This is a genomic window from Miniphocaeibacter sp., assembly GCF_049276255.1.
GTDB lineage: Bacteria > Bacillota > Clostridia > Tissierellales > Peptoniphilaceae > Miniphocaeibacter.
Genome location: NZ_JBASWB010000010.1, coordinates 1 through 48,115, shown reverse-complemented (window position 1 = coordinate 48,115; position 48,115 = coordinate 1). Strand labels below are relative to the sequence as shown.

Below are 48,115 nucleotides of genomic sequence, written 5' to 3'. Positions count from 1 at the left end.
CATTTCTAAATGTTTCTGCTGCCTTTGTTTTAGCTTCTATTTCCTTTTGAATGCTGTTATCTATTTCTGTTCTATCTATTAGATTTTCACCTTGTAAATTAAGTATTTTTATATTTTCATCTATCTTTGTACCTCTTACATCATTGTTGTATATCGCTTCTCTTATTTTTCCATATAGTTCATTTTTCTTATTTTCATATTCTTGTTTTAATGTCATCTTATCACTCCCTTAATGGTTAATCTTGTTTTAATATTCTGCTTGCTCTAGCATAATCTCCTATGCTTGTATTAGGCCCTAAATTATTAATACGCTCTTTTCTTTCTTTTTCAACTTTGCTAGTTCCTACTTGACTAGGTGTTATTGTTATTACACTATGTGATGGTATTCTACTATTTTTGAATATCTTTAATTCTGTAGAATATCCTGGAACATTACTAGAATATTCATTATTTTTTATATCGTAACTATCCTTTAAAGAATAATATTTTCTAGTTATGTCCCTATATTCATTTTGTAGGTCCCAACCTTTACTAAATAGTTTAATTAACTCATCTTCTAATGGTTTAGCCTGAATTTCTAGTTCTTTTGCCTTATTTTCATAATCGTTATATACCTTTTCTAAATGATTTAGAGTAGATATTGCATTATTTCTTATAGCTTCCTTGTTTAGCTTTTCAAGTTTTTCAATTTTGTAAGTATCGCTTTTAATTCCCTCTTTTAGTTTAGTTATCTTTGGAAATATATTATCTGCTTCTTTCTCATTACCGTTTACCAAAGCTTTATTATATTTATCTTCTAATTCTTTTATTTTATCGCTATTAGCTTGTAGTTCCTCTTTCAACTCTTTTACTCTTTGATTTTTTGTTTGTTTATCTTCGTAAAATTGATTTAAGTTCATATCTTCTCCTTTTATAAAATTCTATTTTTATTAGCATAATCTTGTAGATTAAATTCTTCTTTGTTGTCGTTTTTATCCTTTTTATTTTCCAAAGTATCTAATTCATCTATAAACTTAGAGACTTCTTGAATTCCTTTTTCATCTTTATATGTTTCTTTTAGGTTATTTACATATCCTTTTAAAATTTCTAATTTTTTATCATTCATAAATAACTCCTATACCACTTTTAATATTTTCTTTTCTTCATGCTTAGCCATCATCTTGCCATAATGAAAAGCTAGTATAATGCTAGCCGTTTCATTTTCTGTCATTTCTAAGTATCTTAAAAATTCACCTTCAAAGCCTATAGGTAAATAATCATTTCTAAGACTTTCTTTTAATTCCCTTAGTTCTTTTACATTTAAAAACTGCTTTTCTACCTCCTCAATTCTTTGTAATTCTATAATTTCATTTAATAGTTTATTGTACGTTCCTAACTGTTCATTTTTGATTATTTCCCAAATATTATCTACATTAATTCCATTTTCAATTAATCTGTTTCTAAATATTTCTTGATATTTTGCATTTAATTTATTCATTTTCATTTTTAGAACTCCCATAATAAGTTAAAAATTGGTGTACTGTCATTTTAGGTTCTCTATATTTCTCCCCATACTTCCTGCTAATTCTTTTTAATGTTCTATATCTAGGATCTCTAACCTCTTGTTTGCCTTTCATCTTCCCATAATTAAAAACTAAGGCTAATGCATATAATATTCTTTTTTCATTCCTGACTATTCTTTCTATCTCTATCCATTCACTAAGCCTAGGTGCGTCCATAAGCTCAACTATATCTATAATATCTCTCTCCAACTTTCCTATACTCCTTAATATGGTACATAACCGGGTAATTTTTTCATTATATCTTCAAAGTTATTAATATCTAAAAACCATGTAAAGCTAATATTAAATACTTCTCCATCAGCATTAGGTATCTCTCCTAAGTACCATCTATTACTAGGTACATGCTCCATTACCTCTAAAATGGTACCTAAACTATATTTCTGTAAAAGCTTAAAAGCATTACTTTGCATTTGTGTAGTAGTTTTAGTAATAGGTCTTTCCATAGCCATTTCAGACTTATTCCATTCTTCTACCAAAACATTAAACTGTTTTGAAAATTCTTCATAATCATTTTTAGGAGATAGTTCATCTTGATGAACCTCACTCATTGATTGTGATTGTGTTTCTGTTTCTGATTCTGTTTTTGATTTTGTTTCTGATTCTGATTGTGATTCTGCTATGATTTTTTTACCCCCTGTCGATAGGGTATGGTTTAAATCTGCTACATTATTTTTATCCCCTATGGTTAGGGTATCTATAGGGTGTTCATAGCCTATTAACAGCCTATCTATTTCATTTTTAAAGCTATTCTTTAATTCTTCTAAAAATGTTTCATCTTTTTCTATTATTAGACTTATTAATGAATTGAATTTCTTTTCACTAAAATTATTCTTATAAGTTTGCAGTAATTTAACTTTAATAATTTTACTTTTAACTTTTAAAATCTCTTTAGATAGTAACCCTAGTTGACTTTGACTAGGGTTTTTTAAATTGTATTTGTGCCAATTCATAATCATTAATTCTTTTGTTTCATCATCATAGAATATCTTTTTATCTTCTGACAATTTCTTTATATTTCTATCAAATGTTTCATTATCTAAACCTGTTTCTAATAACGCTATTTGTATTGGTAAATAATACGCTCCTAATTGAGTCGTTTTACTGCCTTGCAATACGTATAAGAAAACATATCTAGTTAAATAATCCAATGATATTACATAATCATCTTGCCAAAAATCTATGTCAATGCTTCTATATGCCATAATTTACCTCTATGCTATTTGTTTTTGTAATAATAATCTAAAAGTTTCTCTACCTTTAGGTGTAATTAATGTTTGAGTTCCCGTATGTCCGTTTCGCTCGTTTACATATTCTTTAAGTTCAAATAGTCCCTTATTCTTCTCTGCATAAGGTTTTAGTTTCCTTTTTTTGTCCCTATAGATATAACCTCTTGCCATTAATTCATTAATAAACACTTTTTCCTTAATACCTAGTTCCTTAGCAGTATCTCTAAAATTAGTTAATAAATTTCTATCTACCAATTCATCAAAGTATTCTGCTTTAGGTTTTAACTCTGCTATAACATTATTAGCAATCATTAATGCCCTTGCCATAACCTTATCTGGACTATTATATTCTTTCTCTATTTCAATAAAGTATTTTCTTGCTACCTTACCCTTTTCATTCCTGGCCAACATACTTAATTCTTTTGCCATATCTAATTTAAGTACATGATCTTTCATAGGTCTGCCACCTTTAGGTTTTACTGTTTTTTCAGTAAAACTCATATAATCAACATTTTCAATAAAACCATAGTCTAGCATTCTATGAATCCAATCATTATACCTTTCATTAATCTCTAAAAATCTATGTAGCTCTCTACCACTAACTACAGGCTCCATATTTTCATTTTGTGTAACTGCTATTAAATCATTCATTTATCTGCTCCTTTTCATTTTTCCTAGAACATGATAAAATCAACATACGGATAGTTGAATTATCAACGTTCTTAATTTTGCCTTTAGATATTGCCGTATCTAAGGGCTTTTTGCTTTCTGTTATTAAATATCTAATCATTATTTTTTACCTTTCTTTTTCATATGTTTAAAATACAATTCATCTTGTTCCTCATATCCGTTTCTATACCTCCATAATGCACAATCTTTTATTTCACAATTTGCAACTTCATTTTTATTTCCTGCTGAACATTCTAAACATTTTTTCTTAATTGCTTCTTGCTTAGTCAATCTTTTACTAATCATATTCTTTTAATTTCCTTTCTACGCTCTAAAACGTATAGCCTGTTACCTTTTTTCTTACCTAACTTAATTTAGACATATAAATCCTTGCCTAATAAAATTAACCTTCTTAAAACTCAAAATAGAGCCTTATTTATTATCCTCTTGTTTTTCTAAACCAAAATATTCATAAACTGCCCTAGCTGATACACGGCCACGCAAAACTAAAAATCCTTCCGCTTCCAATTTCTCATTTACCTTTCTAATAACTTGATATGATTTAGTTTGTTTTACTTGCATTAGTTCTTGAATATCTTTAGCATTTAAAAATTGTTTTTCCATTTCCTCCTCCTAATCTTCCATTATTTCTTTTACCGGTATTTCTAAAGCCTTAGCAATTTTACCAGCTGTAGTCGTACTACATGACTTCCCACTCGTAACAGATATTATTGTTTGCCTTGAAATTCCTGATAATTCAGCCAGTTCTTTTTTTAAAATATTCTTCTCTGCCAAATACATATTAATTTTTTCTGGACTTAATTTCAAAATATTCACCCCTCTTCCAATATTCTTATAGTTACATTGTAACTTTGCGAACATTATTAGTCAAGACTTTAATTGTATTATTAAATATTTATTGTAATTACAATTTTCTTTTAATATAATTGTATTAGAATGAGGTGATGTAATGAGTGAAACCATAGGAGAAAGAATTAGATATCTGAGAAAAAAAAACAATATGACATTGAAAGAATTATCTGCTGTTACTGGAATTTCTCATGCTTCTTTATCAAAATATGAGAATAATAAAATTACAAATATCAGTTCTAAAAACATTGAATCTATTTCTAAAGCTCTCAACGTTTCTCCAGAACTTTTAATGGGATGGAAAAAAATAACTCAAAACGAAAAATTGATTTTGACATTAACTGAAATGACTAAAAGCAAAGAATTACGTTGGCAAAATCTAGCTTCTTCGTTTGTTTCATTAGAAGAAATAACTAATCTAAAAAAATCCAAGGGTCTTGAAATAATAAATTTTTACGATGTTATAAAAAATAGAATGATAGATGCGGTAGAAGGCAGCTCTAAAAATACAATTGAATATTTATATGGTGTTTTAGAAAAATTTAATATTGATAAAAGCTCTTTAGATATAGAAAATTCTTTTTTTGTACATGTTAAATCCACATATTATTTATTGAATTTTTTTTCTCTAAATAAAGAAACAAACTTAAATTTAAGATTATTTATTAGACAACATGAAGATACAAAAATCATAGATACTTATGATACTTATTTAGAAATAACTGATGATTCTGATAATTATTTAATTGCTTTATATAATTCTATATTAGATATTTATTCAAATAATCCTAACCGATCTACAATGACAATAATTGATAGCCTAATCGATGAACTAAAAGAATTAAAAGAAGAAGATTAACCATGCCATCATATAAAAACGAATCAAAGACTAAAAATAAATGGTATTGTAGCTTTTACTATACGAATATTCAAGGAGTTAGAACTAGGAAGAAAAAAGAGGGCTTTGCTACTAAGAGGGAAGCTGATGAATGGGAAAGAAATTTCCTTGCTAGTGTAGACTATAGTCCGGAAATACCCCTTAATGCCTTGTATGAGCATTATATTGAGGATTTAAGCCATAGACTTAAGGAAATGACTATGTATTCTAAAAAGTTTATGTTTGAAAAGCATATACTACCTTATTTCAAAGATATGCCTATAAAAGATATTACTCCTATTAAAATTAGGAACTGGCAAAATCAAATTATGAAATTGATTAATGAAAAGACTGGCAAGCCTTACAGTGAATCATACTTAAAAGATATTAATGTTCAGTTATCAGCAATAATGAATTATGCAGTAAGATTTTATAATCTTAAAGAAAATCCAATACATAAATCTGGATCAATGGGTAAATCTGGTTCAGATGAAATGAAAATATGGAGCCTAGAAGAATTTAACCTATTCAATTCACATTATGAGGATAGGCCATTAATTCATGTAGGCTTTAATATATTGTATTGGACTGGTATGAGATTAGGTGAGTTACTGGCTCTTACTTGGAATGATATAGATTTTAATAATCAAAAAATCAATATAGATAAATCATTTCAAAGATTAAGGGGCAAGGATATTATTACTTCACCAAAGACAGAAAAGAGTATTAGAAAAATACTTGTAAATAAATCTGTTATAGATGAACTCCAGGAACTTAAAAATAAAACTTATAAACCCAAAGGTACGGATAGAATAATACCCCATACTAAATCAGCATTTAGCAAGGCAATGAAAAAAGGTGTTGAATTGTCTGGACTAGAAAAAATAAGAGTACACGACTTAAGGCATAGCCATGCAAGTCTATTAATACATCATGGTGTTAACATAGTTGTAATATCAAAAAGATTAGGGCATGAGGAGATTGAAACGACTTTAAACACATATTCTCATCTATACCCTAATCAAGAAGATAATTTATTAAATTTAATGGAAAAGATTGAAAAGAGTACAAACTGATTAGTAAATGTACTCTTTTTTATATCTTAAAATCATGAACTAAAATAGCAACTCTAAATTAATAGTACGTTTTTAGTACGTTTGATATATCAACAAAGCTTATAACCCTGTATTTAACAAGCTTATTTATCCATACTCCATTCAACACCTTCCCTAGTGTCTTTTAAGGTTATTCCCATTTCCTTTAATTCATCTCTGATTTCATCTGCTCTTTGGAAGTTTTTGCTCTTTCTTGCTTCCTGTCTTTCAGCTATTAGTTTTTCCACTTGTTCATCTAAGGACTCTTCTTTATCTTCTTTATATAAAATTCCTATTACATTAGCTAATTTCATTAAAGAGTTGTAAATATATTCTACTAATTCTTTTGATGATTTTTCCTTTAAAGTACTATTTGCTAGTTTTACTAATTCATAAATAGAGGATATTCCGTCAGCTGTATTCAAATCATCATCCATTGCCGTTTCAAAATCCTTTATTATTTCATCTACTTTTTTAACAGTATCTTTTTCTTCTTCTGACAATTTTCCTTCAGTTGTTTTTAATAGTTTCTGTAAATTTTTCTTTCCATTATAAAGTCTTTCAAGTCCATTTTTAGTTTGCTCCATTACTTCTTCACTAAAATTTATCGGTTTTCTATAATGAACTGAAAGTAGCCAAAATCTTACAATTTCCAAATCATATGATTTTCTTATATCATTTAAAAGGAAAAAATTCCCCTTTGATTTACTCATTTTTTCATTATCAACTGTAATCATGGAATTATGCATCCAGTAATTAGCAAATTTTTCATCATGTAATGTTTCTGACTGAGCTATTTCATTTTCATGATGAGGAAATTGTAAATCCTCTCCTCCTGCATGAATATCAATTGTTTCTCCTAATATTGAACCTGCCATTACTGAACATTCTAAATGCCAGCCAGGTCTACCCATTCCCCAAGGAGATTCCCATGCAGGTTCTGTTTCCTCTTTTCTTTTTTTCCATAAGGCAAAATCCATTGGATTTTTCTTTTCATCTGTTACAGAAATTCTAGCACCGGCCTGTAATTCATCTATATTTTTTTTAGATAGCTTGCCATAGTCCTTAGCTTTTGTAATGTCGAAATAAACATCTCCATCTACATTATAGGCTGCACCCTTTTTCTCTAAGCCTGAAACAAAATCTATCATAGGCTCTATATATTCAGTTGCTTTTGGATGAATTGTCTTATCTTCTAAAAAGTTTAATTCTCTAGAGTTTTCCAAATATGCATTTATATATTTTTTAGTTATTTCTGAAAATTCAACTCCTTCTTCTTTTGCCTTATTGATTATTTTATCGTCAATATCTGTAAAATTACTTACATATTTTACATCATAACCCTTATATAAAAAGTATCTTCTTAAAGTATCAAATACAACCATTGGTCTTGCATTTCCAACATGTATAAAATTATAAACCGTTGGTCCACAAACATATATACCTACTTTTCCTTCTTCTATTGGTATAAACTCTTCTTTTTTTCTTGTTAAAGTATTATATATTTTCATAAAATTCTTCCTTTCCTTTTTAATTTTCGCTATTTAATATATTTTTTCTAGTATTTAAATATAAAAATTTCACTTAATAACTATAAGCCCAGCTTTAATTTAGACTATAATAACTATTTATTATTCATATCTCTAATTTTACTAAATATCTCATATAAGCTGTTGACCAAATTGACTTGCTGACCTACCTACGATTTATTCCATAAATCGGGTTAGCTATTAGCAGGCTACGTTTGCTAAATCATAGATTTGGACTTCGCTGCATATTGAAGCCCTAGTCAAAATCTTTGATTTTGGAACAGGTCTTATGCAACCTGTTGACCAAGGTTCACTTAGTTTCAACTGTCTGCTGACCTACCTACGATTTATTCCATAAATCGGGTTAGCTATTAGCAGGCTACGTTTGCCAAATCATAGATTTGGACTCCGCTGCATCTGACCTACCTACGATTTATTCCATAAATCGGGTTAGGTCATTAAAAAAAATCGCCTCCTGCAAATGCAAGAGACGAATTTAATCCGTGGTTCCACTCTAATTGATATTATTAAATATCCACTTTATAGTTCTAACGGTTCAACCGTGATTTATTAAATCATTTAATTAGGCGCATATGCAGAAAATATATGGATTTTTCACCAACCAATCCCTCTCTAAATATATTTTACTTCTGTTTTTTCCTAATTATCCTTATATTCTATATTCTCTAAACTATAAGAGCCTAAGGCTGTTTCATAAATTTCCAAAAATATTCCAGCTCCCAGCTCTTCTCTTTTTATTTCTCCGTCTACATTTATTTCAACAGTTTCTATTAACTCTCCAGGTTTATTATAGCCGTAGACAATAACATAACCTTTATCTCTACCTTGAAAATAATCTATTGAAATATTATCCTCTTCGTTTTTCGGTGCTATTGATTCTATATAATTATACCTGTTTTTGAAAAATTTATTCTCTTCCCAAATAGTTACACTTGTAGTTTTTTCTATTTTTGAAGTTGTCTGTAGAGAGAAAATATAACTGTCTCTTTCTTTGTTGGAAAATTCCAATTTTTGTTGTTGTATTGGACCATTAACTGCAATATATTCAAAACTATAAGTCTGATTATATATGGATTTTAAATGTAAACCAATGTATATCATAAATAAAATTAATATAACTATTAATACATTAAGTATCCTTTTTTTATTTTCCATATACTCATCCTTAATAATTATTTAAAAAAATAGTCCATTTTCATTTATCTATAGCACAAATATTATTATTGTCTATATATACTTACGCTATTTTAAAATCATTTAATCTTTTTAATATACCATCTTTACCTAGTATTTGTATAACATGAACTAGTTCAGGTCCATGAACATTTCCCGTTAATATAGCTCTTACTGGCATAAATAAATTCTTGCCTTTTACCCCTGTAGCCTTTTGAATTTTTTTCATTACAGTTTTTGCAAATTCCTCATCTACTTCATCTACTTGGTCTAATTCATTTTTAAATGCTTCAATTAATGCCGGTACTTGTTCGCCACTTGCCATTTCTTTAGCATCTTCTTCTACAATTTCAATTTTATCTACAAATAAAAATTCAGATTGCTCTACTATATCCGATAATTTAGAAATAGACTCTTGGAAAGTTAAGGTTATTAATGCTAATTTATCTTCAGATATATCCTCATTAATAAAACCAGCCTTTACTAAATATGGTTTTACTTTTTCTGATAGTTCTGGTATTTCCATAGCCCTTATATAGTGACCATTAACCCAATCTAATTTCTCCTTATCAAAAACTCCACCAGATTTTGATACCCTATCAAAAGAGAATTGTTTAATTAATTCATCTAAACTTAAAATTTCTTCATTTGTTTCCGGTGACCAACCTACTAAGGCTAAGTAATTAATTAGCCCTTCCGGTAAATATCCCATTTCCCTAAAATCTCCAACTGATACATCTCCAGTTCTTTTGGATAGCTTTTTACCGGATTTACTTAATACTGTTGGTAGGTGAACATATTCTGGCGCTTCCCATCCAAATGCTTCGTATAGATATACATGTTTTGGAGTTGATGGAAGCCATTCGTCCCCTCTAACTACATGGGTTATTCCCATTTCATGATCGTCTACTACTACTGCAAAATGGTAGGTTGGAAATCCATCTGATTTTATTAAAACTTGATCATCCATATCATTAGTATTAATTGTTACATTTCCTTTTATTGCATCATGGAAAGTAATATCCTTATTAGCTGGAAGTTTCATTCTAATTACATGGGACTCCCCTGCTGCAACTCGTTTTTTTGCCTCTTCTAATGATATACCTCTACAAAGTCCATCATATCTTGGAACTTTTCCATCGGCTTTTTGTTGTTCTCTTACCTTGTCTAATCTTTCTTGAGTACAAAAACAATAGTAAGCCTTGCCTTCTTCTAATAATTTATCAATATATTTATTGTAGATTCCTTGTTCTACCCTTTCAGATTGAATGTAAGGTTTACAATCACCTTTACTTACAGGTTTACCTTCTTCGTCAAGAACAACACCCTCATCTACAGTTATACCTGCCCAAGAAAGTTCTTGTAGTAAGTTTTCAATTGCTCCCTCTACATATCTTGTTCTGTCTGTATCCTCTATTCTTAATAAAAATTTCCCACCATTTTGTTTTGCATATAAATAATTATATAAGGCAGTTCTTAAACCACCAATATGCAAATATCCTGTTGGACTTGGTGCAAAACGTAATCTTACATCACTCATAATTTTCTCCTTTAAAAATAATCATATAGTAATAGTTTATCGGTTAATAAGCATTTTTGCAATAAATTACCTTTTAAAATCTTAATATTATTGTATATTTTACTCCAATGATTACATGATAAAATATTATATAGTATATAGATTAAATATTATATGGTTTATTAACTGGTTAATCAATAAAAGTGAGGTATCTTATGCAATTTATAGGAATTATTTTAGTTCTAATCGGAGCATTTTCCATTTTAAGTTTGTTTACAGATATTAATATGTGGTACAGCCTATATGATTTCTGGCCAATAGTATTAATAATTTACGGTATTTACAGAATTATTAAAAAACAAAAGTCTACAATTACTTCCTATTTACTAATAGGCCTTGGTGTCTTATTCCAATTAGATAATTTACATCTTTTAACTCCAAAATTATCGACTTTAATTTGGGCTGCTACCTTAATATTAATAGGTGTTATTTTAATATTCCCTAGTAAATCAAGAAAAAATAAAAGTAATTATGAAAAAAATTCAAAATATAATCCTTCAAATAAATATTATTATGAAGCTTCAGATTATTATGATGATGTAAATAAAGACAAAAACAAAAACTATAGCTATAAGGAAAATAAGAAAAATTATGAAAACAAAAGTTATTCCTATTCAAATTATAGTTATGGAAATAATAAGGGAAATGACACTACTTATGACTATAGGGAATATAATTCTCAAGTATATGAAGATGAATTTACTGAAATAGAAAGTAATTTAATTGATTTATCCTATACTTTTGGAAAAAATAATATAAAGGTTTTAAGTTCTTCCTTTTCTGGTGGAGATATTTCTACAACTTTTGGCGAAACAACTTTAAATTTAAAAGAGGTTTACCCTGCATCTCAAATTATTGAACTTTATTGCAATGTATATGTTGGAAATTTAGAATTAATTCTACCAAAGGATTGGTCCTATGTTATTATTGGAAAGACAAATGAAGAATTTCAAGTTAGTAATGAAAAATGTACTTTAAGAAATTTTTATAAAAATATTTTAGGTGAATTAATAATCAACCAATAAAATGTAAACAAAGACTTACTTTTCTAAGTCTTTGTTTTTATATTGTATCTTCAAACTTTATATTTCTAGAAAATGTAATTTCCTCTATTAAATGATTATAGAAACTTTCTGAATGTTTTCTATTAATTTCTGCAATTTTTCTTGCTTCTTTTGTATAAAGTAAGTTATAGACTTTTTTTAGTTTATTGTTGTATTCCTTAAAAAAAGATCTAGGATCCTCTTTTTTTCCAATATGTACTATATTATTTTCGTTAACAGTATAAATAGGAATATTTACATAACCTTGGTACAGTAAAGTCCTAGCAATACCAATAGCCCCTGTTACATCTAATTTATCTGCATCAAAAATTATTTTAGCCTCTATTGTACTAGGTTTATTATTAGTTCTATATCTGTGAGATACTATGCAGTCTTTTACATGTTGACAGTCTCTTTCCTTCCATCCTATTTTCTTTAAAAAAGTATAGGCAATTTCTCCCCCCTCTTTTGCATGACATTTTTCAGGATTTTTAAACTGAATTTTCCTACCTATGTCATGTAGTAAGGCAGATGCAATTACAATTTTTTTATCAGCCTCTTCATAATTATTGACTATTATCTTAGAATAATTCAAAACTCTGTAAATATGTTCAATATCATGAGCAGAATCATCCATGAATTTTAACATAAATTCCTCTATAATTTTTTCTTCTTCTACCATTTTATCTCCTAATATACCTATATTAAATTAGTACAAACCTCAAGTATTCGATATAGTAATATTCATAGCAAAATCACTTTTAACAGTATTTGTTATTTTTTCTAATAGGCTATATATTCTACTTGTTTCACCTTTTAACACCGTAGACATATCTCCAATAATATACTCTAAATTGGATTTTTTTATTAATTCTAATACTTTCTCCACTTCTTTATTTACCCTATCTTTTCCTAAAGGATAAAAACTAAGTTGACAGGAGATTAATTTTTCTTCTTGAATTTTACACATACAAATCCACCTATTTTCCCCTTTTCTTTTTCAATAAGCTCATTTTCTAAATTAAATTCATCTTCCTTAACTGTTGGTGAAATATATAAACATTCCTCCTTTTTAACAAAACTATTTTTATCTAATTTTTCAATTTCTTCCCCTGTTTTAAACCTTGCTTTTTCATAAGCCGTTCCCTTAAAAATATTACTACTATAAAATTCTTGCCATTCTCCACCTTTTTGAATAGTTCCTATTATTATTGAGCCATTATTTTTTGTAACTCTTTTAATTTCCTCATAGGCCCTTTTAGGGTCATAAATAAATTCAAAAGCTGTCATAGATATTGCTGCATCAAAATAAATATCTGAAAAATCTATATTGTAACTACTCATATTGTAAAATTCAACGCTTTCGCCCTTGTATTTACTTTTGGCCTTGTCTAACATCTTTTTAGATATATCTATTCCCACTACCTGACAACCTAATTTAGCCAATTTATAACTAATATTTCCAGTACCACAACCTATATCTAAAATCTTCATTCCCGGTTTGGGATTTAAACAATTAAATAATAGGTCAGTTTCTATTTGGTCTACAAATTTCCCCATTTTTGTCTTGTACCATTCATCATAACCTTCATAAAATTCATCAAAAATAATTTCCTTCATGCCTACCCTCTTAATTTTAAATTTATAATCACTTTATTTTTTAATAATATATATTTAATCTTAATTTCAAACTTTCTATTATTAATTTTTATTCAATCAATATTATTATACTGTATCTTGACTAATTTATAAGTACTAGTATAATAAGATATATGGTTCTTTTTAGAACTAATAGAGGTGTATTATGAATAATAATTTTAATATGTTAGTAAACTTTAGGCAAATAATTAAATTCTTTGAATTTAGTCTACAAGATATACGAAAAAAATATAATTTAACAAAAATAGAAATGGATATTATAAGTTTTCTATACAATAATCCAGGTTATGATACTGCATCCGATATTGTAGAATTACGTATGTTGCAGAAGGGGAATGTTTCCCAAGCTGTTGATTTATTAATAAAAAAGGAACTTTTAGTTAAAAAAACAGATTCTCTAGATAAAAGAAAGGTCCATTTAATTTTAACTGAAAAATCTGCTAATATAACTGAAGAAATTTCTAATGCTAAATTAAAATTTAAACAAGAGATTTTTAAAGGTTTTACTACTGAAGAATTAAACACCTTTAACTACTTAAACAATAAAATTGTTAATAATATAAAAACGGAACTGGGAAAGGATGAACAAAATGAATGAAGATAAAGATTTTTTAGGTACTGAACCTATTGGAAAGCTACTTCGAAAACTAGCTATTCCAACAGTTGTCGCCCAAATAATAAACATGCTATATAATTTAGTAGACCGAATGTACATAGGCCATATTCCAGGAGAAGGTCACCTTGCTTTAACAGGCCTTGGTGTGTGTATGCCTATTATAATGATAGTTTCAGCATTTGCTGCCTTAGTTAGTAACGGAGGTGCTCCAAGAGCATCTATTTTTATGGGGAAAGGTGATTCTGAGTCAGCAGAAAAAACATTAGGCAATTCCTTCTTTTTACAAATAATAGTTTCTATTGTTTTAACTATTATTTTATTAATTTGGAACAGGGATTTTCTTATGGCCTTTGGAGCTAGTGAAAATACTATTGAATATGCTGTAGACTATATGAACATATACGCTATAGGTACAATATTTGTCCAACTTACTTTAGGAATGAATGCATTTATTACTGCTCAAGGATTTGCAAAAATAGGAATGTACTCTGTACTTATTGGAGCTGTAACAAATATAGTTTTAGACCCTATATTCATATTTGCTTTTAATATGGGAGTTAAAGGAGCTGCTTTAGCTACAATAATTTCCCAAGCACTATCTTGTATATGGGTAGTTTCCTTCTTACTTGGTAAAAAGACCTTCTTGAAAATTAAAACTAAATATTTTAAGCTTCAAGCTAATATAATAATACCTAGTTTAACTTTAGGTTTAGCTACCTTTATTATGCAGGCAAGTGAATCTATAATATTTGTTGCTTTTAACTCATCTTTATTAAAATACGGTGGTGATATAGCCGTAGGAGCAATGACTATTTTAACTTCTGTTATGCAATTTGCTATGTTACCTTTACAAGGTTTAGGGCAAGGGGCTCAACCTATAATCTCCTATAATTATGGAGCAAAAAATAAGGAAAGAGTTTTGTCCGGATTTAAATTACTTTTAAAATACAGTTTAATATATTCAATTTCCCTATGGGCTTTTGTTATGATATTCCCAAAATTATTTGCTAGTATGTTTACAAATAATATTGAACTTATTAACTATACTAAAACAGCCTTGCGTATTTATTTAGCAGTACTTTTTATATTTGGAATTCAAATAGCCTGCCAAATGACCTTTACGTCCCTAGGAAATGCTAAAGAGTCCATAATGGTTGCAATTACTAGAAAATTCGTATTGTTAATTCCATTTATATATATAATGCCTAGAGTTTTTACATCTAATAAGGCTTTTGCCGTATATGCAGCTGAACCAGTTGCAGATATTTTAGCTGTTACCTTTACAGTATTACTATTTAGAAAACAATTTAAAAAGGCCTTGGCAAAAATATAGTTCCTATTGATTAAATAATTGAAAGAAAAAGACGATAGTTTAAAAACTATCGTCTTTTTTAAATTCATCAACGTATTTTTTACTTGACCTATTCATTTCCTCTGAAAATTTAGAATTGTATTTTCTTTTGCAAAATTTTCCTATCCAATTTTCAAAAGTATCATTTCCTATATTGTGTCTAACTAAATCTACTAGCTCTTCATCCTTTAAGTCCTTATAAGTATTTTCATGAACTATGGTTTTAATACTAGGTCTTTTTGGTTTATTTCTTCTAACCTGACTTTCTGTAGGATAACCATAAACTACCATTGTAATAGGAAGTACATTTTTAGGTAGCTTTAAAAGTGCTTTTACCTTCTCATAATTTTCCAATATATCTCCAATGTAACAAGAGCCTACTCCAAAGCTTTCTGCTGCAACTACGGTGTTTTGTGCTGCTATTACCGTATCTGAAATTGAAAGGAGCATATCACCATATCCTAATTCTCTAGGATTACAATTTCCATAATCATAAAGGTCATACCATTTTTTATAATCTGAACAAAACACCAACACCAATGGAGCTTTTGCTATAAATGGTTGATTATCACATAGAATAGCCAGTTCATCTTTTATTTTTTGATCTGTAACTTTTATTATTGAATAAAGCTGTTGGTTTCCTGCAGAAGGAGCCTCAATTGCTGCTTTTAAAATTTCATTTGTTACTTCTTCGGAAATATCTTTTTCAATATATTGTCTTACAGATTTTCTATTTTTAATTTGTTTTACTATTTCATTCATCTATCTATAAAATGTATCCAAATATTTTAATTCTGCTGAAATTTCCTTCATTACTTCTTCTATTGCTTCCTGTGAAGAAATTTCTTTGTTTACCATTTCTTTTCTTGTTGAATATTCAACTATATTATCCGCTGCACCTTTTCCAACGGTAATTCTAAGAGGAATACCTATTAAATCCCTATCGTTGAATTTTACTCCGGCTCTTTCTTTTCTATCGTCTAAAAGAACTTCTACACCTTTTAAAAGTAATTCTTCGTAAATTCTATCTCCTAATTCTCTTTGTTGCTCATTTTTTGTATTAACGACAGTTACAATAACATGATAAGGCGCTACTACTAATGGCCAAATTATTCCCTTTTCATCATGGTTTTGTTCAACTACTGCTGTAACAGATCTTGTAACGCCTATTCCATAGGAGCCCATGTAAAAATACTTTTCTTTTCCATTTTCATCTAAATATTTCGCATCTAAACTTTCGGAATATTTAGTACCTAGTTGGAAAATATTACCAACTTCTATTCCCCTTGCAGATTTTAATACAGAGCCTGTATTAGGGTCAATGTCTCCCTCTTGAATCATCAATAGGTCTTTGGCAATTTCCCCCTTAAAGTCCCTACCGAAATTCGCATATCTATAATGATGGTTCTCTTCATTTGCTCCAATAACAACATTACGCATTTCCGTTAATCTTGAATCAATTATAATTCTAACATCTTCTGGAGTTTTTTCCGTTGGTCCAGTAAATCCTGGAACAGAATTTAAAAGATTTACAATTTCCTCATCGTTCATCATGCCAATTTCATGTTCTGGAACTCCTAAATAAGCAACTAATTTTGACATATTTAATTCCCTATCACCTGGAATAAATACCAATACTGGTTTACCTTCAACAATTAAATCTATTGCTTTTGCACAGTGACTTTCTGGAACTCCTAAGTATTGTGCAACATCCTCTATAGTTTTACAATTAGGTGTTGTTACTTTTTCCATAGGTAAAATATCTATATTAGAATCGTCAACAGAATAATAAACCTCTGCCTTCTCGTCAGTTGCAGCAAAGTCACTATCTTGGCTATAAAATATTACTCCCTCTCCAACTTCTGAAAGGGCAATAAATTCATGGGAGCTATTTCCTCCCATAGCACCTGCATCTCCTGCTACTACTTTATAATCCAGCTTTAACCTGTCAAATATGACCTCATAGGACCTCCACATATTCATATAGGCTTCCTTCATAGTTTCCTCATCGGTGTCAAAAGTATAGGCATCCTTCATTAAAAACTCCCTAGCTCTGTTAATTCCAAATCTAGGTCTTTTTTCATCCCTGTATTTTGTTTGGATTTGGTAAATATTTAAAGGAAGTTGCTTATAACTTTTAACTTCACCTTTTATTAAAGTAGTGAAATATTCTTCTGCCGTTGGTCCTAAACAGAACTCCCTTGAATTTCTATCTCGTAATTTAAACATTTCCGGACCAAATGTAGCCCATCTACCAGATTCATCCCAAATTTCTCTAGGCTGTAAGGCAGACATTAATATTTCCTGAGCTCCAAAATTATCCATTTCTTCCCTAACTATATTTTCAATTTTTCTAATAACTCTATATCCTAAAGGTAAATAAGAATAAATACCAGCAGCGGATTTTCTTATCATACCAGAACGAAGTAACAATTTATGACTTGCTATTTCTGCATCAGCTGGATCCTCCCTAAGAGTAGGCATATAAAATTTAGACATTTTCATAATAATAACCTCCATGTTTTTTACTATTGAATTCTTTTTCTATTTATATACAAATATTTTTAATACTTTTATAATTAAAAAATAACTTTTTAACCAATCTAGATTTTACTTTATAAATTGGATTATTCCATAAAAAAAGTCTCTCACCTTATTAGAAGGCGAAAGACTACGCGGTACCACTTCATTTAATCATATTGATTATCTCAAAAGCTATAAGGCACAACCCTGTATGTTTTCATACATCCTCGAAGATAGGTTCATTAATTTCATTTAAAAGTTTCCACCACCCACTTTCTCTCTAAAAAAATCCATTAACTACTATTTCTTTTCTTTGGAATAAATTGATTTTATCATAGGTCCATATTTTTGTAAACTTTATTACCAATAGTTCCTTTTCCACTTCCTGTTACTCATAATAGAAACTATTAATAAAATTATCCATCCTATTATTGTCCAACTTACTAGTATACATAAGAAAAATAATGGAATTTTCGCATTTCCCCTACAGTTAAAAAATGGAATAAATAAAAATAAAATAATAAACAACATACCAATATTAATTATTTTATCTCCTAAAAAATATAAATCGATCTTCAATAATTCCGATAAATAATATCTTGCAGGTTCTACTAAAACTGTTGATAATACTAAGGCCATAATTGTTACTAAGATATTATAGATAATATTTCTTATTCTTTTCCATATTCTTTTTCGTCTTTTTTTCTTTTCTATTCTTTCTTCTATTAGCTTTTCATTAGAATAATCTTCCATTCTTTTTTTATTGTCTTCTTGGCGAAAATTATAAAACTTGCTTTTCGATTCTTCCTTAAATTCTTCCCTAACTTCTTTATCTTTTCTTGACTCATTATTTATATAGGATTTGTCAAAGTATTCTTTTTTCTTTGATTTATTTTTCTTAATACTATCAAAAAAATTATAGTCTGACCTTTCAAATAAAATTCTCTTCTTAGTATCTTCAAGGTCATCTTCAACATTATAGCTTATAGTTTCATCTGTATATTCACTATTAACTTTCTTGTCTTTACCAGTACTAATATCTATTTCTTCTAATTCTTCTTCAACTTCATCCCTTGATAAAAACTGACTGAAATCATACTTCTCGTCCTTTTTTTCCATATCTGTTTCAATTTCATAATATTCAATTGTCTGTGTACCTTGCTTTTTTTCATTATTATTTTCTAATGTATTTTCAATTGGTTTCCCACATGAAATACAGAATTTATAATCTTTTTCTATTTTTTCGCCACAATATTTGCAACGCATATTAACTCCTTAAAATAAACAATTATTTGATATTAAACAATTATATCATAAGAATCTTTCATAAATAGTTACATTATTTCAAAAATTTTAAGAAAACTGATAAAATATTATAATAAGGGGTGATTTCATGGATAATTTATTTTTAAATAGACGATCCGTAAGAAAATTCAAGAATATAGAAGTTGAAGAAGAAAAAATTAATAGAATATTGGAAATTGCATTAACTGCACCATCCGGAAGAAATAAAAAACCATGGGATATTATTGTCATAAATAATAAGGAGCTTATTAATAAAATTGCAGATGCCAGACCTGAAGCTATTAGTTTTCTTAAAAATGCACCTTTAGCTATGGTTGTTGTTATGGACCTAGAGTCAGGTACTGCTATTGCCGATGGAGCTATTATTGCTTCCTATATACAGCTTGCAGCTGAACTTGAGGGATTAAAGACCTGCTGGGGACACGCTTTTGAGAAAATCAATTTAAAAGGCGAAAATGTTGAGGAAAAAATTAGAGAAGTATTAAATATTCCTAAAAACAAAAATATACTTTGCACTATAGGAATCGGTTATGGTGATGAAGATAAAAAACCTCATGATTTAGATAAACTACCTATGGATAAGGTACATTTTAATAAGTATTAAATTCAACTGATATTTGTTGATAATTATTATCAAGTATTGTATAATAGAGATGAATATATTAATAATCTCTAATAATTTTTGTAATATATTTATCTTGTTTTTATTTATAATAGTTTTACAGAAAAAAGAACACTTTTTAGTGTTCTTTTTGGCTTTTTACCTTATTCTCATTTAGTGGAAACTTAAATGTAAAGGTACTTCCTTTACCTACTTTACTTTTTATTTCAATTGTACCATTATGAACTAGTGCAACATGTTTAACAATAGCAAGGCCCAGTCCTGTTCCCGATTTTTTCCCTCTGGCTTTATCTACAACATAAAATCTTTCAAAAATCCTATTTATATCGGATTCTTTTATTCCTATACCAGTATCGGATATTTCCAATACACAATTTTCATTTTCCCTATATAATTTTACCCTTATTATACCATAGGGTTTATTGTATTTAATTGCATTAGATAATAGATTATTAACTAAGTCCTTGATTTTATTTTTATCAGCAAAAACTTCAAAATTATCCAATTCTTTTAATATTTTAACCTTTTTCAAAGAAGCAACATTTTCTATACTTTTTACAAGTTCCTCTATAAATTCCCCTATATAAAAATGTTCTTTTTCAATTTCTATTAATGTAGGGTCATCATATTTTGAAAGGATTATAATATCATTAATAGTCATTAATAACTTATTTGCATCTTCCCCAATTACTTTTGCAAATGATTTAGCTTCTTCCTCTTTGGCTAAGCCTAATTCTATTAATTCTGCATAACCCATTATTGAAGTTAATGGGGTTTTTAATTCGTGGGTTACATTTGCTGTAAATTCCGACCTGATTTTTTCAGCATTTTTATATTTTTCCATAGAATACATACTTGTTTTTTTCTCGTTATTTAATTTCTTTAGCATTTGTTTTAAATCTTCTTCATATTCTATGTCTAATTTATTTTCATTAAACACCTCTGAAATAATAATATCGGCTAAATAATTTAAATTATTTCTACTAACTTTTTTACTTAATATTAAATAATTTACTATAAAGGTAATTACTAATAACAATAGGATAATAAAGATGTTGTTTATTAAGATTTCATTTAATAAAGGCTTGTTTAAAATAGCTAAGAAAGTTAATAGTGCTATTAGTAAAACCATATAAATACAAAGTATTGTTTTTAATGCTTTTCGATTTATTTTTTTCATTTTAATCCACTATTTTATATCCAACATTTCTAACTGTAACTATATAATTACTTAACTCACCTAGTTTTTTGTCTTAATGTTCTTATGTGAACATCAACTGTTCTAGTTTCTCCTTCGTAATCAAATCCCCAAATTTCCTCAGTTAATTTTTGTCTTGTTAAGACTATATTTTTATTTTCAATAAGGTACAGCAACAATTCAAATTCCTTGTAGGTTAATTTTAAAACTTTATTATTTGCTGTTACAACTCTTTTATCTAAATCTATTACTATATTTTTAAACTCTACTATATTTTTAGAATCTGGTTTTTTTGAAACTCCCGTCCTTCTTAAAACCGCTTTTATTCTTGAAATTAATTCCATTACTCCAAAGGGCTTTGTAATATAGTCATCTGCCCCCATATCTAAGCCTCTAACCTTATCCATTTCATCGGTTTTAGCTGTTAACATAATAACTGGAATTTCAGAATATTCTTCACTGGATTTTAATTTTTCAAGTATTGCATAACCATCATCTTCTTCTAGCATTATGTCTAGAATTATTAAATCCGGTTTTTTTTTCAAAATTTCGTTTTTTAACTCTTTGTAACCAAGTAGACCTATAGCTTTAAAGCCACTATTATTTAAGGCGTAAACTACTAGATCCCTAATATTGTCTTCGTCTTCAACTACGTAAATATTATGCATAATCCACCTACAGTATTAGTTGTTACTGTGTTTTCCTGTTATTGAAAACTCTACCCATTCAGAAATATTTTCTGCATGATCTCCTATTCTTTCTAAGTATTTTGCTATCATTAAAACATCAACTGCATATTCAGGATTTGTGTCTGAGCTTTTAAATTCCTTAATTACCTCTTCCTTTACTTCATTAAAATAAGCATCTACCTTATTGTCATGTTCACGTATATTATCTACTAAAGAAAGATCTCCAGTAACGAAACTCTTTATACTTTCCTTTACCATTTCTATTGATAAAGCTGCCATTTTCATTATGGTGTCAAAGGTGTCATCTTTGGTAAATGTAGACATGCTTAATGTAATTTCTGCAATATCCGCTGCCTGATCTCCTATTCTTTCCATGTCTGTAATCATCTTTAAGGATGCTGAAATAAGTCTTAAATCCGATGCTACAGGTTGTTGTTGAAGTAATAATTTTAGAGCTCTCTTTTCAATAATTCTTTCCATTTCATTTACATCATCATCGCCATCTAAAACTTTTTTTGCTTTTTCTAAATCCTTATGTTTAAAGGCACTAATAGCATCTGTTATTCTTTCTGAAATCAATTCTCCCATTTCAGTTAATTCAGCATTTAGTTTATCTAGTTCCCTATCAAATTTATTTCTCATATTTCCTCCAATTAACTAAAACGACCTGTAATATAATCCTCTGTCCTCTTATCACTAGGAAAAGAAAACAGTTTTTCTGTCTTATCAAATTCAACTAATTCACCTAGTAAAAAGAAACCCGTTTTATCTGACACTCTAGTAGCTTGCTGCATATTATGAGTTACTATAACTATAGTATACTCTTTTTTAATTACTTCTAACAAATCTTCTATTTTAGCTGTTGATATTGGGTCAAGGGCAGATGTCGGTTCATCTAGTAGTATAACCTCTGGTTCAACTGCCATAGCTCTAGCTATACATATTCTCTGTTGTTGTCCTCCTGATAGTGCCAAAGCCGATTTTTTTAAATTATCCTTAACCTCATTCCAAATTGCAGCTTGTCTTAATGATTTTTCAACTATTTCATCTAGTGTTTTTTTATCTTTAATTCCATGGGTCCTTGGTCCATATGCAATATTATCATATATGGACATTGGAAATGGATTGGGTTTTTGAAAAACCATTCCAACTCTTTTTCTTAAATCATAAACATCTATTTCTGAAAATATTTCCTTTTCTTCCAAATATATATTTCCATCTTTTCTAAATGAGGAAACAAGGTCATTCATTCTGTTTAAACTTTTTAACAATGTTGATTTACCACAACCAGATGGTCCTATAAATGCTGTAACCTCTTTTTCTTCTATATTCATATTTATATTTTTTATGGCATGAAAATCCCCATAATAGGAATTAAAATTTGATATTTCAATTTTACTCATCAATAGTATCCTTTCCTAATTTTTTTGCTAATTTAGTAGACAGAAAATTTATTGCTAATATTACAATTAATAAAATAACTCCTGTAGCATATGCTTGATTAACATTTAATCCTTCACTGGATAAAGCATACATATGCAAGGCTAAGGTTCTACCGCCACTAGCCTCTCCAACTATTCGTGAAGGAACTTCTGCCACTGTACCAGAAGTATATAACAAGGCAGCTGTTTCTCCAATTATTCTACCAATTCCTAAAATAACACCTGCTAAAATTCCCGGCATTGCAGATGGAATAACAATTTTTAAAATTGTTCTAACTTTACCAGCTCCCAAACCGAAGCTAGCATCTCGTAGGGATTGGGGAATAGCAATTAAGGCTTCTTCTGTACTTCTCATTATTAGTGGTAGTATCATAATTGCAACTGTCATTGAACCAGCTAATATACTCATATTCCATTTTAAATATATAACAAAGAACAACATTCCAAATAAACCATAAACAATAGATGGAATTCCTGAAAGCGTGTCAGCTGTTATTCTTACTAAATTTACAATTTTACTTTTTTGGCTTGCATATTCAGCTAAATAAATTGCTGTTAAAACCCCTAAAGGAACTGATATTGCTAGAGCTAATACTATCATAATCAATGTATTTATAATTGCCGGCATCATCGATAAATTTTCACTTGTATATTTCCATTGAAATAATCCTAAGTTTAAATGAGGAACTCCCTTTATTAAAATAAAGGCTATTATGAAAAACAAAGAAAAAAATGTAATTCCTGTAAATAAATATGTTAGTCCTTTTATTATTTTACTTTTAGTTTTCATTTTTATTCCTCCTTTTACTTATAACAAATAATAAGTTAATTATCAGAATAAATATAAATAAGACTGCTCCTGTTGCAATTAATGCTTCCCTGTGTAAATCTGCAGCGTATCCCATTTCTAAGACTATATTCATAGTCATAGTTCGAACTCCTCTGAAAAGTCCTCTAGGAAGACGTGCTTGCCCTCCTGCAACTAAAATAACAGCCATGGTTTCTCCTATTGCCCTACCTATTCCTAAAATTATAGCAGAGATTATACCAGACTTTGCTGCTGGAAGTACAACTGTAAAAATAGCTCTTTCCTTTGTTGCTCCTAAAGCTACCGCTCCTTCATAGTAACTACTTGGAACAGCTCTAATAGCTGCTTCTGAAAGGGAAATAACTGTAGGTAGTATCATAATTCCTAAAATTATTATTGCAGAAATCATAGTTAACCCACTTCTTCCTATAATACTTCCTATTATAGGAACTACTACTATTAGTCCAAAAAAACCATAAATAATAGAAGGTATTCCTGCCATTAAACTAATACCTGATGATAAAAAAGAATATATTTTCTTAGGACAATACTTTGCCATAAAAACAGCTGTGAAAATTCCAGTAGGAACACCTATTATAATCGCTCCTAAGGTAACATAAACACTTGAAATAATCATAGGTAAAATTCCAAACTTCTCAGGACTAGAAGTAGGGGACCATTTGGTCCCCATAAGAAATTCGGATATTCCTATTTTTTTAATAGCTGGCAATCCATTTGAAAAAATAAATATACAAATTATTGCTACGGCTATTATTGATGCAAAGGTAGAAATCAAAGCTAATGTTTTAAAAGATCTCTCCTTAAAATAAAATATTTTTTTATTTTTTTCTTTATCCATATTTCCCTTCCTATTTTACTTCTTCCCAATCCATTATTTCTCCAGTATAAATATCTTTTAAATTATCTAATTTAATATCTTCAATAGGATTTTCTTTATTAGCAATAACAGCTATTCCATCTAAAGCTATAGTTGTTTTATTTAAACTTTGTTCACTATCCTTTAACTCTCTAGACACCATACCTATTTGTGCAACTCCATCATTAACTGATTGAATTCCTGTTGTTGAATCAGATAGATTAACCTGTATTTTTACATTTGAGTTAATTTCCCCATAAGCCTCTACTAGTTTTTCCATAACCGGTGTTACAGATGATGAACCTGCTATTGTAATATTTCCCTTAACATCTGATGGAGTATATTCCTTTTCTTCAGATTCACTTTTAATATATCCTTCTTTTTCAACTATATCCTGTCCATCTTTACTAAGAATATAGGTAATAAAATCATTTACCACTTCATTTGAGTCGTCATTAGTAACTATATTAAATGGTCTTGCTATTTTGTAACTACCATTTGCTACATTTTCACTGCTAACTTCAACACCGTCTATATTTAAAGCCTTAACTGTGTCATTTAAAGAGCCAAGTGAAATATAACCTATAGCATTTTTATCTCCTGCTATAGCTGTCATAACAGCTTCTGTATTATTTTGTATAAATGCTTCTTCTGAAGTTAAATCATTTTTATTTTCATCTTGAACTCCAGCAAGCTCAACAAATGCAGATCTTGTTCCAGATCCTTCTTCTCTGGAAATAACAGTTATTTCACCAGATACAGATGATGAACCTGCTCCACTTTCCTTTGAACCATCCTTTGAATTACCACACGCAGCTAATACCATTACTAAACTTAAGCTAATTGCCAATATCTTGAAAATTTTTTTCATATTCTCCTCCGTATTAATATTAATTCTTCACAATATTACTTTAAGCTAACAATGTTAAATAAAAACAGTATCTATGTTAAATTTATGTAAAATCATTTTATATATAGTTTTATATCTACAAAATAAAAAACAGAGTGAATTTTTATCACTCTGTTAAAAATATAATTATTGTAGGTTTTTACTAGATATCCAGGCAGTTTCTGTTTCACCGGTTTTTGCACTGGTGATTTTTCCATAACACCAAATTCTTCCACCATCATCGTAAATTTCCGTAATGGTAATAGCATCTCCTGCAACGGCAATTCCTACGACTTTACCACTAATACTAGAATCGTTCCTTAAGTTAGCTTTTCCACTTTTTATTTCTACGGTTTTTCCTACCCATTTACTACTATCTTTCGGTAATTCTTCCGTTTTTAAATTTGTTTTTTTCTTTTTATTATCTTTTTCCTTTTCATCTGTTGGATCAACTTGTGCAACATTGTCCCCTTCTATGGATTTTAAAAGTTTCTCTACGTCTTCACTTTTCCCAACTGCTCGCAAATAATCATTTAACATTGATGAAGCCAAGTAGGTGTTATCATTATTTATATTTATTTTCGCCTCATTTATTATTGATTCTTCAATTTTTTTCAATTGTTCCTGTACTTTTTTATAGTAGACAGAATCCTCTCTATCGATTTTAGAAAAACTATTTATTGCAGATATATACTCATCTGATTTTATTTTTTTCATACCGATTTCATAATAATTTTTTTCAACTTCTAGTTTTTCTGCCTCTTCTTTTTTATCTCTGTATGTTTTGTCTCCTGTTTTTGAAATTAATCTAGAATATATTTCTATAGCTGATTTATATTCTTCCTCTTCCATATATTTTTCAGCATCTTTAATAAGTCCCTTTTCTCCAGACTTATTAATTCCAAATGACAGTATTAAAGCAAAAATTATTATTCCAATTATACTGGCTATAGCAATTAATGTCTTATTTTTATATTTACTTGCCATCTCTACACCTTCCATTTATTTACTATCAATATGTATAATATACTACATATTATTATACAAAGTAAATATTATATTAATTTTTGAACAATAATTTTATCTAAAACGTCCTCTATTTGCTGTCTTTTTGCTAAATCCTTTGAGAAAGCTGTTGCTGTTGCAGAAGCCATAGCTACTTTAAAAGATTCTTCTAGGCTGGAGGTTCTTATATAAGTTGCAATAAAACCTGCTATCATTGAATCTCTAACACCTTCACTTCTTACCTCTTCTCCTTTTACACCTTCTCCTTTAAAAGCATGTCCGCCACTAAATAAATAAGCTCCCTTTTCACCAACTGATATTATTGCATGTTTTGCACCTAGTTCCAATAATTTAAAGCCATACTCTACTATTAATTCTTGAGAGTCCAGCTTTACATTAAACATTTTTTCAACATCAGATAAATTAGGTTTAATTAATAAAGGACCTCTTTTTATAAATTCCTTTAACTGTTTAGGTTCTGCATCTACTATAAATTCAGCCTTGTTTGCCTTACATATGGAAATAATCCTGTCCTGTAAATCCTCATCTAAAGAAGGCGGCATTGTTCCCATCATTATTACTGTATCCCCTTCTTGGATTCTGGACATAAAATATAAAAATTCAGTTTCTTCGTTTATAGATACATTAGGACCTCTTCCATTTATAACAATATTTTGATTAAGAAGTTTAATATTAATTCTCGTTTCATCATCTATTTCTATGAAAGAGGTGTTTATATCTTCCATTTTCAACCAGTCTTTTACAAATTCCCCAGTATATCCTCCAATAAATCCAGTAGCTACTGAAGGCATACCTAGTCTTCTAAGTACCCTTGCTACATTTATAGCCTTACCACCTGGCACCCTTAAATCATTTGTCATTCTATTTGTAATATTTGGTTCTATTCCATCTACTTCTACTAGTAAATCCATTGATGGATTTAAAGTTACTGTATAAATCATAATACCCCCACACTATTTTATAATGTCTAATAATATAAATATTATTGGTTTAGATATTAATACTGAAAGTAATTCTGCCGCTGTTACAGATATAAAAATCGTAGAAAATACCTTCACGTACTTATCCCTTTTAAATTTATCCCATAATAAAGCTTGTATAAAATAAGCCTCTATTAATAATATTATAATCGTTGTTAAGATAATTCTAAAGCTAAATTGGTCATATAATATAATTTGCATACTTATAACTATATTACTTAGAAGATAAACTAATAATTTTAGTAAAGCTATTAAGCTTGTTGTATATATTGTTATTGTTTTTGTCGTTGCCTTGTCTATATTAGGTATATAATTAAAGGTTAGCACCTTTAGCGATAACAGGGGTCCTGCAGCTGTAATGCATAAATTTAATATAGTTCCTAAAATCATCACTATAAAACCAATGAATTTTCCAACGGTTTTTCCAGCAAGAAATACTCTTACTATTGAAAAAGTAGGTATTATTAAGGCTATAGTTGTTAAAATTATAAATAGATTCAAGTACTTACTTTCACCTAAAATCATTTGTTTTACTGACTTTTCACTTTTCTTATAAATCAATTCCTGACTTTTCCTAATTTTAGAAAATACTTTATTTGTATATTTTTTTACTATATTTAAATAATCTTTAAAATTTCTTTTTTCTACATTAGTCTCTATATTATTTTCTTTTGAATTATTATTTGTTTCTTTCGAATTTGTATCTTTTAAATTACTTTCCTTAAATAAATCGCTAACTACTCTAGTACTATCTTTATCTTCATAATCTATATTTTCAACGTCTTCCTCGTTGTTTTCTACGACTTCTTTGTTTACAAATAAATCCTCTAGTCTATTACTATTTGTTTTTTCTTTATTATTAAATTCTTCTGGCTCTTTTTGTTCACTAGCTTCTAAATTATTCCTATTATTTTCTACTTTTGATTCTTCTTCTAAGTCAACTTCTTCATCATTTTTTAATGCTGAATCAAAAAATTCCTTTATATTAAATCCACACATTGGACAAAACTTTGATTTTGAAGGTATTTTTTTCCCACAATTTGGACAATACATTCTATCACCTCTTTTAATAAAACTATTATAGCATAGCATTTCTATTAAAAAGATTTTGTAGCTTTTTTGTAATAATTAAAAGAGCCTAACTTAAGTTAGACCCTCCTTTTAAATTCATAAAATTTATATTTTAATTGATTTTTATTATCGAAAAACTCTTCCGATTCTGATACTATTTCAAAGTTTTTATCTTCTAGTAAATTTGGTATATGGGTATCTACTTCCTTATACTCCTTGTCTGCAATTGTAATTATTGCTTTGTCAATATAATTCCATAGAGTGTTTACTAAATTCCCTCCACCAATTAAAAACTCTTCTTTTTCTTTATTAGGATTTATTTCTTCTAATTTATTTTTTAACTCATCTATTGAAGATACTGCTATACCTTCCTTTAAATCCAATTTGTTTCTAGTTAAAACAATATTTGTTCTATTAGGCAACTCTTTGGAATTTGGCAATGCTTCAAAGGTTCTTCTTCCCATAATTACAATATTGTTCATAGTTAGAGCCTTGAATTTTTTTAAATCATCACTTATATAAAATAGCATGTCACCATTAAGGCCAATTCCAAAATTTTTATCTGTTGCAACTACTAATGTTAATTTCATTATAATATAAATGTACCTTTTTTAGAATTTTCAATAATTTTTGTTAGTCTTTCCATAGCTCCTTCTTCTAGCCAGTTAAATTCCTTGTGCATTATTCTTATAACCATAAAGCCATTTTTAGCACTAATTATATCAACTAAGCTATCTTTCAAGGCTGTAGGCAAAGCTATAGTAGAACTATCATTGATTGTTTCGCTTTTCTCTATCCAATAATCTATTGGAAAACCTACTTTTATATCCTTAGGATAATTTTCCAAGGTTATTTTTCTTTCCTTTGTAAATTTTCCTAATCCATCATATACAAAAATCAATTTGTTTTCCTTATTGAACGCTGTTAGCATTATATCTTTTCTAAGATTATTTAAATCATCCACTGAATATCTATTATCAAAAGCTCCTAATATTTTTTTAATATCTTCATCTTCTGAAATATCGTAATCTATAAAATTAAATCTTTGATTATAATCTACATTACCTTCAAAATAAATTCTTATGGATTTTTTTAATGCTTCTATTTGTACTTTCTCTTCTTCTCTTCTTACAAATATACTGTTTGCCATAATTCCTCCTAAAACAAGCCTTCTCTAATACTTACCATTTAAAATTCTTGCAATATGAACTCCACTTGCCGACGCCTGAGACAATGAATGAGTTACTCCTGAGCCATCTCCAACACAGTACAGACCCTTAACACTTGTTTCAAGATTTCCATTTACTTCAACTTTCGAATTATAAAACTTAACTTCAACACCATATAATAGGGTGTCTTCGTTGGCCATTCCTGGAGCTATTTTATCTAAGGCATAGATCATTTCAATAATATCATCTAGTTGTCTTTTAGGTATAACTAATGATAAATCTCCTGGCATAGCTTTTAAAGTAGGTCTTGTGAAACACTTTTTCATTCTTCTTTCATCTGACCTTCTTCCCTTTATTAAATCTCCAAATCTTTGAAGTAATACTCCTCCACCTAACATATTTGACAATCTAGCTATAGATTCTCCATATTCGTTAGAGTCTCTAAACGGTTCTGTAAAGGTATTGGAAACAAGTAGTGCAAAATTCGTATTTTCCGATTGTAATTTAGGATCTGAATAGGCATGGCCATTAACAGTAATTACTCCATTAGTATTTTCAGCTACTACTTCTCCATATGGGTTCATACAAAAAGTTCTTACTAAATCATTGTATTTTTCTGTTTGGTAGACAATTTTACTTTCATATACTTGATCTGTAATATGTTTAAATACCTCTGCTGGTATTTCTACCCTTACTCCAATGTCCACCTTATTGCTTTGTAGGTTAATATTTTCTTGTTCACAAATTGTTGAAATCCATTTTGAGCCGGATCTTCCTGCTGAAAGAATTAAATCCTTACAATTAAATTCCTGTCCCTTATTTGTAGTTATTGTAAAACCCGTATCTGTTCTTTTTACAGTTTCTACAGTTGTTCTCCAAATCATATCTACTTTAGGCTCTATATATTTACATATTTTCTTTAAAATTTCTATATTTCTATCAGTTCCAAAATGTCTTACTTTTGCATCTAATAAGTGTAAATTATTTTGTAATGCTAGGGTTTTTAAATTACTTGACGCTGTTGTAAATAATTTTGAATCTCCATCATCAAATTCACATAAAACCGAGTCAACATATTCCATTAACTCTATGGCTTTTTCATCTCCTACGAAATTGTGTAAATCCCCTCCAAAATTATTTGTTATATTATACTTTCCATCTGATAAAGTTCCAGCTCCACCAAAACCACTCATAATATTACATGGAACACAACTTATACATTTATCAACTTTACCAGCCTTTATAGGGCATATTCTTTTATCTATAGGATTTCCCATATCTATCATTAAAATTTTTGCGTCTATATCTAATTTTGTAAATTCATAAGAAGCAAAAACTCCACTTGCCCCTGCTCCGACAATTACTATATCATAATTATTATCCATATTTCCCTCCATTTACACCCACAGTATTATATATTCTTTATATTATAAAAGCAAGCATTTTAAAACCATTTTTTCTTTTTAAAGTAAATAATCATTATAACCATTAATACTAAAGAAATCAACCAGAAAATCGGATAGGCGTATTCCCATTCCAATCCCTTCATATATCTAAAATTCATTCCAAATACACCGGATAAAAACGTTGTAGGTAAAAATATTGTTGACCAAATTGTAAGTATTTTTGTAATGTCGTTGGTTTTATCGCTAACCATATTGTTTACTATATCTATCATATTAGATGCTAATTCCTTATATACTTCAATACTTTCAATAACATCATCTATACTGTCATTAATATCCCTATAGTAATATTTAGTTTGTCCCCCTTCTTTTTCTTCACTAATATCATACATATATTTAACTAAATTTTTAAAAGGGGTAATGTATTTAATCATATAAATCATATTTCTTCTTAATAAATATAACTCATCTATTATATCATAATCATTATTTTTTATAAGTTCTAAGTCTAATTCATCTATTTTGTTTTCTATTTCCTCAAATACATTATAATAATTATCTACTATTTCATATATTATAGAAAATAAAAGTTTATTTGCTGAATTAAGATTATCCTTATTGCCTGTTAAAAGTTTTTTATTTAACTTAGAAAATAATTGATTATTCTCCCTGGCTATAGTAATTACTAGCTTATCCTTTATAAATAAATACAGATCATCATATACTATTAAATTTTCGTTTTTTTCATCTAATTCAAGTAAATGCAGGACCATAAAAATTAAATCGTCGTATTTTTCAATTTTTGTTCTTTGAGTCTTTTCAAAAATATCCTCTAATATTAATGGATGGATATTTAATTTTTCATTTAAAACCTCAATGTTTTTTTGAAAATCTCCTCCTTGTAAATTTATCCAAGAAAGATTTTCTCTGTCTATATAAAGTTCATCTATTCCCTTAAAAATCTCCAATTCAACCTTATCTTTTACAGTCAACACTTCTATGCAACCACTTAAAGAGTTTTTATTCACATCTAGCTCCTATATCTTATAATTCATACTTTATATTATAATAGATTTTAATGATTAATACCTATCTTTATGCTAAAATATAAGTATTCTTAACATATAGGAGTTTATATGGAAAATTTTTCAAATCTATTTTTAATTTTTATAACCTATAGCTTTCTTGGTTGGATTGTAGAAAGTGTTTATTGCTCACTAGGGGAAAAAAAAGTCATTAATAGAGGCTTTTTAATTGGTCCCTATTGTCCTATTTATGGATTTGCTGCTGTTTTAATAATTGTATTCCTGTCAAAATACAAAAACGATATTTTACTTTTATTTTCATTAAGTGTTGTTTTTTCTGGAATTATTGAGTATATTACAAGCTATTTGCTAGAAAAAATCTTCAAACTTTCACTATGGGACTATAGTAGCCATAGATTTAATTTAAATGGGCGAATCTGCTTAAAAAATCTGATTTTATTTGGAGTTTTGGCTATTTTAGTTATAGAGTTTATAAATCCTGTAGTAGAAACAATTTATAGTGCTATTCCAAAAATATCGGTAGTAATAATTTTTGTTATCTCCTTAACCTTGTTTGTAACAGATTTAATTTTAACAGTTATTGCAGTATTGGATATTAAGGAATTAACAAATACAACTTTAAACTTAGACCAACTTACTATTGTTAGAGATGGTTTTCTAGAAGATCTTGAAAATAAAGGAGAAGATTTTGTAGAAAGTCTAGAATTTAAAGGAGAGAGTATTAAAAATAATCTAGGAAATAAAACAGCCTATATTAAAAATACAATAAAAGTTAAAAGTAATAATGTACTTGAAATGATTTCTAAAAGAAATAAAATCAAATTAAATTTTATACATAAAAGATTTATTGAAGCCTTTCCTAATTTAAAGCCTTTGGAAAAAAATAAATCCTTTAATCTTTTAAAAAATAAATTAAAAAATTTAAAAAAATAATCTTTGTGTTTCCACAAAGATTATTTTTTATTTAAATATCCCAAATTTCATTAGCATATTCTCTAATTGTTCTATCGGAAGAGAACTTTCCTGCATTTGCAATATTCTTTAATGATTTTCTAGCCCATGATAAACTATCCCTATATTCCTTATCAATTTTTTCATGTGCTTCTATATAGGAATGGAAGTCCTTTAATACAAAATAAGCATCTGGTCTTTCATTTTTATTTGCAATTAAGCTATTGTAAATCTCTAAGAACATATATGAACCATTGTCATTTATTTTATCTGATTTTAGAATATCTACAGTTTCTTTAATTACTTCATCATTTAAATATAGTTTTTCAGGGTCGTAACTATCTTCAATTGCTTTTAATTCTTCAACCTTTGCACCAAATACAAAGTTTGCATCCTCTCCTGCTTCTTTGAAAATTTCAATATTTGCACCATCATAAGTTCCTAAGGTTAATGCACCATTTAACATAAATTTCATATTTCCAGTACCGGAAGCTTCTTTTCCTGCTGTTGATATTTGTTCTGATACATCTGCTGCTGGATATATTTTTTCACCATAGGAAACCCTGAAGTTTTCAACAAATACTACTTTTATTTTCTTAGAAACAACAGGATCATTGTTAACTAATTTAGCAATTTCATTTATAAATTTAATTATGGACTTAGCTCTAAAGTATCCTGGAGCAGCCTTACCTCCAAAAATAAAGGTTCTTGGAACTAAATCAATTTCAGGATTCTTTTTAATCTTATTATATAAATAAACAATATGAAGGGCATTTAATAATTGTCTTTTGTATTCATGTAGTCTTTTTACTTGAATATCAAATATTGAATTAGGGTCAATATCTACTCCTTCATTTTCTTTAATATATTTTGCAAGTCTTACCTTATTGTTATACTTAATTTCATTTAATCTTTTTAAAACTGTTTCATCATCTAAATATTTTTCAAGTTCCTTAAGTTTAGATAAATCCAATATCCAATTATCACTACCTAATAATTCCGTAATGTATTTAGATAATTCCCTATTACTATAAACTAACCATCTTCTTGGAGTAATTCCATTTGTTTTATTTAAAAACTTACTTGGATATAGTTTATACCAATCTTTTAAAGTATCTTTTTTTAAGATTTCAGTATGAAGTTCTGCAACACCATTTACTTTTATTGATGTATGAATAGCTAAATTAGCCATTTTCACAGTTCCATCAGATACTATTCTCATTTCCTCTATTTTTTCCTTAGTGTATTTAGCTTCTTTTAATTCTGCTATAAATCTTCTATCTATTTCTTTTATAATTTCAAAACATCTTGGATTTACAGTTTCAACAATATCTACACTCCATTTTTCCATAGCCTCTTGTAAAATAGTATGGTTTGTAAATGCAAAAACTTTTTTTGTGATTTTCCAAGCCTCATCCCATGACAGGAAGTTTTCATCTAATAAAAGTCTCATTAATTCTGGAATTGCCATAACTGGATGAGTATCATTTAATTGAAATATATGATACTTACTAAAGTTTTTAAACTTAATGTCCAGTGGAAAATGTTGTTTATATTTACTTACAATATCCTGTATTGATGCAGATACGAAAAAGTATTGTTGTTTTAATCTTAAGATTTTTCCTGCTTTTTGACTATCATTTGGATAAAGTACCCTTGTAATATCCTCTGCCCTATTTTTACTAGACATACTATCGTCATAAAGAGAATTGTTGAATTTAGAAAAATCAAATCCGTCAATAGCTTCTGCTTGCCATAATCTTAAGGTGTTAATATTTTTATTTCTATATCCTATCATAGGGGTATCGTAAGGTACAGCAAGAACCTTTTGGTCTTTAAAGTTAACTATTTTAGTATCTGCTTGTTTTCTTAATGACCAAGGATCTCCTAAAGCAGTCCAATCGTCGCCTTCTTCCATTTGAAAACCCTGTTTAAAATATTGCTTAAAAAGCCCTTGAGAATATCTTACTCCGTAACCTTGTAATGGCAAATCTTCAGTAGCTGCTGATTCCATAAAACAAGCGGCAAGTCTTCCTAAGCCTCCGTTTCCAAGAGCTGGATCTTCTTCAATTTCCTCTAAAGCAGAAAGTGAAATTCCCAATTCATCTGCTATTTCTTCAGCTTCGTTATTTAAACCATAGTTTAAAATATTATTTCCAAAAGATCTACCTATTAAAAATTCTGCTGAAAAATAATAAGCATTTCTTCTTTCTTTATTTTTTTTAGTTGTTTTGGCCCAATCTTCCTTTATGTCGTCCATAACCATTATAGCCGATGCTTCATATTTTGCTTGAGGACTAATTTCATCTATGCCTTTCCCAGTTTTATATAAAACTATGTCCTTAATTTGTTCTACTATTCTATCTTTTTCCATATTAAATCTCCTAGTTCCTTTTTATATATTTATATATTTTAATAGTTTATTAGTTATATTATAAACATTATTCTTTTTTTGTCTAATAAAACACTATTATGATATAACTAATTTAAAAATAGTGCAATATTATACACTTAATTTGAAAATAGTATAATGTTATAGTATTATTAACATATTCTAAGATTGGAGATTTGTAAATGCTAAAAAATATTTATGTTATTTATGGTGGCGTCAGTGTAGAGCATGAAGTTTCACTATTAAGTGCTACCAATGTAATTAACAGTTTAGACAGAAATAAATATAATGTTTACCCTGTTTATGTTGACAAAGAAGGAAAATGGATTCCTTATGGTAAATGCAATAAAAAAATAGAGAATTATAAGGATTTAATTGTTGAAACCAACCATTCTTTGGCAAGTTCAATCAGCAACTTTTTAATTAACTGTTATAGAGAAAATGAAGATAATGTAATATTTCCAATTATTCATGGAACATACGGAGAAGATGGTGTGCTACAGGGATTTTTAGAAATGTTAAATGTACCTTATGTAGGAAATGGAGTTCTTTCTTCAGCCCTATGTATGGATAAGGCCATAACTAATCAACTATTTGAAGAGAATAATATTCCACAAGCAAAATATCGCTTATTGGTAAAAGAATATTATGATGAAAATGATAATGAGAAAATAAACTCTATTGTAGAATACCTAGGTCTTCCTATTTATGTAAAACCTTGTAACGCCGGTTCTTCTATTGGTGTAACTTGTGTTAAAGAAAAGGCGAATATTTATTCTGCAATAGAAACCGCTTTTAAATATGACAATAAAATCCTGTTAGAGGAAGCTGTTTTTGGAGATGAATTACAGGTTTCCGTTATTGGAAATGAAGAGCCTATAGCTTCATTACCAGGGATTTCTAGAGTTCAACAGGAGTTCTATAATTATGAAGGTAAGTATTTTGATGATAATACTATTCATATAGTACCTTTTGAACTAGAGGATGGGGAAACAGAATTTGTTCAAAATCTAGCAAAAAAAGTATATACTACATGTAATTGCTCAGGTCTTGCAAGAGTAGATATATTTTTAAGGGATAGTGACAGAAAAATGCTAGTAAATGAAATAAACACCTCTCCTGGCATGACTAACCACTCTATGACAACTATGTTATGGAAGGTTACAGATAATTCTGAATTTTCAGACCTACTTGATAGATTAATAGTTTACGCTATTAAAAGATACGAAAAAAACAAAACTTTAGTTAAGGAAATATAAACTATGATAGAAAAAAATCTTATTGAAATAGCAAATATGTGTTCTGGAAAAATATATAATTTATCCCATAATGAAATTTCTATTAAGGGAATTTCAACTGATTCACGTACAGTGGAAAAAGGTAATTTATTTATACCCTTAGTTGGGGAAAATTTTGATGGTCATGAATATGCTCTTTCTGCTATTGAAAAAGGTGCGTCGGCCATACTTTGGGAGAAAAAAAGATTTTTATCAAATAATGATATTCCAGTTATATTAGTAGATGACACATATGAAGCCATGATAGACTTGGCTAAAAATTACAGATTGTCTTTAGACTGTGAAGTTATTGCTATTACAGGCTCTAACGGAAAAACAACTACAAAGGATATTTTATCAAGTATTCTAAAGGAAAAATTTAAGGTACAAAAAACTCAAAAAAACTACAATAACGAAATAGGGCTACCTAAAACCATTTTAGATTTAGATAAGGATGTTGAAGTAGCAGTACTCGAACTTGGTACAGAGGATTTTGGAGAAATCTCTTTTTTAACCGATATTTGTAAACCTGACATAGCCTTAATTACAAACATTGGGGATTCCCATTTATTAAAATTAAAAACCAGGGAAAATATTGCTAGGGCTAAATTAGAAATATTAGAAGGTTTAAAAGACGATGGTATCTTCTTTTATAATGGTGACGATACTACATTAAAGGAAATTGTAAAAGAATTTATTTTACCGGAAAGAACCTTTACCTATGGTCTTAACCAAGACAATGATTATGTAATAGAACCCTTAAGTTATGATGGTTCTGGAGTGACTTTTTCTTTAGAAGATCATCTATATACGATTCCTCTACTGGGAAATCATCAAGTATATAATGGTGGTGTTTCTATTATAATATCGGAATTCTTTGGACTTGATTATTCTACTATAGCAAAGGGACTAAAGGATATTAATTTAACAGGAATGCGAAATGAATTAATTCATATGCCTGACTTTGATATTTTAAACGATAGTTATAAATCAAATCCACAAAGTTTGGACTCTTGTTTAGATATAGTCTACACCTTAAAAAATTACGATAGAAAAATCGCCATAATTGGAGATATGTTAGAACTAGGGGAAAATGAAGTTTTAATACATGAAAGAATCGGTGATGAAATAAATCCAGACAAAATAGATTTCCTATTTACCGTTGGAGATTTAGCCTATAATATATACAAAAAAGCTAAGGATAATTTTCCAGAAGATCATACCCTTCACTTTGATAGTAGGGATGAATTAATAAAGAATATTACTAAGTATATAGTTCCTAACACCCTTGTAATGGTAAAGGCTTCAAGAGGAATGCGTCTAGAATATATTGTAGAGGCCTTAAAAGAATATTCTAAATTATGATTATATTTATAGACGGCGATAGTTGCCCAGTAATAAAAAATACAGTTAAAATCGCAAAGGAAAAGAATATTGAGACCATTATTGTTAAGGATTATAACCATGAACTAAATATAGGATATGGTAAAGTAGTAACTGTTTCACAAGAATCCGATGCGGCCGATATATATATTTTAAACAATATATCCAATGAAGATATTCTTATTACTAACGACATTGGACTTGCTTCAATAGCTTTAAGTAAAAAAGCAAAGGTCATTGGTTTTAATGGTAACTTAATCAATAACAATAATATAGATTTCCTTTTATTTACTAGACATGTTAATAAATTAAATAGGAAAAACAATATTTTTAATAGTAAAACTAAAAAAAGAACTAAAAATGATGACCTTTCTTTTGAAAAGTCCCTTAATAAATTAATAGAAGAAAATTTAAACAGAAATACTATTTAATAATATTTCTGTTTTTTATTTTATGTAAAATTACTTTAAAAAGATTAATTTTTTTATATAAAGCTATGCTTTTCATATAACAATATTGTATAATAATAAAATACAATAGAAAGAAGGAGCTTTAACAATATGCTAATTGGTGTTTTGAAAGAAATAAAAAATAATGAAGATCGTGTGGCATTAACACCTGCTGGTGCTATGGCTTTAATTAATGCAGGACATGAAGTATTAATAGAAAAAAATGCTGGTTTAGAATCTGGCTTTCCAAATAAAGAATATGAAGAAGTAGGCGCTAAAATTATAGATGATCCGGCTAAAGTATGGAATTCGGAAATGGTTATAAAGGTTAAAGAACCAGCTAAGGAAGAATATAAATTTTTACATGAAGGTTTAATTATATTTGCTTACTTTCATTTAGCCCCTAATAATGAATTAACCGATGTTTTTTTAGAAAAGAAAATTACAACTGTTGCTTATGAAACTGTACAATTACCTGATGGTAGTTTACCTTTATTAACACCTATGTCAGAAGTAGCTGGTCGTATGGCAACACAAATTGGTACACAATACCTTCAAAAAACAAATAAGGGCTCTGGTATTCTATTAGCTGGTGTTCCAGGTGTAGAACGTGGAAAGGTAACTATTATCGGTGGTGGAGTTTCCGGTTTAAATGCAGCCAAGGTTGCTATAGGCCTTGGAGCTAGAGTTACTATATTAGATGTTAAAACCTCTCGTTTAGCAGAGCTGGAAAATATTTTTGGAAATGGAATTCAAACCCTTATTTCCAATCCTTACACTATAAAAAAATCCGTTGCTGAAGCTGACTTAGTAATAGGTGCAGTTTTAGTACCTGGAAAACGAGCACCAATACTAGTAACTGAAGAAATGGTAAAAAGTATGAGACCTGGTTCTGTTATTGTTGATATTGCAATTGACCAAGGTGGAATTTTTGAAACGACTGACAGAGTTGGTACCCATGATAATCCAACTTATATTAAACATGGTATAATCCACTATGCAATTACAAATATGCCTGGGGCAGTTCCACGTACTTCAACTTACGCCTTAACTAATAGTACCTTGCCATATGCTTTAGAAATTGCTAATAAGGGAATATTAAAGGCAGCCTCGGAAAATTCAGCTATTTATAAGGGAGTAAACACAATAGATGGAAAACTAACAATTAAACAAGTAGCTGATGACCAAGAAAAAATTTATACACCTTTATCTAGTTTGTTATAAAATTCAAAAGGAGCATTTATCTTTATCGATAAATACTCCTTTTTTATATTAATAACTTAATTTCGCAATTACTTATTTAAAAATCCTTAGGAATTAAACCTATCTAAATTAAGTAACCCTTCTTGTTTTGCAATTACAGTTGAGCAAACAGCATCTCCTGTAATATTAATAGCAGTTCTTGCCATATCTAAAATTCTATCTATTCCCATTATTAAAGCTATACCTTCCGTTGGTAATCCTACTGAGTTTAATACCATAGTCAAGGTTACCAATCCTACTGAAGGAATTCCTGCTGTTCCAACAGATGCTAGCGTAGCAGCTAAAATAACCGTTCCATAGTCAGCTATAGAAAGATTTATTCCATAGGCCTGTGCTATAAAAATTACTGCAACACCTTGCATTATTGCAGTTCCATCCATGTTTATAGTAGCACCAAGGGGAATTGTAAAAGATGATACCTTTTTTGAAACTCCCATTTCTTCCAACTTGTTTATATTAAGTGGAATAGTAGCATTTGAACTTGCTGTAGAAAAAGCAAAACCCATAACTGGAGAGAATTTCCTTAAAAACTTAAATGGATTAACCCTAGCTAGTGCAAATAATAATACCAAGTATACTAAGAATAATTGTATTCCTAAACCGGATATTACTGAAATCATATATTTAAACAGCGGTGTAATAGCATCTAAACCTATATTTGAAAAAGTTCTCGTTATTAAAGAAAATACTCCTATAGGTGCAAATTTCATAACAAGCATGGTCATATCCATCATTATATCGTTTAATTCCACCATTATATTGGCAAAACCCTTTGCTTTTTCTCCTAATCTTGCAAGTATTATTCCTACAATTAAGGCGAATATAATAATTTGTAACATTTCTCCATTAGCCATTGCAGATATTGGATTTGTTGGAATAATATTTAAAATAGTTTCTCTCATATCCATACTTTCGGCAACTTCTCCTACGCCTGTTTCTGGCAAGGGTAAGTTTAAATTCAAGCCCGGATTTATTACACTAGCCACACCTAAGGCTATTGCTATAGCTAAGGCCGTTGTTACTAGGTAAAATGCCATGGTTTTTATTCCAATTTTTCCAAGTTTCGTTGTATCTCCCATACTCATACTTCCTGTAACTAAAGAAGCGAATACCAGTGGTACAACAAGCATTTGCATTCCTCTAATAAATCCTTGCCCTGTTACATAAAGTACACCTTCTACAATATATTTGCTAATAAATTCACTCGTAGAAAATTTATTTATAATAATTCCTAAAATTGCCCCAGTAATTAATGCTATAAAAATTTTACTGGTCAATCCTAATTTTTTTCTTTCCTTTTTTTCCATTTCCTCACCTACTTATTTATATAATCTTTTAATGCCTCTTCCCATTTAGGAAATTTATAGATATTTGTAATACTTAACAGAAAATTATCTAAAACTGAATAACTCGGCCTTCTATTGAAATCAGTATGATTATCTACTTCCTCAACATCAGCCTTTATATTGGTTAATTCCAAAACTTTTTCTGCAAATTCTTTTCTACTACATTTTCCCTCACAGGCAGCATGATACAAGCCATAATCGTAGGAATCTATAATCTCTAAAATAAATTTAGCAAGTTCAATAGAACTAGTTGGACTTCCTATTTGATTTGAAGCTACAACTACCTTTCCATTTTTCTTTGCTTCCTCAATAATATTTTCCACATACTTGTTTCCACCACCATACAACCAAGAACTTCTTAAAATAAAGTAGGTATGGGAAAATTGCTTAATATATTCCTCTCCTAAGGCCTTTGACTTTCCATATACCGTTTGAGGATTGGTTAAGTCATATTCTCTGTAAGGACTTTTACTATCTCCACTAAATACATCATCTGTTGATAATTGTATAATCTTTGCATTAATCCTATTAGCAGCTATTGCTAAATTTTTAGCTCCTATGGCATTTACCCTAAAAGCCATTTCTATGTTTTCTTCACACATTTCAACATCTGTTAAACCTGCACAATTAATAATTATATCTGGTCTATTAATATCGACAAAAATATTTACTCTTTTTGAATCTGTAATATCAACTTCATCAATATCTGTTGCAAATATTTCATAATCCATTGGATTTAATAACTTAGTTAGTTCTCTACCAATTCTTCCATTTGCTCCTGTAATCCAAACCTGCGTTCCATAAGCCATAATATTCTCCTCCTTAATTACAATATAATGTTTATTATACAATAAAATCAATTTTTATAATAATTTATATATTAATTTTTTTATGTATGTTAAAATAAAACCAAGTAATTATACCTTACGATTTTAAAATATTAACAAAATTATTCAAGATACAGGCTTAAAACTATTTTACAAGGAGGGACTATGCTCTTATATACATGTCAGGATATAAAATCCTTAGAGTCAATTGAAAAATATGGAAGATTTATTAATAAGAAGAAATATATAGAGGACCATTTTGATGATATTTCCGATATTTTTCTTAGATGTTACGATTGGTTTGTTAAAGAAGCAAATAAAATAGTTCCGAAACCTTCTGATGTAGAGTACCCAATATGGTGTAGTACAAGTGTTGAAGCTACTTTTAGGCCTACTGAAACAGAAATAGTCTATATACTTGATATTCCTGATAATGAAATAATACTCTTTGATGGAGGAAAATGGGACTATGTTCTAAATCTTATTTATCTTCCAAAAAACGAAGAGGATTTAATAAAATACAGGAAAAATCTTAAAGAAAAAGGTATAAATAGTCAGTACGATATTTTTAATAGTAAAATTTCAAACTTCTATAAAGAAGAACAAGAGGAAATAATATCAAGTTGGCATAGAATTTTTGATATTAAAGATTCTACAAATTTTTCTTTACAGGGAAATATTTGGGAGATAAAAAAAGAAAATATTTTAGAAATAGTAGAATACGGTAATAGTATTCCCCTTAAATATTATTTAAAAGAAAAAAACCTAATTATATAATAAAAATAGGAATGAATTTTATATAAAATTCATTCCTATTTCTTATTTTAACTAATATAGTCTAAATATTTTCCTTTATTAACATTACCCTCATAGCATTTAAGACTGCCAACAAAGCTACTCCTACATCGGCAAAAACAGCCATGGACATATTTGCATATCCCATTACACCTAAAATCATAACTATTACCTTAACTCCTAGTGAAAAAACAATGTTTTCTATAGCTATAATTTTTGTTTTCTTAGAAATTTTCATGAATAAAGGAACCTTATTCATTTCTTCACCCATAATTGTAACATCACTGGATTCTATTGCTGCATCTGAGCCAAATTCTCCCATTGAAATACCTACATCTGAAAGTCTTAAAACAGGTGCATCATTAGTACCATCACCAACAAAGGCAACCTTACCCTCTGCCTTGTTTTTTATATCTTCAAAATTACTTACCTTATCCTGTGGTAGTAATCCTGCTTTAAATCCATCTAAATTTAGTTTATTAGCTATGTCATTAGCTACTTCTTCCCTATCTCCTGTTAGCATTAATAATTTTTTTACACCAAGATTTCTTAAATCCCTTAATGACTTAACAGTATCATCTTTAATAGAATCATTTATTTCTATTGAGCCTATATATTCTTTTCCAATTGCTAAATATAGAACTGTTCCAATGGAATTAACTTTTTCCGCTTTTATACCATTTTCTTCTAACAGTCTTTCATTTCCTAAAAGAACTATTTGATTATCTAATTTACCTGATATTCCTCTACCTGGAACTTCTGTAATGTTTTCAATATTTAAATCCACTTCCCTTGGATAATATTCTTTTATGGATTTTGCAATAGGATGATTTGAATGTTCTTCCAATTTTTTTGCTACTTTTATAATTAATTCTTCATTATTATTTTTACCAATTATATTAGTAACTTTAAATTCTCCCTTTGTTAAAGTTCCTGTTTTATCAAAAATAATTGTATCAACTTGAGACATTGTATCTACATAGTTTGAGCCCTTTATTAGTATTCCATGTCGTGAGCCAACACCAATTGCTGCAAAATAAGTCAATGGTACCGATAAAACTATTGCACAAGGACAGGAAATAACTAAAAATGTTAAAGCTGTATATACCCAATCCTTAAAGCCAGCACCAGTAATAAGTGGTGGGAAAATTGCAATTATCGCTGCTAAAATAACTACAATTGGAGTATAGTATTTTGCAAATACGGTAATAAAGTTTTCTGTTTTAGATTTTCTACTACTTGCATTTTGTACCATTTCCAGTATTTGACTAACTGTTGAGTCCTTAAAACTTTTTTCAACTCTAGCTTCTAAAACACCTTCACTATTAATTGAGCCGGAAACCAATTCATCACCTATGTCTACATATACAGGAATAGATTCTCCTGTAATAGAAGAAGTATCTAAGGAGGAGCTACCCTTTATTACTAGCGAATCTACCGGAACTTTTTCCCCAGGTAGTATTCTTATTATATCTCCTGTTTGTAAAACCTTAGGGTTTACTTTTCTTACAGTATCTCCTGTTACTAGATTACCAAAAGTAGGTTTCATTTTAACTAAGGACTTTATTGACCTTGTAGATTTATCAACAGCTAAATCCTGTAAATATTCCCCTACAGAATATAGCAACATAACTTCTATACCTTCTGTTATTTCTCCAATCAAAATTGCTCCTAAACTAGCAATTGACATTAGGAAGTTTTCGTCAAAAACCTCTCCCTTTAAAATATTTCTTACTGCTGTATATAAAATTTTATAACCTACAATTATATATGACGTAATTCCAATAACTGTAGAAGCCATTATATTTTTATTTTTTAAAAATATGGATATTAGTAGTAAAGCAGCAGCTGCTACCATTTTTATAATTTCAAATCTTGAAGAATCATCAGTTTCTTCTTCAACTTCCTCTATATCATAATCCTCTTCTAAGACTTCAAAACCTACATCTGGCTCTATTCTATTAACAATACTTTTAGCATTTAATAAAACATCTTCCATCTCATCATCTACTGCTTCTATTAATAGGGTTTTATTTATAAAATTCAAATTTGCAAATTTAATATTAGGTATATTTTTTATTTCCCTTTCAATTTTACCTGCACAATTTGCACAGTTTAACCCTCTTAAATATACAACCACAAGCTCACCTACTCCCTTATATGATCTAAACCACTACTAATTATTTCCTTAATATGGTCATCATCTAATTGATAATATATTACCTTTCCATCTCGACGATTTTTTACAAGTCTACCTTGTTTTAAAACACGTAATTGGTGGGAAATTGCTGACTGACCCATGTCTAAAATAGTAGCCAAATCACTTACGCATAATTCCTCATCCTCTAAAGCAATTAGAATTTTCAATCTAGTTGAATCGGAAAACAATTTATAAAAATCTGCTAAATCATAAATATCCTCATCTTTTGGCAGGTTTTCAAAAACCTTTAATGAAGTGTTCTTATCTATAAAATTTCCATTTTCCGATAATATTTTTTTACAGTCCATATTTCCTCCTCATTTTAATATATGAATAGTTGTTCATTTGATAATTCAATTTTAATATATCTATTCCACTTTGTCAACATCTTTATAACTATTTTAAAATATTAATTTTTTGCATATTTTACAAAATTATAATATAGTTTTAGAAGGAGGGCTTTATGAACAAAAATATAAAACGATTTTTAAGTTATTTAATGGTATTTTCTTTATTAATTTCAATTCCAAGTACTTCCTTGGCTAATGAAACTAATAACGATAATGGTAGCTTACCGACTACTTCAACTCCCATAGTAGGAAAACCAACAACTACTATTTATCAAATGAAGCAATGGGCTAAAAGTAAAGGTGCTAATCAATTATTTATTGACTTAGCAAATGATTTCTATAATATATCCCTTGCAAGAGGTGTTGATCCAGCTGTAACCTATACACAATCGGCCAAAGAAACAAATTTTATGAAATTTACCGGTGTTTTAGATGCAAGCTATAACAATCCATGTGGAATGAAAAATTCCGCTGGTGGTGGCGACTATGATGGAGAAGCTCATAAAAGATTTAACTCTTGGTCTGATGGAATTTATGCTCAAGTAGATCATTTAGCATTATATGCCGGAAAATCCGATTACCCTAAATATTCTGCCGATTTACACAATTGGTATATTGAAGAAGGTAATGGAAATTCTTATAATGTATCGGCTTTAAAAAGAAACGGAACAACAACTGACCCTAGACATTTCTCATCTATTTTTGGTAAATGTCCAACTGTTGAATCCCTTGGTGCTAATTGGGCCCCTAGTGAAACATATGGTGAAGATATTGTAAAGTACATGAATGAACTTTATACCTTTCCTTACTCAACAGTTATACGATATGCCGGTTCAGACAGATATGAAACAGCTAAATTAATAAATAATGCAGCAGGAATAAGTTCAGATACTATAATAATTTCTTCTGGACAAAGTTTTCCTGATACAATTATCGCTTCTATATTAGCTGGTCAATTAGATGCTAAACTATTTATTAATAAACCAAATTCCGTTACTTCAGAAATTAACTCTGCAGTTAATTCAGGTAGTATTAAAACTATATACACCGTTGGTGGAAACTCCTTACCTAGTAGTTTTAAAAATACTGTAAGGAATAAAAATATAGAAATAGTTGATATAGTAGGACCTGACAGATATGATACCTCTGCTTTAGTTGCTGAAAAATCAACAAATAATTCTAAGGTAATTTTAGTAAATGGAAATTCCTTTGCCGATTCTTTAAGTATAGCTCCTGTAGCTTTAAAAAACGGGTATTCCTTAGTTTTAACTGATGGGAAAAATTTAACAAATTCTGTAAATAAGATTTTAAATAATGCAAGTGAGGTTATTATTGTAGGGGGAGTAAATTCCGTAAGTGCTTCTATTGGAGATAATCTTAAGAAATTAGGTAAAAAAGTCTCTAGAATTTCCGGTTCAGATAGGTACACAACATCTATTTCAATAGCAAATTCATACTATAGGGAAACGGATTTTGTTTTAACAGCTTCTGGTAACAATTATGCAGATGCTTTAATGGGAACTGTTTTATCTAAAAAACTTGAAGCGCCTATCTTGTTAGTTGATGGAGATAGACTTTCTACTTCTCAAATTAACTACTTAAATTCAAATAAAATCAACACCTTGTATATTTTAGGTGGAAATAGTTCTATAAATACTAAACTTGAAGCTAGTATAAAAAACTTATTAGACAAATAGGAAAAACCGATATTGCAAATGCAATATCGGTTTTTTTATTTTGGTTCTATAATTTATGGTATTGGTGAAGGAAAATGAAAATCTTCTCCAGCACCATTTTATTTTAAAAAAAGAGACATAACAACCATTTTCCGATACAATAAATTCACCACAAAATACCAATCGGAGGTCATTATGTCTACAAATAATTATATCTTAGATTTCTTAGGAATTAAAGATAAAAACATTAAATTTATTAAATTCAATAATAACGTAAAGAAGAACAATATAACATACAAGGTTATTGATGCTAAACTTTCTTATGTTTCTAAAGTTTGTCCAATTTGTGGAAATATGGAAAAGAATACCATTATTAAATATGGAAATACAACATCAAATATTAAACTTCTTCCATTAAATGGAGATCCTACTATTCTAAGATTGAAGAAGCAAAGATTTTTATGTAAGGAATGTTCTCATACTTTTACAGCTAAAACTAATATTGTAGATGAGAATTGTTTTATTTCAAATAAAGTGAAATTACATATAACTAAAAATCTAACAATGAAAATAAGTCAAAAGGACATTGCTAAGTTAAATTATGTATCTTCAAATACTGTTTCTCGTTCTTTAGAAGCTAATTATAAGGATTTCAAAGTTAATAGATCATATTTACCTGAAACTTTGTGTTTTGATGAATTCAAGTCCACTAAAGATGCTAAGGGAAGTATGAGTTTTATCTTCTGTGATGGTGATAAGAATGATTTTAATATTATAGATATTGTTGAAAATCGAACTTTACCCTATTTAACTAAATATTTTAAAAAGTTTACTTATAAGGCAAGAGCTAGTGTAAAGCATATTTGTATTGATATATACAAACCTT

At 28.8% G+C, this 48,115-nt stretch carries 52 protein-coding genes and 1 other annotated feature; of the genes, 14 read left to right on the top strand and 38 right to left on the bottom strand.

Annotated elements, in window-relative coordinates; all coding sequences use genetic code 11:
- The 10 genes from WAO56_RS01250 to WAO56_RS01205 all read right to left on the bottom strand — a co-directional run.
- On the bottom strand, window positions 1–217 hold a 217-nt coding region (locus tag WAO56_RS01250), incomplete at its 3' end, for a hypothetical protein (protein ID WP_422144063.1).
- 19 nt (window positions 218–236) lie between these two features.
- A complete protein-coding gene (locus tag WAO56_RS01245; RefSeq protein WP_422144062.1) occupies window positions 237–899 on the bottom strand; it encodes a hypothetical protein in 663 nt (220 codons plus the stop codon).
- Between the two features lie 11 nt (window positions 900–910).
- Complete coding sequence (locus tag WAO56_RS01240; protein ID WP_422144061.1) at window positions 911–1,105, bottom strand: hypothetical protein; 195 nt, start codon at window positions 1,103–1,105, stop codon at window positions 911–913.
- A 9-nt stretch (window positions 1,106–1,114) separates the two neighbouring features.
- Window positions 1,115–1,483, bottom strand: a complete 369-nt coding sequence (locus WAO56_RS01235) for a hypothetical protein (protein ID WP_422144060.1) — start codon at window positions 1,481–1,483, stop codon at window positions 1,115–1,117.
- A complete protein-coding gene (locus WAO56_RS01230; protein WP_422144059.1) occupies window positions 1,470–1,751 on the bottom strand; it encodes a hypothetical protein in 282 nt (93 codons plus the stop codon). Before WAO56_RS01230 ends, WAO56_RS01235 begins: the two co-directional genes overlap by 14 nt.
- A 14-nt stretch (window positions 1,752–1,765) precedes the next feature.
- Window positions 1,766–2,764, bottom strand: a complete 999-nt coding sequence (locus tag WAO56_RS01225) for a hypothetical protein (protein ID WP_422146198.1) — start codon at window positions 2,762–2,764, stop codon at window positions 1,766–1,768.
- A 9-nt stretch (window positions 2,765–2,773) separates the two neighbouring features.
- Window positions 2,774–3,439 (bottom strand): phage antirepressor KilAC domain-containing protein, encoded by a 666-nt coding sequence (locus WAO56_RS01220; protein WP_422144057.1) that lies wholly within the window; start codon window positions 3,437–3,439, stop codon window positions 2,774–2,776.
- Between the two features lie 138 nt (window positions 3,440–3,577).
- On the bottom strand, window positions 3,578–3,763 hold the full coding sequence (locus WAO56_RS01215) for a hypothetical protein (protein WP_422144056.1): 186 nt from the start codon (window positions 3,761–3,763) through the stop codon (window positions 3,578–3,580).
- Between the two features lie 126 nt (window positions 3,764–3,889).
- Window positions 3,890–4,081, bottom strand: a complete 192-nt coding sequence (locus WAO56_RS01210) for a hypothetical protein (protein ID WP_422144055.1) — start codon at window positions 4,079–4,081, stop codon at window positions 3,890–3,892.
- A gap of 9 nt (window positions 4,082–4,090) precedes the next feature.
- A complete protein-coding gene (locus tag WAO56_RS01205) occupies window positions 4,091–4,285 on the bottom strand; it encodes a helix-turn-helix transcriptional regulator (RefSeq protein ID WP_422144054.1) in 195 nt (64 codons plus the stop codon).
- Between the two features lie 142 nt (window positions 4,286–4,427).
- Between WAO56_RS01205 and WAO56_RS01200 the strand changes: the two genes are divergently transcribed.
- Window positions 4,428–5,186 carry a helix-turn-helix domain-containing protein gene (locus tag WAO56_RS01200; protein WP_422144053.1) on the top strand — a complete coding sequence of 253 codons (759 nt, stop codon included), beginning with the start codon at window positions 4,428–4,430 and terminating at the stop codon, window positions 5,184–5,186.
- A 2-nt stretch (window positions 5,187–5,188) separates the two neighbouring features.
- Entirely contained in the window at window positions 5,189–6,280 is a 1,092-nt protein-coding gene (locus WAO56_RS01195; protein ID WP_422144052.1) for a site-specific integrase, read from the top strand.
- Between the two features lie 122 nt (window positions 6,281–6,402).
- On the opposite strand, the gene cysS is transcribed toward WAO56_RS01195, so the two are convergent.
- From cysS to gltX, 3 genes are all read right to left on the bottom strand, one after another.
- Entirely contained in the window at window positions 6,403–7,809 is a 1,407-nt protein-coding gene (gene cysS / locus WAO56_RS01190; RefSeq protein ID WP_422144051.1) for a cysteine--tRNA ligase, read from the bottom strand.
- Window positions 7,810–8,487: 678 nt separating this feature from the next.
- Window positions 8,488–9,003 carry a hypothetical protein gene (locus WAO56_RS01185; RefSeq protein ID WP_422144050.1) on the bottom strand — a complete coding sequence of 172 codons (516 nt, stop codon included), beginning with the start codon at window positions 9,001–9,003 and terminating at the stop codon, window positions 8,488–8,490.
- An 82-nt stretch (window positions 9,004–9,085) separates the two neighbouring features.
- On the bottom strand, window positions 9,086–10,561 hold the full coding sequence (gltX, locus tag WAO56_RS01180; protein WP_422144049.1) for a glutamate--tRNA ligase: 1,476 nt from the start codon (window positions 10,559–10,561) through the stop codon (window positions 9,086–9,088).
- Between the two features lie 194 nt (window positions 10,562–10,755).
- Here gltX and WAO56_RS01175 point away from each other — a divergent pair, with 194 nt between their 5' ends.
- Window positions 10,756–11,625, top strand: coding sequence for a LiaF transmembrane domain-containing protein (locus WAO56_RS01175; protein ID WP_422144048.1), 870 nt, complete (start codon window positions 10,756–10,758; stop codon window positions 11,623–11,625).
- A gap of 37 nt (window positions 11,626–11,662) precedes the next feature.
- Here WAO56_RS01175 and WAO56_RS01170 read toward each other — a convergent pair whose 3' ends face one another.
- Genes WAO56_RS01170 through WAO56_RS01160 form a run of 3 tightly spaced genes read right to left on the bottom strand, consistent with a single transcriptional unit; the run spans window position 11,663 to window position 13,263 of the window.
- Window positions 11,663–12,325: an HD domain-containing protein gene (locus WAO56_RS01170; protein ID WP_422144047.1), complete on the bottom strand. Its 663-nt coding sequence runs from the start codon at window positions 12,323–12,325 to the stop codon at window positions 11,663–11,665.
- 39 nt (window positions 12,326–12,364) lie between these two features.
- Window positions 12,365–12,613: a YkoF family thiamine/hydroxymethylpyrimidine-binding protein gene (locus WAO56_RS01165; RefSeq protein ID WP_422144046.1), complete on the bottom strand. Its 249-nt coding sequence runs from the start codon at window positions 12,611–12,613 to the stop codon at window positions 12,365–12,367.
- Window positions 12,586–13,263: a class I SAM-dependent methyltransferase gene (locus tag WAO56_RS01160; protein WP_422144045.1), complete on the bottom strand. Its 678-nt coding sequence runs from the start codon at window positions 13,261–13,263 to the stop codon at window positions 12,586–12,588. The genes WAO56_RS01165 and WAO56_RS01160 overlap by 28 nt, the downstream gene beginning before the upstream one ends.
- 184 nt (window positions 13,264–13,447) lie before the next feature.
- Between WAO56_RS01160 and WAO56_RS01155 the strand changes: the two genes are divergently transcribed.
- Window positions 13,448–13,900: a MarR family winged helix-turn-helix transcriptional regulator gene (locus WAO56_RS01155; RefSeq protein ID WP_422144044.1), complete on the top strand. Its 453-nt coding sequence runs from the start codon at window positions 13,448–13,450 to the stop codon at window positions 13,898–13,900.
- Window positions 13,893–15,251 carry an MATE family efflux transporter gene (locus WAO56_RS01150; RefSeq protein WP_422144043.1) on the top strand — a complete coding sequence of 453 codons (1,359 nt, stop codon included), beginning with the start codon at window positions 13,893–13,895 and terminating at the stop codon, window positions 15,249–15,251. Before WAO56_RS01155 ends, WAO56_RS01150 begins: the two co-directional genes overlap by 8 nt.
- 39 nt (window positions 15,252–15,290) lie before the next feature.
- On the opposite strand, the gene WAO56_RS01145 is transcribed toward WAO56_RS01150, so the two are convergent.
- The 3 genes from WAO56_RS01145 to WAO56_RS01135 form a co-directional block, all read right to left on the bottom strand.
- Window positions 15,291–16,031 carry a nitroreductase family protein gene (locus tag WAO56_RS01145; protein ID WP_422144042.1) on the bottom strand — a complete coding sequence of 247 codons (741 nt, stop codon included), beginning with the start codon at window positions 16,029–16,031 and terminating at the stop codon, window positions 15,291–15,293.
- Entirely contained in the window at window positions 16,032–17,774 is a 1,743-nt protein-coding gene (locus tag WAO56_RS01140; protein ID WP_422144041.1) for a proline--tRNA ligase, read from the bottom strand.
- Window positions 17,775–17,925: 151 nt separating this feature from the next.
- Window positions 17,926–18,115: a binding site (T-box leader), on the bottom strand.
- A gap of 37 nt (window positions 18,116–18,152) precedes the next feature.
- Window positions 18,153–19,058, bottom strand: a complete 906-nt coding sequence (locus WAO56_RS01135; RefSeq protein WP_422144040.1) for a zinc-ribbon domain-containing protein — start codon at window positions 19,056–19,058, stop codon at window positions 18,153–18,155.
- 127 nt (window positions 19,059–19,185) lie between these two features.
- Between WAO56_RS01135 and WAO56_RS01130 the strand changes: the two genes are divergently transcribed.
- Complete coding sequence (locus WAO56_RS01130) at window positions 19,186–19,701, top strand: nitroreductase family protein (RefSeq protein ID WP_422144039.1); 516 nt, start codon at window positions 19,186–19,188, stop codon at window positions 19,699–19,701.
- A 136-nt stretch (window positions 19,702–19,837) separates the two neighbouring features.
- Here WAO56_RS01130 and WAO56_RS01125 read toward each other — a convergent pair whose 3' ends face one another.
- The 14 genes from WAO56_RS01125 to corA all read right to left on the bottom strand — a co-directional run bounded on the left by WAO56_RS01125 (window position 19,838) and on the right by corA (window position 32,302).
- Window positions 19,838–20,899 (bottom strand): sensor histidine kinase, encoded by a 1,062-nt coding sequence (locus WAO56_RS01125; protein WP_422144038.1) that lies wholly within the window; start codon window positions 20,897–20,899, stop codon window positions 19,838–19,840.
- A 56-nt stretch (window positions 20,900–20,955) separates the two neighbouring features.
- Complete coding sequence (locus WAO56_RS01120; protein WP_422146197.1) at window positions 20,956–21,585, bottom strand: response regulator transcription factor; 630 nt, start codon at window positions 21,583–21,585, stop codon at window positions 20,956–20,958.
- Between the two features lie 15 nt (window positions 21,586–21,600).
- Window positions 21,601–22,248 carry a phosphate signaling complex protein PhoU gene (gene phoU / locus WAO56_RS01115; protein WP_422144036.1) on the bottom strand — a complete coding sequence of 216 codons (648 nt, stop codon included), beginning with the start codon at window positions 22,246–22,248 and terminating at the stop codon, window positions 21,601–21,603.
- A gap of 11 nt (window positions 22,249–22,259) precedes the next feature.
- Entirely contained in the window at window positions 22,260–23,009 is a 750-nt protein-coding gene (gene pstB, locus WAO56_RS01110) for a phosphate ABC transporter ATP-binding protein PstB (protein WP_422144035.1), read from the bottom strand.
- Window positions 23,002–23,838 (bottom strand): phosphate ABC transporter permease PstA, encoded by an 837-nt coding sequence (gene pstA, locus WAO56_RS01105; RefSeq protein WP_422144034.1) that lies wholly within the window; start codon window positions 23,836–23,838, stop codon window positions 23,002–23,004. The genes pstB and pstA overlap by 8 nt, the downstream gene beginning before the upstream one ends.
- Window positions 23,828–24,715 carry a phosphate ABC transporter permease subunit PstC gene (gene pstC, locus WAO56_RS01100; protein WP_422146196.1) on the bottom strand — a complete coding sequence of 296 codons (888 nt, stop codon included), beginning with the start codon at window positions 24,713–24,715 and terminating at the stop codon, window positions 23,828–23,830. Before pstC ends, pstA begins: the two co-directional genes overlap by 11 nt.
- A 10-nt stretch (window positions 24,716–24,725) precedes the next feature.
- Window positions 24,726–25,604 carry a substrate-binding domain-containing protein gene (locus WAO56_RS01095; RefSeq protein ID WP_422144032.1) on the bottom strand — a complete coding sequence of 293 codons (879 nt, stop codon included), beginning with the start codon at window positions 25,602–25,604 and terminating at the stop codon, window positions 24,726–24,728.
- A gap of 165 nt (window positions 25,605–25,769) precedes the next feature.
- Window positions 25,770–26,624 carry an SH3 domain-containing protein gene (locus tag WAO56_RS01090; RefSeq protein ID WP_422146195.1) on the bottom strand — a complete coding sequence of 285 codons (855 nt, stop codon included), beginning with the start codon at window positions 26,622–26,624 and terminating at the stop codon, window positions 25,770–25,772.
- Window positions 26,625–26,677: 53 nt separating this feature from the next.
- Window positions 26,678–27,589, bottom strand: a complete 912-nt coding sequence (locus WAO56_RS01085) for a 1-phosphofructokinase family hexose kinase (protein WP_422144030.1) — start codon at window positions 27,587–27,589, stop codon at window positions 26,678–26,680.
- 12 nt (window positions 27,590–27,601) lie between these two features.
- Window positions 27,602–28,681: a zinc-ribbon domain-containing protein gene (locus tag WAO56_RS01080; protein ID WP_422144029.1), complete on the bottom strand. Its 1,080-nt coding sequence runs from the start codon at window positions 28,679–28,681 to the stop codon at window positions 27,602–27,604.
- Between the two features lie 95 nt (window positions 28,682–28,776).
- Entirely contained in the window at window positions 28,777–29,289 is a 513-nt protein-coding gene (locus WAO56_RS01075; RefSeq protein WP_422144028.1) for a dihydrofolate reductase, read from the bottom strand.
- Complete coding sequence (locus WAO56_RS01070) at window positions 29,289–29,849, bottom strand: hypothetical protein (RefSeq protein ID WP_422144027.1); 561 nt, start codon at window positions 29,847–29,849, stop codon at window positions 29,289–29,291. The genes WAO56_RS01075 and WAO56_RS01070 overlap by 1 nt, the downstream gene beginning before the upstream one ends.
- Before the next feature lie 24 nt (window positions 29,850–29,873).
- Window positions 29,874–31,253 carry an NAD(P)/FAD-dependent oxidoreductase gene (locus tag WAO56_RS01065; RefSeq protein WP_422144026.1) on the bottom strand — a complete coding sequence of 460 codons (1,380 nt, stop codon included), beginning with the start codon at window positions 31,251–31,253 and terminating at the stop codon, window positions 29,874–29,876.
- A 59-nt stretch (window positions 31,254–31,312) separates the two neighbouring features.
- Entirely contained in the window at window positions 31,313–32,302 is a 990-nt protein-coding gene (corA, locus tag WAO56_RS01060; protein WP_422144025.1) for a magnesium/cobalt transporter CorA, read from the bottom strand.
- Between the two features lie 108 nt (window positions 32,303–32,410).
- Between corA and WAO56_RS01055 the strand changes: the two genes are divergently transcribed.
- Entirely contained in the window at window positions 32,411–33,253 is an 843-nt protein-coding gene (locus WAO56_RS01055) for a putative ABC transporter permease (RefSeq protein ID WP_422144024.1), read from the top strand.
- Window positions 33,254–33,284: 31 nt separating this feature from the next.
- Here the strand turns inward: WAO56_RS01055 and WAO56_RS01050 are convergent, their stop codons facing one another.
- Complete coding sequence (locus WAO56_RS01050) at window positions 33,285–35,645, bottom strand: glycogen/starch/alpha-glucan phosphorylase (protein WP_422144023.1); 2,361 nt, start codon at window positions 35,643–35,645, stop codon at window positions 33,285–33,287.
- 200 nt (window positions 35,646–35,845) lie between these two features.
- Here WAO56_RS01050 and WAO56_RS01045 point away from each other — a divergent pair, with 200 nt between their 5' ends.
- The 4 genes from WAO56_RS01045 to ald all read left to right on the top strand — a co-directional run bounded on the left by WAO56_RS01045 (window position 35,846) and on the right by ald (window position 39,996).
- Window positions 35,846–36,922: a D-alanine--D-alanine ligase family protein gene (locus WAO56_RS01045; RefSeq protein WP_422144022.1), complete on the top strand. Its 1,077-nt coding sequence runs from the start codon at window positions 35,846–35,848 to the stop codon at window positions 36,920–36,922.
- A 3-nt stretch (window positions 36,923–36,925) separates the two neighbouring features.
- On the top strand, window positions 36,926–38,305 hold the full coding sequence (locus WAO56_RS01040) for a UDP-N-acetylmuramoyl-tripeptide--D-alanyl-D-alanine ligase (protein WP_422144021.1): 1,380 nt from the start codon (window positions 36,926–36,928) through the stop codon (window positions 38,303–38,305).
- A complete protein-coding gene (locus tag WAO56_RS01035) occupies window positions 38,302–38,754 on the top strand; it encodes a DUF188 domain-containing protein (protein ID WP_422144020.1) in 453 nt (150 codons plus the stop codon). Before WAO56_RS01040 ends, WAO56_RS01035 begins: the two co-directional genes overlap by 4 nt.
- A 129-nt stretch (window positions 38,755–38,883) precedes the next feature.
- On the top strand, window positions 38,884–39,996 hold the full coding sequence (gene ald, locus WAO56_RS01030) for an alanine dehydrogenase (protein ID WP_422144019.1): 1,113 nt from the start codon (window positions 38,884–38,886) through the stop codon (window positions 39,994–39,996).
- 86 nt (window positions 39,997–40,082) lie between these two features.
- Here ald and WAO56_RS01025 read toward each other — a convergent pair whose 3' ends face one another.
- Both WAO56_RS01025 and rfbD read right to left on the bottom strand, forming a co-directional pair.
- Window positions 40,083–41,342, bottom strand: a complete 1,260-nt coding sequence (locus WAO56_RS01025) for a dicarboxylate/amino acid:cation symporter (RefSeq protein ID WP_422144018.1) — start codon at window positions 41,340–41,342, stop codon at window positions 40,083–40,085.
- A gap of 8 nt (window positions 41,343–41,350) precedes the next feature.
- Complete coding sequence (gene rfbD / locus WAO56_RS01020; RefSeq protein ID WP_422144017.1) at window positions 41,351–42,190, bottom strand: dTDP-4-dehydrorhamnose reductase; 840 nt, start codon at window positions 42,188–42,190, stop codon at window positions 41,351–41,353.
- Window positions 42,191–42,373: 183 nt separating this feature from the next.
- On the opposite strand from rfbD, the gene WAO56_RS01015 reads away from it, so the two are divergent.
- On the top strand, window positions 42,374–42,985 hold the full coding sequence (locus WAO56_RS01015) for a DUF3841 domain-containing protein (RefSeq protein WP_422144016.1): 612 nt from the start codon (window positions 42,374–42,376) through the stop codon (window positions 42,983–42,985).
- A gap of 61 nt (window positions 42,986–43,046) precedes the next feature.
- On the opposite strand, the gene WAO56_RS01010 is transcribed toward WAO56_RS01015, so the two are convergent.
- Together WAO56_RS01010 and WAO56_RS01005 are read right to left on the bottom strand one after the other, a co-directional pair.
- Window positions 43,047–45,143: a heavy metal translocating P-type ATPase gene (locus WAO56_RS01010; protein ID WP_422144015.1), complete on the bottom strand. Its 2,097-nt coding sequence runs from the start codon at window positions 45,141–45,143 to the stop codon at window positions 43,047–43,049.
- A gap of 8 nt (window positions 45,144–45,151) precedes the next feature.
- A complete protein-coding gene (locus tag WAO56_RS01005) occupies window positions 45,152–45,511 on the bottom strand; it encodes an ArsR/SmtB family transcription factor (protein ID WP_422144014.1) in 360 nt (119 codons plus the stop codon).
- 155 nt (window positions 45,512–45,666) lie between these two features.
- Here WAO56_RS01005 and WAO56_RS01000 point away from each other — a divergent pair, with 155 nt between their 5' ends.
- Together WAO56_RS01000 and WAO56_RS00995 are read left to right on the top strand one after the other, a co-directional pair.
- Window positions 45,667–47,250 carry a cell wall-binding repeat-containing protein gene (locus tag WAO56_RS01000; RefSeq protein ID WP_422144013.1) on the top strand — a complete coding sequence of 528 codons (1,584 nt, stop codon included), beginning with the start codon at window positions 45,667–45,669 and terminating at the stop codon, window positions 47,248–47,250.
- 174 nt (window positions 47,251–47,424) lie between these two features.
- Window positions 47,425–48,115, top strand: a 691-nt coding sequence (locus WAO56_RS00995; protein ID WP_422146194.1) for a transposase family protein, incomplete at its 3' end; no start/stop codon positions are given.

Excerpts from the sequence above, each read along its gene's own strand:
- WAO56_RS01245 (WP_422144062.1), bottom strand. The coding sequence starts at position 899 with ATGAACTTAAATCAATTTTACGAAGATAAACAAACAAAAAATCAAAGA.
- WAO56_RS01240 (WP_422144061.1), bottom strand. The coding sequence starts at position 1,105 with ATGAATGATAAAAAATTAGAAATTTTAAAAGGATATGTAAATAACCTA.
- WAO56_RS01235 (WP_422144060.1), bottom strand. The coding sequence starts at position 1,483 with ATGAAAATGAATAAATTAAATGCAAAATATCAAGAAATATTTAGAAAC.
- WAO56_RS01225 (WP_422146198.1), bottom strand. The coding sequence starts at position 2,764 with ATGGCATATAGAAGCATTGACATAGATTTTTGGCAAGATGATTATGTA.
- WAO56_RS01220 (WP_422144057.1), bottom strand. The coding sequence starts at position 3,439 with ATGAATGATTTAATAGCAGTTACACAAAATGAAAATATGGAGCCTGTA.
- WAO56_RS01215 (WP_422144056.1), bottom strand. The coding sequence starts at position 3,763 with ATGATTAGTAAAAGATTGACTAAGCAAGAAGCAATTAAGAAAAAATGT.
- WAO56_RS01210 (WP_422144055.1), bottom strand. The coding sequence starts at position 4,081 with ATGGAAAAACAATTTTTAAATGCTAAAGATATTCAAGAACTAATGCAA.
- WAO56_RS01200 (WP_422144053.1), top strand. The coding sequence starts at position 4,428 with ATGAGTGAAACCATAGGAGAAAGAATTAGATATCTGAGAAAAAAAAAC.
- WAO56_RS01195 (WP_422144052.1), top strand. The coding sequence starts at position 5,189 with ATGCCATCATATAAAAACGAATCAAAGACTAAAAATAAATGGTATTGT.
- cysS (WP_422144051.1), bottom strand. The coding sequence starts at position 7,809 with ATGAAAATATATAATACTTTAACAAGAAAAAAAGAAGAGTTTATACCA.
- WAO56_RS01185 (WP_422144050.1), bottom strand. The coding sequence starts at position 9,003 with ATGGAAAATAAAAAAAGGATACTTAATGTATTAATAGTTATATTAATT.
- gltX (WP_422144049.1), bottom strand. The coding sequence starts at position 10,561 with ATGAGTGATGTAAGATTACGTTTTGCACCAAGTCCAACAGGATATTTG.
- WAO56_RS01175 (WP_422144048.1), top strand. The coding sequence starts at position 10,756 with ATGCAATTTATAGGAATTATTTTAGTTCTAATCGGAGCATTTTCCATT.
- WAO56_RS01170 (WP_422144047.1), bottom strand. The coding sequence starts at position 12,325 with ATGGTAGAAGAAGAAAAAATTATAGAGGAATTTATGTTAAAATTCATG.
- WAO56_RS01165 (WP_422144046.1), bottom strand. The coding sequence starts at position 12,613 with ATGTGTAAAATTCAAGAAGAAAAATTAATCTCCTGTCAACTTAGTTTT.
- WAO56_RS01160 (WP_422144045.1), bottom strand. The coding sequence starts at position 13,263 with ATGAAGGAAATTATTTTTGATGAATTTTATGAAGGTTATGATGAATGG.
- WAO56_RS01155 (WP_422144044.1), top strand. The coding sequence starts at position 13,448 with ATGAATAATAATTTTAATATGTTAGTAAACTTTAGGCAAATAATTAAA.
- WAO56_RS01150 (WP_422144043.1), top strand. The coding sequence starts at position 13,893 with ATGAATGAAGATAAAGATTTTTTAGGTACTGAACCTATTGGAAAGCTA.
- WAO56_RS01145 (WP_422144042.1), bottom strand. The coding sequence starts at position 16,031 with ATGAATGAAATAGTAAAACAAATTAAAAATAGAAAATCTGTAAGACAA.
- WAO56_RS01140 (WP_422144041.1), bottom strand. The coding sequence starts at position 17,774 with ATGAAAATGTCTAAATTTTATATGCCTACTCTTAGGGAGGATCCAGCT.
- WAO56_RS01135 (WP_422144040.1), bottom strand. The coding sequence starts at position 19,058 with ATGCGTTGCAAATATTGTGGCGAAAAAATAGAAAAAGATTATAAATTC.
- WAO56_RS01130 (WP_422144039.1), top strand. The coding sequence starts at position 19,186 with ATGGATAATTTATTTTTAAATAGACGATCCGTAAGAAAATTCAAGAAT.
- WAO56_RS01125 (WP_422144038.1), bottom strand. The coding sequence starts at position 20,899 with ATGAAAAAAATAAATCGAAAAGCATTAAAAACAATACTTTGTATTTAT.
- WAO56_RS01120 (WP_422146197.1), bottom strand. The coding sequence starts at position 21,585 with ATGCATAATATTTACGTAGTTGAAGACGAAGACAATATTAGGGATCTA.
- phoU (WP_422144036.1), bottom strand. The coding sequence starts at position 22,248 with ATGAGAAATAAATTTGATAGGGAACTAGATAAACTAAATGCTGAATTA.
- pstB (WP_422144035.1), bottom strand. The coding sequence starts at position 23,009 with ATGAGTAAAATTGAAATATCAAATTTTAATTCCTATTATGGGGATTTT.
- pstA (WP_422144034.1), bottom strand. The coding sequence starts at position 23,838 with ATGAAAACTAAAAGTAAAATAATAAAAGGACTAACATATTTATTTACA.
- pstC (WP_422146196.1), bottom strand. The coding sequence starts at position 24,715 with ATGGATAAAGAAAAAAATAAAAAAATATTTTATTTTAAGGAGAGATCT.
- WAO56_RS01095 (WP_422144032.1), bottom strand. The coding sequence starts at position 25,604 with ATGAAAAAAATTTTCAAGATATTGGCAATTAGCTTAAGTTTAGTAATG.
- WAO56_RS01090 (WP_422146195.1), bottom strand. The coding sequence starts at position 26,624 with ATGGAAGGTGTAGAGATGGCAAGTAAATATAAAAATAAGACATTAATT.
- WAO56_RS01085 (WP_422144030.1), bottom strand. The coding sequence starts at position 27,589 with ATGATTTATACAGTAACTTTAAATCCATCAATGGATTTACTAGTAGAA.
- WAO56_RS01080 (WP_422144029.1), bottom strand. The coding sequence starts at position 28,681 with ATGTATTGTCCAAATTGTGGGAAAAAAATACCTTCAAAATCAAAGTTT.
- WAO56_RS01075 (WP_422144028.1), bottom strand. The coding sequence starts at position 29,289 with ATGAAATTAACATTAGTAGTTGCAACAGATAAAAATTTTGGAATTGGC.
- WAO56_RS01070 (WP_422144027.1), bottom strand. The coding sequence starts at position 29,849 with ATGGCAAACAGTATATTTGTAAGAAGAGAAGAAGAGAAAGTACAAATA.
- WAO56_RS01065 (WP_422144026.1), bottom strand. The coding sequence starts at position 31,253 with ATGGATAATAATTATGATATAGTAATTGTCGGAGCAGGGGCAAGTGGA.
- WAO56_RS01055 (WP_422144024.1), top strand. The coding sequence starts at position 32,411 with ATGGAAAATTTTTCAAATCTATTTTTAATTTTTATAACCTATAGCTTT.
- WAO56_RS01050 (WP_422144023.1), bottom strand. The coding sequence starts at position 35,645 with ATGGAAAAAGATAGAATAGTAGAACAAATTAAGGACATAGTTTTATAT.
- WAO56_RS01045 (WP_422144022.1), top strand. The coding sequence starts at position 35,846 with ATGCTAAAAAATATTTATGTTATTTATGGTGGCGTCAGTGTAGAGCAT.
- WAO56_RS01040 (WP_422144021.1), top strand. The coding sequence starts at position 36,926 with ATGATAGAAAAAAATCTTATTGAAATAGCAAATATGTGTTCTGGAAAA.
- WAO56_RS01035 (WP_422144020.1), top strand. The coding sequence starts at position 38,302 with ATGATTATATTTATAGACGGCGATAGTTGCCCAGTAATAAAAAATACA.
- ald (WP_422144019.1), top strand. The coding sequence starts at position 38,884 with ATGCTAATTGGTGTTTTGAAAGAAATAAAAAATAATGAAGATCGTGTG.
- WAO56_RS01025 (WP_422144018.1), bottom strand. The coding sequence starts at position 41,342 with ATGGAAAAAAAGGAAAGAAAAAAATTAGGATTGACCAGTAAAATTTTT.
- rfbD (WP_422144017.1), bottom strand. The coding sequence starts at position 42,190 with ATGGCTTATGGAACGCAGGTTTGGATTACAGGAGCAAATGGAAGAATT.
- WAO56_RS01015 (WP_422144016.1), top strand. The coding sequence starts at position 42,374 with ATGCTCTTATATACATGTCAGGATATAAAATCCTTAGAGTCAATTGAA.
- WAO56_RS01005 (WP_422144014.1), bottom strand. The coding sequence starts at position 45,511 with ATGGACTGTAAAAAAATATTATCGGAAAATGGAAATTTTATAGATAAG.
- WAO56_RS01000 (WP_422144013.1), top strand. The coding sequence starts at position 45,667 with ATGAACAAAAATATAAAACGATTTTTAAGTTATTTAATGGTATTTTCT.